This window comes from Sphingomonas albertensis (genome assembly GCF_014358075.1).
Taxonomy (GTDB): domain Bacteria; phylum Pseudomonadota; class Alphaproteobacteria; order Sphingomonadales; family Sphingomonadaceae; genus Sphingomonas; species Sphingomonas albertensis.
This window is the reverse complement of sequence record NZ_JACONT010000031.1, coordinates 1-50597: the sequence shown is the minus strand read 5'-3', so window position 1 is coordinate 50597 and position 50597 is coordinate 1. Positions and strand designations below refer to the sequence as shown.

Annotated in this window: 46 protein-coding genes; 30 read left to right on the top strand and 16 right to left on the bottom strand. The window is 66.2% G+C overall.

Annotated features, from left to right (window positions below):
- Nucleotides 1–13 precede the first annotated feature (13 nt).
- From H8S47_RS13855 to H8S47_RS13760, 20 genes are all read left to right on the top strand, one after another.
- Nucleotides 14–826, top strand: coding sequence for an inositol monophosphatase family protein (locus H8S47_RS13855; protein ID WP_056048515.1), 813 nt, complete (start codon nucleotides 14–16; stop codon nucleotides 824–826).
- Nucleotides 827–1275: 449 nt separating this feature from the next.
- Nucleotides 1276–1650 carry an NADH-quinone oxidoreductase subunit A gene (locus tag H8S47_RS13850; protein WP_121903273.1) on the top strand — a complete coding sequence of 125 codons (375 nt, stop codon included), beginning with the start codon at nucleotides 1276–1278 and terminating at the stop codon, nucleotides 1648–1650.
- Nucleotides 1641–2189, top strand: a complete 549-nt coding sequence (locus H8S47_RS13845) for a NuoB/complex I 20 kDa subunit family protein (protein ID WP_187504417.1) — start codon at nucleotides 1641–1643, stop codon at nucleotides 2187–2189. The genes H8S47_RS13850 and H8S47_RS13845 overlap by 10 nt, the downstream gene beginning before the upstream one ends.
- Nucleotides 2186–3034: an NADH-quinone oxidoreductase subunit C gene (locus tag H8S47_RS13840; RefSeq protein WP_187504416.1), complete on the top strand. Its 849-nt coding sequence runs from the start codon at nucleotides 2186–2188 to the stop codon at nucleotides 3032–3034. Before H8S47_RS13845 ends, H8S47_RS13840 begins: the two co-directional genes overlap by 4 nt.
- Nucleotides 3031–4266, top strand: a complete 1236-nt coding sequence (locus H8S47_RS13835) for an NADH-quinone oxidoreductase subunit D (RefSeq protein WP_187504415.1) — start codon at nucleotides 3031–3033, stop codon at nucleotides 4264–4266. The genes H8S47_RS13840 and H8S47_RS13835 overlap by 4 nt, the downstream gene beginning before the upstream one ends.
- Nucleotides 4263–4505 carry a hypothetical protein gene (locus H8S47_RS13830; protein WP_235982893.1) on the top strand — a complete coding sequence of 81 codons (243 nt, stop codon included), beginning with the start codon at nucleotides 4263–4265 and terminating at the stop codon, nucleotides 4503–4505. Before H8S47_RS13835 ends, H8S47_RS13830 begins: the two co-directional genes overlap by 4 nt.
- Nucleotides 4505–5173 carry a complex I 24 kDa subunit family protein gene (locus H8S47_RS13825; RefSeq protein ID WP_056048529.1) on the top strand — a complete coding sequence of 223 codons (669 nt, stop codon included), beginning with the start codon at nucleotides 4505–4507 and terminating at the stop codon, nucleotides 5171–5173. Before H8S47_RS13830 ends, H8S47_RS13825 begins: the two co-directional genes overlap by 1 nt.
- Nucleotides 5173–6474 carry an NADH-quinone oxidoreductase subunit NuoF gene (gene nuoF, locus H8S47_RS13820; protein WP_056050371.1) on the top strand — a complete coding sequence of 434 codons (1302 nt, stop codon included), beginning with the start codon at nucleotides 5173–5175 and terminating at the stop codon, nucleotides 6472–6474. Before H8S47_RS13825 ends, nuoF begins: the two co-directional genes overlap by 1 nt.
- Nucleotides 6474–8468 (top strand): NADH-quinone oxidoreductase subunit NuoG, encoded by a 1995-nt coding sequence (gene nuoG / locus H8S47_RS13815; RefSeq protein ID WP_121885194.1) that lies wholly within the window; start codon nucleotides 6474–6476, stop codon nucleotides 8466–8468. Before nuoF ends, nuoG begins: the two co-directional genes overlap by 1 nt.
- Nucleotides 8465–9511, top strand: coding sequence for an NADH-quinone oxidoreductase subunit NuoH (nuoH, locus tag H8S47_RS13810; protein ID WP_056058320.1), 1047 nt, complete (start codon nucleotides 8465–8467; stop codon nucleotides 9509–9511). The genes nuoG and nuoH overlap by 4 nt, the downstream gene beginning before the upstream one ends.
- The gene (gene nuoI / locus H8S47_RS13805; protein ID WP_055877898.1) at nucleotides 9508–9993 is read left to right on the top strand and encodes an NADH-quinone oxidoreductase subunit NuoI; all 486 of its coding nucleotides are present in this window, start codon (nucleotides 9508–9510) and stop codon (nucleotides 9991–9993) included. The genes nuoH and nuoI overlap by 4 nt, the downstream gene beginning before the upstream one ends.
- Nucleotides 9994–10112: 119 nt before the next feature.
- Nucleotides 10113–10724: an NADH-quinone oxidoreductase subunit J gene (locus H8S47_RS13800; protein ID WP_056048540.1), complete on the top strand. Its 612-nt coding sequence runs from the start codon at nucleotides 10113–10115 to the stop codon at nucleotides 10722–10724.
- On the top strand, nucleotides 10721–11029 hold the full coding sequence (gene nuoK, locus H8S47_RS13795; RefSeq protein ID WP_082441002.1) for an NADH-quinone oxidoreductase subunit NuoK: 309 nt from the start codon (nucleotides 10721–10723) through the stop codon (nucleotides 11027–11029). The genes H8S47_RS13800 and nuoK overlap by 4 nt, the downstream gene beginning before the upstream one ends.
- A gap of 5 nt (nucleotides 11030–11034) precedes the next feature.
- Complete coding sequence (gene nuoL, locus H8S47_RS13790) at nucleotides 11035–13134, top strand: NADH-quinone oxidoreductase subunit L (RefSeq protein WP_187504414.1); 2100 nt, start codon at nucleotides 11035–11037, stop codon at nucleotides 13132–13134.
- Complete coding sequence (locus tag H8S47_RS13785; RefSeq protein WP_187504413.1) at nucleotides 13134–14669, top strand: NADH-quinone oxidoreductase subunit M; 1536 nt, start codon at nucleotides 13134–13136, stop codon at nucleotides 14667–14669. The genes nuoL and H8S47_RS13785 overlap by 1 nt, the downstream gene beginning before the upstream one ends.
- The gene (nuoN, locus tag H8S47_RS13780; protein ID WP_187504412.1) at nucleotides 14669–16114 is read left to right on the top strand and encodes an NADH-quinone oxidoreductase subunit NuoN; all 1446 of its coding nucleotides are present in this window, start codon (nucleotides 14669–14671) and stop codon (nucleotides 16112–16114) included. The genes H8S47_RS13785 and nuoN overlap by 1 nt, the downstream gene beginning before the upstream one ends.
- 2 nt (nucleotides 16115–16116) lie before the next feature.
- Nucleotides 16117–16848: a biotin--[acetyl-CoA-carboxylase] ligase gene (locus H8S47_RS13775; RefSeq protein ID WP_187504419.1), complete on the top strand. Its 732-nt coding sequence runs from the start codon at nucleotides 16117–16119 to the stop codon at nucleotides 16846–16848.
- 10 nt (nucleotides 16849–16858) lie between these two features.
- Nucleotides 16859–17635, top strand: coding sequence for a type III pantothenate kinase (locus H8S47_RS13770; protein WP_187504411.1), 777 nt, complete (start codon nucleotides 16859–16861; stop codon nucleotides 17633–17635).
- A gap of 63 nt (nucleotides 17636–17698) precedes the next feature.
- Complete coding sequence (locus tag H8S47_RS13765; RefSeq protein ID WP_187504410.1) at nucleotides 17699–19336, top strand: ribonuclease J; 1638 nt, start codon at nucleotides 17699–17701, stop codon at nucleotides 19334–19336.
- Nucleotides 19337–19340: 4 nt separating this feature from the next.
- Nucleotides 19341–19622, top strand: coding sequence for a DUF1467 family protein (locus H8S47_RS13760; RefSeq protein ID WP_187504409.1), 282 nt, complete (start codon nucleotides 19341–19343; stop codon nucleotides 19620–19622).
- 151 nt (nucleotides 19623–19773) lie between these two features.
- Here H8S47_RS13760 and H8S47_RS13755 read toward each other — a convergent pair whose 3' ends face one another.
- Complete coding sequence (locus tag H8S47_RS13755; RefSeq protein ID WP_187504408.1) at nucleotides 19774–20553, bottom strand: SDR family oxidoreductase; 780 nt, start codon at nucleotides 20551–20553, stop codon at nucleotides 19774–19776.
- A 101-nt stretch (nucleotides 20554–20654) separates the two neighbouring features.
- Nucleotides 20655–22940, bottom strand: a complete 2286-nt coding sequence (locus H8S47_RS13750) for a coiled-coil domain-containing protein (protein ID WP_235982892.1) — start codon at nucleotides 22938–22940, stop codon at nucleotides 20655–20657.
- Between the two features lie 290 nt (nucleotides 22941–23230).
- On the opposite strand from H8S47_RS13750, the gene H8S47_RS13745 reads away from it, so the two are divergent.
- Genes H8S47_RS13745 through H8S47_RS13735 form a run of 3 tightly spaced genes read left to right on the top strand, consistent with a single transcriptional unit; the run spans nucleotide 23231 to nucleotide 26918 of the window.
- Entirely contained in the window at nucleotides 23231–24412 is a 1182-nt protein-coding gene (locus H8S47_RS13745; protein WP_187504406.1) for a hypothetical protein, read from the top strand.
- Between the two features lie 53 nt (nucleotides 24413–24465).
- Complete coding sequence (locus tag H8S47_RS13740; protein ID WP_235982890.1) at nucleotides 24466–25542, top strand: DUF2336 domain-containing protein; 1077 nt, start codon at nucleotides 24466–24468, stop codon at nucleotides 25540–25542.
- Nucleotides 25539–26918 carry a sensor histidine kinase gene (locus tag H8S47_RS13735; protein WP_187504404.1) on the top strand — a complete coding sequence of 460 codons (1380 nt, stop codon included), beginning with the start codon at nucleotides 25539–25541 and terminating at the stop codon, nucleotides 26916–26918. The genes H8S47_RS13740 and H8S47_RS13735 overlap by 4 nt, the downstream gene beginning before the upstream one ends.
- Here H8S47_RS13735 and H8S47_RS13730 read toward each other — a convergent pair.
- The 3 genes from H8S47_RS13730 to gltX are packed head-to-tail and all read right to left on the bottom strand — an operon-like array spanning nucleotide 26892 to nucleotide 29834.
- Nucleotides 26892–27095, bottom strand: coding sequence for a hypothetical protein (locus H8S47_RS13730; RefSeq protein ID WP_187504403.1), 204 nt, complete (start codon nucleotides 27093–27095; stop codon nucleotides 26892–26894). The two genes, H8S47_RS13735 and H8S47_RS13730, sit on opposite strands and share 27 nt — an antisense overlap.
- On the bottom strand, nucleotides 27095–28378 hold the full coding sequence (locus H8S47_RS13725; RefSeq protein WP_187504402.1) for a citrate synthase: 1284 nt from the start codon (nucleotides 28376–28378) through the stop codon (nucleotides 27095–27097). The genes H8S47_RS13730 and H8S47_RS13725 overlap by 1 nt, the downstream gene beginning before the upstream one ends.
- A gap of 25 nt (nucleotides 28379–28403) precedes the next feature.
- Nucleotides 28404–29834: a glutamate--tRNA ligase gene (gene gltX / locus H8S47_RS13720; RefSeq protein WP_214655086.1), complete on the bottom strand. Its 1431-nt coding sequence runs from the start codon at nucleotides 29832–29834 to the stop codon at nucleotides 28404–28406.
- A gap of 90 nt (nucleotides 29835–29924) precedes the next feature.
- On the opposite strand from gltX, the gene H8S47_RS13715 reads away from it, so the two are divergent.
- Nucleotides 29925–32204 (top strand): ComEC/Rec2 family competence protein, encoded by a 2280-nt coding sequence (locus H8S47_RS13715; RefSeq protein ID WP_187504401.1) that lies wholly within the window; start codon nucleotides 29925–29927, stop codon nucleotides 32202–32204.
- A gap of 295 nt (nucleotides 32205–32499) precedes the next feature.
- Here H8S47_RS13715 and lexA read toward each other — a convergent pair whose 3' ends face one another.
- Nucleotides 32500–33174 (bottom strand): transcriptional repressor LexA, encoded by a 675-nt coding sequence (lexA, locus tag H8S47_RS13710; protein ID WP_056482214.1) that lies wholly within the window; start codon nucleotides 33172–33174, stop codon nucleotides 32500–32502.
- 68 nt (nucleotides 33175–33242) lie between these two features.
- Entirely contained in the window at nucleotides 33243–34424 is a 1182-nt protein-coding gene (locus tag H8S47_RS13705) for a molybdopterin molybdotransferase MoeA (RefSeq protein ID WP_187504400.1), read from the bottom strand.
- A gap of 444 nt (nucleotides 34425–34868) precedes the next feature.
- Between H8S47_RS13705 and H8S47_RS13700 the strand changes: the two genes are divergently transcribed.
- The gene (locus H8S47_RS13700) at nucleotides 34869–35606 is read left to right on the top strand and encodes an energy transducer TonB (protein ID WP_187504399.1); all 738 of its coding nucleotides are present in this window, start codon (nucleotides 34869–34871) and stop codon (nucleotides 35604–35606) included.
- A 91-nt stretch (nucleotides 35607–35697) separates the two neighbouring features.
- Here the strand turns inward: H8S47_RS13700 and moaC are convergent, their stop codons facing one another.
- From moaC to H8S47_RS13680, 4 genes are read right to left on the bottom strand one after another with little or no spacing between them, the layout of a single operon-like run.
- Nucleotides 35698–36165 (bottom strand): cyclic pyranopterin monophosphate synthase MoaC, encoded by a 468-nt coding sequence (moaC, locus tag H8S47_RS13695; RefSeq protein WP_187504398.1) that lies wholly within the window; start codon nucleotides 36163–36165, stop codon nucleotides 35698–35700.
- Complete coding sequence (gene trpC / locus H8S47_RS13690) at nucleotides 36162–36938, bottom strand: indole-3-glycerol phosphate synthase TrpC (RefSeq protein WP_187504397.1); 777 nt, start codon at nucleotides 36936–36938, stop codon at nucleotides 36162–36164. The genes moaC and trpC overlap by 4 nt, the downstream gene beginning before the upstream one ends.
- A gap of 1 nt (nucleotide 36939) precedes the next feature.
- On the bottom strand, nucleotides 36940–37932 hold the full coding sequence (trpD, locus tag H8S47_RS13685; RefSeq protein WP_187504396.1) for an anthranilate phosphoribosyltransferase: 993 nt from the start codon (nucleotides 37930–37932) through the stop codon (nucleotides 36940–36942).
- Complete coding sequence (locus tag H8S47_RS13680) at nucleotides 37929–38612, bottom strand: anthranilate synthase component II (RefSeq protein WP_187504395.1); 684 nt, start codon at nucleotides 38610–38612, stop codon at nucleotides 37929–37931. Before H8S47_RS13680 ends, trpD begins: the two co-directional genes overlap by 4 nt.
- Nucleotides 38613–38827: 215 nt before the next feature.
- On the opposite strand from H8S47_RS13680, the gene H8S47_RS13675 reads away from it, so the two are divergent.
- Entirely contained in the window at nucleotides 38828–39232 is a 405-nt protein-coding gene (locus H8S47_RS13675) for a hypothetical protein (RefSeq protein WP_187504394.1), read from the top strand.
- Between the two features lie 157 nt (nucleotides 39233–39389).
- Here the strand turns inward: H8S47_RS13675 and H8S47_RS13670 are convergent, their stop codons facing one another.
- Nucleotides 39390–40883, bottom strand: coding sequence for an anthranilate synthase component I family protein (locus H8S47_RS13670; protein WP_187504393.1), 1494 nt, complete (start codon nucleotides 40881–40883; stop codon nucleotides 39390–39392).
- Between the two features lie 4 nt (nucleotides 40884–40887).
- Nucleotides 40888–42843: a peptidylprolyl isomerase gene (locus H8S47_RS13665; RefSeq protein ID WP_187504392.1), complete on the bottom strand. Its 1956-nt coding sequence runs from the start codon at nucleotides 42841–42843 to the stop codon at nucleotides 40888–40890.
- A 172-nt stretch (nucleotides 42844–43015) separates the two neighbouring features.
- On the opposite strand from H8S47_RS13665, the gene tpiA reads away from it, so the two are divergent.
- Nucleotides 43016–43759: a triose-phosphate isomerase gene (gene tpiA, locus H8S47_RS13660; RefSeq protein ID WP_214655085.1), complete on the top strand. Its 744-nt coding sequence runs from the start codon at nucleotides 43016–43018 to the stop codon at nucleotides 43757–43759.
- A gap of 135 nt (nucleotides 43760–43894) precedes the next feature.
- Nucleotides 43895–44593, top strand: a complete 699-nt coding sequence (locus H8S47_RS13655; protein ID WP_187504390.1) for a hypothetical protein — start codon at nucleotides 43895–43897, stop codon at nucleotides 44591–44593.
- A 139-nt stretch (nucleotides 44594–44732) separates the two neighbouring features.
- On the opposite strand, the gene H8S47_RS13650 is transcribed toward H8S47_RS13655, so the two are convergent.
- Both H8S47_RS13650 and H8S47_RS13645 read right to left on the bottom strand, forming a co-directional pair.
- Nucleotides 44733–46118 carry a leucyl aminopeptidase family protein gene (locus tag H8S47_RS13650; RefSeq protein WP_187504389.1) on the bottom strand — a complete coding sequence of 462 codons (1386 nt, stop codon included), beginning with the start codon at nucleotides 46116–46118 and terminating at the stop codon, nucleotides 44733–44735.
- 12 nt (nucleotides 46119–46130) lie between these two features.
- Nucleotides 46131–47522, bottom strand: a complete 1392-nt coding sequence (locus tag H8S47_RS13645) for a serine hydrolase domain-containing protein (protein WP_187504388.1) — start codon at nucleotides 47520–47522, stop codon at nucleotides 46131–46133.
- A gap of 163 nt (nucleotides 47523–47685) precedes the next feature.
- Between H8S47_RS13645 and H8S47_RS13640 the strand changes: the two genes are divergently transcribed.
- The gene (locus tag H8S47_RS13640) at nucleotides 47686–47832 is read left to right on the top strand and encodes a lmo0937 family membrane protein (protein ID WP_187504387.1); all 147 of its coding nucleotides are present in this window, start codon (nucleotides 47686–47688) and stop codon (nucleotides 47830–47832) included.
- 93 nt (nucleotides 47833–47925) lie between these two features.
- Here H8S47_RS13640 and rimO read toward each other — a convergent pair whose 3' ends face one another.
- Nucleotides 47926–49281: a 30S ribosomal protein S12 methylthiotransferase RimO gene (gene rimO, locus H8S47_RS13635; RefSeq protein WP_187504386.1), complete on the bottom strand. Its 1356-nt coding sequence runs from the start codon at nucleotides 49279–49281 to the stop codon at nucleotides 47926–47928.
- A 94-nt stretch (nucleotides 49282–49375) separates the two neighbouring features.
- Between rimO and H8S47_RS13630 the strand changes: the two genes are divergently transcribed.
- On the top strand, nucleotides 49376–50518 hold the full coding sequence (locus tag H8S47_RS13630) for an anhydro-N-acetylmuramic acid kinase (protein WP_187504385.1): 1143 nt from the start codon (nucleotides 49376–49378) through the stop codon (nucleotides 50516–50518).
- Nucleotides 50519–50597: the final 79 nt, after the last annotated feature.

Genomic DNA, 50597 nt, shown 5'->3' with positions numbered 1-50597 from the left:
GAGATAGAATACCATGCCCAGCCATTCCGGCATCATGACCGTCATCGAGCGCGCCGCCCGCAAGGCCGCGCCGCGCCTGCGCCGCGACTTCAACGAGGTCCAGCAACTCCAGGTGAGCCGCAAGGGTCCGGCCGACTTCGTCAGCCAGGCCGACCAGCGCGCCGAGCAGACGATCTTCGAAGAGCTCAGCCACGCCCGTCCCGATTGGGGCATGCTGATGGAAGAGCGCGGCGAGGTTGAGGGTGATCCGAACAAGCCGCGGTTCATCGTCGATCCGCTGGATGGGACGTCGAACTTCCTCCACGGCATTCCGCATTTCTGCATCTCGATCGCGGTCGAGGAGCCGATGCCGAACGGCAAGCGCGAGGTTACGACCGCGCTGGTGTATCAGCCGCTGACCGACGAGAGCTTCTGGGCCGAGAAGGGCCGGGGCGCCTGGCTCACCGACCAGCGTCTGCGCGTGTCGTCGCGGCGTGATCTGTCCGAATCGCTGATCGCGACGGGGATTCCGTTCCTGGGGCATGGCGACTTTGCGCAGTGGAGCCGGATTTTTGGCGCGGTTGCGCCTGAGGTTGCGGGTATCCGTCGTTTGGGTGCTGCGGCGCTCGATCTGGCCTGGCTCGCGGCCGGCCGGTTCGACGGCTTCTGGGAGTCGAACCTGAAGCCTTGGGATGTTGCGGCGGGCATGCTGCTCGTCAAGGAAGCTGGCGGTTTCGTCACTGACTTCCGCGGCGGCGACCGCGCGATGGAGCGCAACGAGTTCTTGGCGGCGAACGACGCGCTGCACTCCCGTTTGCATAAGCTGGTGGCCGGCGCGCTGCGTTAAGGCTTGCGAACGATCCTCCCCCGCAAGGGGGAGGTGGCAGGCGCTAGCCTGACGGAGGGGGAGGATAGGGAAACCTCTGTTCCGTGTCCTCCCCCTCCGTCTCCTTCGGCGACACCTCCCCCTGGCGGGGGAGGATTGTGAGGTCGGATCTAGTCAGCACGCAGTCCGTCATGCCGGGCTCGTTCCGGCATCCACTGTTCCGCAGTCTCTCCGACCGTTGGTTTGCGGCACCGTGGACCCCGGAACCGGTCCGGGGTGACGGAGCCGGTTTGGTAATGTTGCCGCTATTCGCAGCAGCCACGTCTGCAGCCGAGCACGCCGAGTAACGCATCTTTCCCGCCACCCCCTCTCCCTCCACTTGCGAGTGATTCTCACACCCTCCACGCCTTGCCCCGAACCCCCCATCGGCCTAAAGCGGCCCCGTTCCGTTCGCACTTGCGAGAAGCAATTTGGTCGACCTGTCGCACTATCTTCCGATCCTCCTGTTCCTCGGGGTCGCCATCGCATTGTCGAGCACGTTCGTGTTCCTGCCGATGGCCGTCTCGCGCCTCACCGGATCGCACAAGCCTACGCCCGAGAAGCTCAGCGAATACGAGTGCGGCTTCCCCGCATTCGAAGATCCGCGCAGCCAGTTCGACGTGCGCTTCTACCTGATCGCCATCCTCTTCATCATCTTCGATCTCGAGGCCGCGTTCCTGTATCCCTGGGCCGTCTCGGTCTTCACGCTCGGCTGGACCGCGTGGATTTCGATGATGATCTTTATCGGCGAATTGGCCCTTGGCCTCGTCTACGCATGGAAGAAGGGAGCACTCGATTGGGAGTAGAGCTTCAGCCCGCACTCGGTGCCTCCAGCTCGCTGGTGCCACCCGACCAGGGCTTTTTCGACGGATTGAACGGTGAGCTGACGGACAAGGGTTTCCTCGTCACGTCGACCGAGGAGCTGTTCCAGTGGGCCCGTACCGGCTCGCTGTGGTGGATGACGTTCGGGCTCGCCTGCTGCGCGGTCGAGATGATCCACGTCAACATGCCGCGTTACGATCTGGAGCGCTTCGGCGCCGCACCGCGCGCGTCGCCGCGCCAGTCGGACGTGATGATCGTCGCCGGCACGCTGTGCAACAAGATGGCCCCGGCACTGCGCAAGGTCTACGACCAGATGTCCGAGCCTAAGTACGTGATCTCGATGGGATCGTGTGCGAACGGTGGCGGCTATTATCATTACAGCTACAGCGTCGTGCGCGGCTGCGACCGGATCGTGCCGGTGGACATCTACGTCCCTGGGTGCCCGCCGACGGCTGAGGCGCTGTTGTACGGCATCATGCAGTTGCAGCGGAAGATCCGGCGGTCCGGGAGCATCGAGCGTTGAGGGCTCCTGCACCAGCGTACACGTCCAACGACGGCGTGATCGACAGCGCCCGCGCGGCACTCGGCGGAATGCTGCTCGACGCGGTCGACCATGTCGGCGAAGTCGCGCTGCACGTTCGTCGCGAAGACCTGTACGACGCGATGATCGCGCTGCGCGACACGCCGGGGCTTGCCTATCAGCAGCTCATGGAGATCGCCGGCGTCGACTATCCGGATCGCGCAGAGCGGTTCGAGGTCGTCTATTGCATGCTGTCGCTGACGCGGAACCACCGCCTGCGCGTCCATGTCGCGACCGACGAGGAGAAGCCGGTGCCGTCGGTGACGGACATCTGGCCGGTCGCCGGCTGGCTCGAGCGCGAAGTGTACGACATGTACGGCGTGCTGTTCAGCGGCAATCCGGACCTGCGTCGCATCCTGACCGACTACGGCTTCCGCGGTCATCCGCAGCGCAAGGACTTCCCGCTGACCGGGTATGTCGAGCTGCGCTATTCGGAAGAGTCGAAGCGCGTCGTGTACGAGCCGGTGCAGTTGGCGCAGGATTTCCGCACGTTCGATTTCATGAGCCCGTGGGAGGGCGCGAACTACGTGCTCCCCGGCGACGAGAAGGGCGCACTGCCCGAGGCCAAGGGTGCGCCGACGCCACTCAAGGCTGACACGATCGTCAAGGCCGATGCGGCGCAGACTGCGACCAAGGCGCCGGACGCACCGAGCGAGTCCTATGCCAAGAAGGACGCGCAGGGGACGGCTCAAACCGGCTCGGGCGATGCCGACGCCGGCAATCAAAAGCAGGACAAGCCCGTGGAGTCGGACGTCATCCCGTCCAAGGGTGGAGGACAGAACCAGTGAGTCTGTATGTCGAAGAGCTTCTAGGTGAAGCCGACGCTGCCGATCCCACGACCGGCGACGTCACGATCCAGAACTACACGATCAACTTCGGTCCGCAGCATCCGGCCGCGCACGGCGTGTTGCGCCTTGTCATGGAGCTCGACGGCGAGATCGTCGAGCGCGTCGATCCGCATGTCGGCCTGCTTCACCGCGGCACCGAGAAGCTGATCGAGTACAAGACCTACACGCAGGCGCTGCCGTATTTCGATCGGCTCGATTACTGCTCGCCGCTGTGCATGGAGCATAGCTGGGTGCTGGCGGTCGAGAAGCTGCTCGACCTCGAAGTGCCTGAGCGCGCGCAGTATCTGCGGGTATTTTTCGCCGAGCTGACGCGTATCTCGAACCACATGCTTAATCTCGGGTCGCACGTCATGGACGTCGGCGCGATGACGCCGAACCTGTGGCTGTTCGAGATTCGCGAAGACTGCATGAACTTCTTCGAGCGCGTCTCGGGCGCGCGCATGCATTCGAACTATTTCCGCCCAGGTGGCGTGCACCAGGATGCGCCGTTGAAGCTGCTCGCCGATATCGGCGACTGGCTCGACACGCGCCTGCCGCGGCTGTTCGAGGATGCGATCTCGCTTGTTGCCGACAACCGCATTTTCAAGCAGCGCAACGTCGATATCGCCGTGGTCAGCCGCGACGACGCGATCAGATGGGGCTTTTCAGGTCCGATGATCCGCGGCTCGGGTATCGCCTGGGACCTGCGCAAGTCGCAGCCCTATGACGCCTATGCCAAGATGGACTTCGAGGTGCCGGTCGGCACGCGCGGCGATTGCTATGACCGATTCATGGTGCGCGTGGAGGAAGTGCGTCAGTCGGCACGGATCATGAAGCAGTGCCTGCGCGACATGCCCGAGGGGCCGATCGCGTCGCTCGACCGCAAGGTCGTACCGCCCAAGCGTGCTGAGATGAAGCAGTCGATGGAAGCGCTGATCCATCACTTCAAGCTCTATACCGAGGGCTTCCACGTGCCCGCTGGCGATGTCTATGTTGCCACTGAAAGCCCCAAAGGCGAGTTCGGTGTGTATCTGGTCGCCGATGGCTCGAACAAGCCGTACCGCTGCAAGATCCGCCCGACCGCGTTCTCGCATCTGCAAGCCATGGACTTCATGGCGAAGGGCCACATGCTGGCGGATACGACCGCGATCCTCGGCGCGATGGATATCGTGTTCGGCGAGTGCGACCGATGACCCCTGCACTGAACGGCGCAGTGACCAACGAACTGATCTATTCGGTTCTGCAGAAGATGCAGGGCGATATGTCCGAGATGAAATTCGACGTCCGCGATCTCAAGACGCGGATGACGATGGTCGAGGAGCATCTTGGCAGTTCGATCATCGCGATTTCCGGCGTCAATTCGCGGCTCGATCGTATGTCCGATCGGGTCGAGCGGATCGAACGTCGCCTAGAACTTACGGATCACGGCTGATGGCTGAAGCACCAAAAATTCCCGACGAGGCCGAGACACGCGCACGCTGGGGTTCGTTCGCGTGGACGGACGAGAACCAGGTGAAGGCGAACGAGATCCTCGGGCGCTATCCCAAGGGTCGCGAGCAGTCGGCGTCGATCCCGTTGCTCGATTTGGCACAGCGCCAGGTCGGGGCGGAAACCCAGACGCAGGGCTGGTTGCCGGTGCCGGTAATCGAGTTCGTCGCGCGTCAGATCAGCGTGCCGTACATGCGCGTGTACGAGGTCGTGACCTTCTATACGATGTTCAATCTCGCGCCGGTCGGTCGCTTTCATGTGCAGGTGTGCGGTACGACGCCGTGCATGTTGCGCGGGTCGGACGACGTTCTTGCCGCATGCAAGAACCGCGGGCTGGTCAAGGGTGGCACGACGCCGGACGGGATGTTCACGTTGACCGAGGTCGAGTGCCTGGGCACGTGCGCGAATGCGCCGATGGTGCAGATCAACGACGATAACTTCGAAGACCTCGATTACGACAAGACGACCGAGATCCTCGAAGCGCTGGCCAATGGCGGGCACCCGACGCCGGGGCCGCAATTCGGTCGTCGCGCAAGCTGCCCCGAAGGCGGCCCGACCTCGCTGAAGGCGATGGTCGACGCGAACCACGATTACCGGGGGGAGTGGGCCTGATGCTCGCCGATAAGGACCGCATCTTTACCAACGTCTACGGCTTCCAGCCGTGGAACATCGACGCGGCGATCATGCGCGGCGATTGGGACAATACCAAGGACCTGATGGCGCTCGGCCAGGACGCGATCATCGACGTGATGAAGGCGTCGGGGCTACGCGGCCGTGGCGGTGCGGGCTTCCCGACCGGTACCAAATGGTCGTTCATGCCGAAGGAGCCGAAGCCCGATCGGCCGAACTTCCTCGTCATCAACGCCGATGAATCCGAGCCGGGCAGCTGCAAGGATCGCGAGATCATCCGTCACGATCCGCACAAGCTGATCGAAGGCGCGCTGATCGCCGGGTTCGCGATGCGCGCGCGCGCCGCGTACATCTACATCCGCGGCGAGTATATTCGCGAGGCCGAGACGCTGTTCGCAGCCGTCGCTGAGGCCTATGATCGCGGCTTCATCGGCAAGAACGCGTGCGGGTCGGGTTACGACTTCGACGTGTTCGTGCACCGGGGTGCAGGCGCCTACATCTGCGGCGAAGAGACCGCGATGCTGGAGAGCCTCGAGGGCAAGAAGGGCCAGCCGCGGCTGAAGCCACCTTTCCCGGCAGGTGCTGGACTCTACGGCTGCCCGACGACGGTCAACAACGTCGAATCGATCGCTGTCGCACCGACGATCCTGCGGCGTGGCGCGGCATGGTTTTCAAGCTTCGGTGCGGAGAATAATCGTGGCACGAAGCTGTTCCAGATCAGCGGTCATGTGAACAAGCCGTGCGTCGTCGAGGAGGAGATGAGCATCTCGTTCCGCGACCTGATCGAGACGCATTGCGGCGGTATTCGTGGCGGCTGGGACAACCTGCTCGCGGTGATTCCGGGTGGTTCTTCGGTGCCGCTCGTGCCCGCCGCGCAGATCATGGACTGCGCGATGGACTTCGACGGCCTGAAGGCGGTCGGCTCGGGCCTCGGCACCGCGGCGATCATTGTCATGGACAAGTCGACCGACATCGTCCGCGCGATCAGCCGTATCTCGTACTTCTACAAGCACGAGAGCTGTGGCCAGTGCACGCCGTGCCGCGAGGGCACCGGCTGGATGTGGCGCGTGATGGAGCGGATGCGCACCGGCGACGCCGAACTGTCCGAGATCGACATGCTCCAGCAGGTCACCAAGCAGGTCGAGGGTCACTCGATCTGTGCGCTCGGCGACGCAGCCGCATGGCCGATCCAGGGCCTGATCAAGCATTTCCGCCCCGAGATGGAGCGCCGTATCCGTGAGCGCGGTGGCGACACCGCGCCGATGATGGAAGCCGCAGAGTAATGCCCTTAGTCAAAGTCGATGGCGTAGAGATCGAGGTGCCGCAGGGCGCCACCGTGCTGCAGGCGTGCGAGCTTGCCGGCAAGGAGATCCCGCGTTTCTGTTATCATGAGCGGCTGAGCATCGCCGGCAATTGCCGGATGTGCCTGGTCGAGGTGAAGCCTGGTCCGCCCAAGCCGCAGGCGTCGTGCGCGCTGCCGGCGGCGGACAAGCAGGAGATCTTCACCAACTCGCCGATGGTCAAGAATGCCCGCGAGGGCATCATGGAATTCCTGCTGATCAACCATCCGCTCGATTGCCCGATCTGCGATCAAGGCGGCGAGTGCGATCTGCAGGACCAGTCGGTCGCGTACGGTCGCGGTCATTCGCGCTACGACGAGAACAAGCGCGCAGTCACCGAGAAGTATATGGGCCCGATCGTCAAGACGGTCATGACCCGCTGCATCCAGTGCACGCGCTGCATCCGGTTCGCCGAGGAAGTGTCCGGCGTCGAGGAAATCGGTGCGATCTTCCGCGGCGAGGACATGCAGATCACCTCGTATCTCGAGAATGCGGTCAAGAGCGAGCTGAGCGGCAACGTCGTCGATCTGTGCCCGGTGGGTGCGTTGACGTCGAAGCCGTATGCGTTCGAGGCGCGTCCGTGGGAATTGCGCAAGACGCTGACGATCGACGTGATGGACGCGGTCGGCACCAATATCCGGCTCGACAGCCGTGGTCGCCAGGTGCTGCGCTGCGTGCCGCGGATCAACGAGGACGTGAACGAGGAGTGGGCGACCGACAAGACGCGCCACGCGATCGACGGCCTCGTCCGTCGTCGTCTCGACAAGCCCTATGTCCGGGTGAACGGCAAGCTCCAGCCCGCTACCTGGGACGAGGCCTTCGCGGCGATCAAGGCGGTCAATGCCGGGTCGAGCGTTGCGGCTGTCGCCGGCGATCTGGTCGATTGCGAGACGATGTACGCCGCCAAGGCGCTGCTCGCGAAGATGGGTTCGAGCCTGCTCGAAGGCCGTCAGACCGGCATGGATTATGACGCGACGAGCATCGCCGCGGTCAATTTCAACACGACGATCGCCGGCACCGAGCGGGCCGACGCGATCCTGCTGGTGGGCACCAATCTGCGCTGGGAAGCGCCGTTGGTGAACACGCGGGTGCGGAAAGCGATCAAGAAGGGCGCGAAGGTCTTTGCGATCGGGCCGGAGACGGACCTGACGTACAAGGTCGAGTGGCTCGGCGACGATCTGGCGCTGCTTGGCGCTCTGCCCGAGGCGGTGACCGAGGCATTCGGCAAAGCCGAGCGTCCGATGGTGATCGTCGGTGGCGGCGCGCTGAAGGGTGGCCATGCGGCTGCGCTGAAGCTCGTCGATACGCTGGGCCTCGTGAAGGACGGCTGGAACGGTTTCAACGTCGTCCACATGGCGGCTTCGCGGATGGGCGGGCTGATGCTCGGCTATGCGCAGAAGGGCGGCATCGCCGACGTGATGGGGGCGAAGCTCGGCTTCTTCCTCGGCGCGGACGAGGTCGATTACTCCAAGTTTGCAGGCTTCAAGGTGTTCGTGGGTCATCACGGCGACAAGGGTGCGGCGGCTGCCGACGTCATCCTGCCGGGTGTCACCTACGCGGAGAAGTCCGGCACGTGGGTCAATCTCGAAGGTCGCGTCCAGCGCGGCGAGCGCGCGGTGTTCGCACCGGGCGACGCGCGTGACGACTGGTCGATCTTCCGCGCGCTGTCCGACACGCTCGGCCACACGCTACCGTTCGACAGCTTCGAGGGTCTCCGCGAGGAAATGTACGCGGACGTGCCTGCGCTGCGTCATCAGGCGCTCGCGACGTTCGAGTGGAACCCGCCTTCGCTTAACGGGGCAGGTGAGGGCGTTCTTTCCGGCTATCCGATCAAGGACTTCTACCTGACCAACGCGATCTGCCGTGCGTCGCCGACGATGCAGCGCTGCTCGGCCGAACTTCTCCACGGGGAAGATTACGCGGAGGCAGCCGAATGATCTCCTGGTTCGAATCCTCGCTCGGTTACGACTGGGCGTTCTTCCTCGCGACGATCATCGACATCCTCGTGATCGCCCTGCCGCTGATGCTCGCGGTGGCGATGATCATCTATGCCGACCGCAAGATCTGGGCGGCGATGGCGCTACGCCGTGGTCCTAACGTCGTCGGTCCGTTCGGCCTGCTGCAAAGCTTCGCTGACGGCCTGAAGGTGTTCCTGCAGGAGACGATCGTCCCCGCAGCCGCCAACCGGACGCTGTTCCTGCTGGCACCGATCATCACCTTCACGGTCGCGCTGATCGTCTGGGCGGTGGTGCCGTTCGGGGTCGGCGTCGTGCTCGCGGACATCAACGTCGGGCTGCTCTACGTGCTCGCGGCCTCGTCGCTCGGCGTCTACGGGATCATCCTGTCGGGCTGGGCGTCGAACTCGAAATATCCGTTCTACTCGGCGCTTCGTGCGGCCGCGCAGATGGTGTCGTATGAAGTCGCGATCGGCTTCATCCTAATTTCGGTCGTGCTGTGGACCGGCAGCTTCAACCTGTCGGCGATCGTGATGGCGCAGAAGTCGCACGTCTGGTTCTTCAACGGGTACATCCTGAACCCGCTGATGTTCCCGATGGCGGTGATGTTCTTCATCTCGTCGCTGGCCGAGACGCAGCGTGCGCCGTTCGATCTGACCGAGGCGGAGAGCGAGCTGGTCGCCGGGTACCAGACCGAATATTCGTCGATGTCGTTCGCGCTGTTCTGGCTCGGCGAGTACGCCAACGTGCTGCTGATGTGCGCGCTCAACGCGACGCTGTTCTGGGGCGGGTGGCTGCCACCGGTCGATTGGGCGCCGCTGTACTACGTGCCGGGGATCATCTGGCTGTTCGCCAAGATCCTGTTCTTCTTCTTCCTGTTCAGCTGGGTGAAGGCGACCGTGCCGCGCTATCGCTACGATCAGCTGATGCGGCTCGGCTGGAAGGTCTTCCTCCCCGTCTCGCTGTTCTGGGTTTTCCTCGTGTCGGGCTATCTCATGCTGACGCGCGTTGGAGTGGGTTCATGAGCGTCGCTCAGATCATTAAGTCGTTTACCCTGTGGGAATTCGTGAAGGCGCACGCGTTGACGCTCCGCTATTTCTTCAAGGAAAAGGCGACGATCAACTATCCGTACGAGCGCAATCCGGTGTCGCCGCGGTTCCGTGGCGAGCATGCGCTGCGTCGCTATCCGAATGGCGAAGAGCGGTGCATCGCGTGCAAGCTGTGCGAGGCCGTGTGCCCCGCGCAGGCGATCACGATCGAAGCCGAGCCGCGTGACGACGGTTCGCGCCGTACGACGCGTTACGACATCGACATGACCAAGTGCATCTACTGCGGCCTGTGTGCCGAGGCGTGCCCGGTCGATGCGATCGTCGAGGGGCCGAACTACGAGTTCGCCACCGAGACGCGCGAAGAGCTGATCTACGACAAGTCGAAGCTGCTCGATAATGGCGACCGTTGGGAAAGCGCGATCGCGGCGAACCTTGCCGCCGATGCGCCGTACCGTTAAGCGAGCGCCGCGATGACACAGATTAACTCCGTCATCCCAGCGCAGGCTGGGATCTCCCCGTTTCAGAGCGCGCCCGCGCGGCTTGAGACCCCAGCGTTCGCTGGGGTGACGAGGACCTCATGATTCAGGCCTTAGCCTTTTACCTCTTCGCCTTCGTCGTCGTCCTGTCGGGCGCGCTGACGATCGCGTCGCGCAACCCGGTTCATTCGGTGATGTGGCTCATCCTCGCGTTCTTCAACGCGGCCGGCCTCATGATCCTGGTCGGTGCCGAGTTCATCGCGATGCTGCTCGTCATCGTCTATGTCGGCGCGGTCGCGGTGCTGTTCCTGTTCGTGGTCATGATGCTCGACATCGACTTCACCGAGCTTCGTGCAGGCGTCGCCCGGTATTTCGGGATCGGCCTCGCGCTTGCCGTCGCACTCGCCGCCGAGGTGATGATCGCGATCGGCGCATGGAGCACCGGCCCGATCCAGCTCGCACGTCGTGCCGCACCGATCGACGACACCGTGCCCAACATCCAGGCGATCGGTAACCTGCTCTACACGCGCTATCTGTTCGTGTTCGAGGGTGCCGGCCTGGTGCTGCTGGTCGCGATGATCGGCGCGATCGTGCTGACCCACCGCCAGCGTGGCGGCGTCAAGGCGCAGAACATCAGCCGCCAGAACGCGCGTCGTCCGCAGGATGCCACGCGCAACACGAGCCCGGTCGTCGGGCAGGGAGTCGAACTGTGACGATCGGTCTCGTCCATTATCTGGTCGTCGCGGCGATCCTGTTCACGATGGGGGTGCTCGGCATCTTCCTGAACCGCAAGAACCTCATCGTCATCCTGATGGCGATCGAGCTGATCCTGCTGGCGGTGAACATCAATCTCGTCGCGTTCTCGGCGTTCCTCCACGACCTCGTCGGACAGGTGTTCGCGATGTTCGTGCTGACGGTCGCCGCGGGTGAAGCCGCGATCGGCCTTGCCATTCTCGTGATCTATTTCCGCGGTCGCGGCACCATCGCGGTCGACGACGTCAACCGGATGAAGGGGTAATACGGTTGATCCAGCTTATCGTCTTCCTGCCGTTACTGGCCGCGATCGTTGCCGGGTTCGGCAATCGCGCGATCGGCAACGTGCCGGCGAAACTCGTCACCACGGCTGCGCTGTTCGCGTCGTGCCTGTTGTCCTGGCCGATCTTCATCGGCTTCCTCTCGGGCACCAGCACGGCGACCGTCGCGCCGCTGCTCGACTTCATTCACTCCGGCGACATGAACGTCGCGTGGTCACTGCGCGTCGATGCTCTGACCGCGGTGATGCTCGTCGTCGTCACGTCGGTCTCGGCGCTCGTCCACCTGTATAGCTGGGGTTATATGGACGAGGATCCCGACCAGCCGCGCTTCTTCGCGTATCTGTCGCTGTTCACCTTCGCGATGCTGATGCTCGTGACGGCCAACAACCTCGTCCAGATGTTCTTCGGCTGGGAAGGCGTGGGTCTCGCATCCTACCTCCTGATCGGGTTCTGGTTCCGCAAGCCGTCGGCAAGTGCAGCCGCGATCAAGGCGTTCGTCGTCAACCGCGTCGGCGATCTTGGCTTCATGCTCGGTATCTTCGGCACGTTCCTGGTGTTCGGCACCGTCTCAATCCCCGAAATCCTCGCGGCGGCTCCCGGCATGGCGGGCTCGACGCTCGGCTTCCTCGGCTACCGCTTCGACACGATGACGGTGCTCTGCCTGTTGCTATTCGTCGGCGCGATGGGAAAATCGGCGCAGCTCGGCCTGCACACCTGGTTGCCGGACGCGATGGAAGGCCCGACCCCGGTGTCGGCGCTGATCCACGCGGCGACGATGGTCACCGCCGGCGTCTTCATGGTGTGCCGCCTGTCGCCGATGTTCGAGATGAGCCCGGTCGCGCTGACCGTGGTCACCTCGGTCGGTGCCGCGACCTGTCTGTTCGCCGCCACCTGTGGCCTCGTCCAGACCGACATCAAGCGCGTGATCGCGTATTCGACCTGTTCGCAGCTCGGCTACATGTTCTTCGCGGCCGGTGTCGGCGCGTACGGCGCGGCGATGTTCCACCTGTTCACGCACGCGTTCTTCAAGGCGTTGCTGTTCCTTGGCGCCGGCTCGGTCATCCATGCGATGCACCACGAGCAGGACATGCGCTATTATGGCGGCCTACGTAAGAAGATCCCGGTGACGTTCTGGGCGATGATGGCGGGCACGCTCGCGATCACCGGCGTCGGTATTCCCGGCATCTTCGGCAACACCGCGATCGGGTTCGCCGGCTTCCATTCGAAGGATGCGATCATCGAGGCGAGCTGGGCTGCGGGTCAGCCGGGCGTGTGGTTCGTCGGCGTGCTCGTCGCGTTGCTGACCAGCTTCTATTCGTGGCGCGTGATGTTCCTGACCTTCTGGGGCAAGCCGCGCTGGGCTGCGTCGGAGCACATCCAGCATGCGCTCCACGATGCTCATGGTCATGACCACGGCGACGCGCATCATGTCGACGGTCACCATGCGAACCCGGCTCAGGCCGAGGACGCGGGGCATGCGCCGCACGGTCATCATGATGCGCAGCATGCCCCGGCCGAAGGCGACGGCGGATATCACCCGCACGAGAGCCCGCTGCCGATGCTGATCCCGCTGATCGTGCTGTCGGTCGGTGCAGTCCTCGCCGGCTTCGTGTTCCACGGCTTCTTTATCGAGCCGACCGCAGGCGAAGAGTTCTGGAAGGGCGCGCTCGCGTTCCGCGAGCATCTGATGCACGAGATGCACGGCGTGCCGTTGCTGATCAAACTGTCGGCGACGATCGCGATGCTGCTCGGCCTGCTGACCGCCTGGTACGCCTATATCAAGGCACCGACGTTCCCGGCCAAGGTCGTCGAACAGTTCGGCGTGCTCTACGACTTTCTGCTGCATAAGTGGTATTTCGATGAGCTCTACGACCTGATCTTCGTCCGCCCTGCGTTCGCGATCGGCCGCTTCCTGTGGCACCGCGGTGATGAGAAGACGATCAACCGGTTCGGGCCCGACGGCGCGACATGGGTCGTCCAGATCGGTAGCCGCGTCGCCAACCGCTTCCAGACGGGATACCTCTACACCTATGCCTTCGTCATGCTGATCGGGCTGACCGCAGCCGTAACCTGGGCGATCGGACTGTAATGACCGGCTTTCCTATCCTCTCCGTCCTGATCGCGGTCCCGATGATCGCGGCCATCGCGTGCCTGTTCGTCTCGGCGAACACCGCGCGGATGCTCGCGCTGGCGGCGACGCTGATCGACTTCGTTCTCGGCATCATGCTGTGGATGAACTACGACATCGGCGGCGCGCAGTGGCAGTTCGTCGAGCATGCCCCCGGCATCTTCGGCCCGTTCGGCTGGTCGCTCGGCATCGACGGCTTCGCGTTGATGCTGATCATGCTCAGCGTGTTCCTGATGCCGATCTGCATCGGCGCCAGCTGGCGCTCGATCACGACCCGCGTGCCGGAATACATGGCGGCGTTCCTGTTCACCGAAGTGCTGATGATCGGCACGTTTGCGGCGCAGGACCTGTTCCTGTTCTACGTGTTCTTCGAAGCCGGCCTGATCCCGATGTACCTGATCATCGGCATCTGGGGCGGCGCGAACCGGATCTACGCGTCGTACAAGTTCTTCCTGTACACGCTGCTCGGCTCGGTCCTGATGTTCATTGCGATGCTGTACATGGCGAAGACCGCGGGCACGACAAGCATCCCGGCGCTGATGAACTACGACTTCCCGGCGCACGTGCAGACGTGGCTGTGGCTGGCGTTCTTCGCGTCGTTCGCGGTCAAGATGCCGATGTGGCCGGTCCACACCTGGTTGCCCGACGCGCACGTCCAGGCGCCGACTGCAGGGTCGGTCATCCTGGCGGGCGTGCTGCTGAAGCTTGGCGGATACGGCTTCCTGCGCTTCCTGCTGCCGATGTTCCCCGAAGCGTCGGGCCAGCTGACCTGGCTGATCTTCGGCCTGTCGGCGGTCGCGGTGATCTACACGTCGCTCGTCGCGCTCGTGCAGTCGGACATGAAGAAGCTGATCGCCTATTCGTCGGTCGCGCATATGGCGATCGTCACGATCGGCCTGTTCGCGTTTAACCGGCAGGGCATCGAGGGCGCGATGATCATGATGCTGAGCCACGGCCTGGTATCGGGTGCGTTGTTCCTGTGCGTCGGCGTGATCTACGATCAGCTCCATACCCGCGAGATCTCGCGCTATGGTGGCCTCGCGATCAACATGCCGAAATACGCGATCTTCTTCCTGTTCTTCACGATGGCCTCGATCGGCCTCCCAGGTACCAGCGGCTTCGTCGCCGAGTTCCTGTCGCTGATGGGCACGTATCAGGTCTCGACCTGGACCGCGCTGCTCTGCACGACGAGCATCATCCTGGGCGCCGCATACATGCTGTTCCTGTACCGTCGCGTCGTGTTCGGCGAGATCAAGGCGGACGATGTCCGCGCGATGGTCGACCTGTCGGGCCGCGAGATGTGGCTGCTCGCACCGATCGCCGCCGTCGTGCTGTGGATGGGCGTGTATCCCGAGAGCTTCCTGGCTCCGATGCGCAAGGACGTGGGCGTGCTTCTCGCCCGTGTCGATCGCGCCAAGCCGGCGAGCGATTCCAACCCAACTGCGGGGAAGCCCGCCGCAACCGTCCATAGTGCCGCGCACGGGGAGGCACACTGATGGATTACGCCGCTAACATCGCAATGACGCTGCCCGAACTGGTGCTGGCGTTGGGTGCGATCGCCCTGATGCTCGTCTCGGCCTGGGGCGGGGACAAGTCCACGCGCGCCGTCTCGATCGCCGCTGTCTTCGTACTTGTCGGGGCAGGGATCGCATTGGTCGGTCCGGCCTCGTCGGGTGGCTATGCGTTCGACGGCCTGTACCGCGCAGACGCGTTCGGCGCGTTCGCCAAGGTGCTGATCTACATCGCCTCGGCGGTCGCGATCGTCATGGCGCCGAGCTTCTTCTCGCGCACGCACGGCGACGATCTGCGTCCGGAATATCCGGTGCTGATCCTGTTGTCGGCATGTGGCATGGGGATCATGGTCTCGGCCACCGACATGCTGACGCTGTACGTCGGTCTCGAACTCCAGAGCCTTGCGGCCTATGTTCTAGCCAGCTTCATGCGGCGCGACGGGCGTTCGGCGGAAGCCGGTCTGAAGTATTTCGTGCTCGGCGCGCTCGCCAGCGGCATCCTGCTGTACGGCATCTCGCTGGTCTACGGGTTCAGCGGCACGACGTTGTTCTCGGGCATCTCGGAAGCCTATGCGGGCACCAAGTCGCTCGGCCTGCTGTTCGGTCTGGTGTTCGTGTTCGCAGGGCTCGCGTTCAAGATCAGCGCCGTGCCGTTCCACATGTGGACGCCCGACGTGTACGAGGGCGCACCGACCCCGGTCACCGCGTTCTTCGCGTCCGCCCCCAAGGTCGCAGCGCTTGCTCTGTGCGTCCGCGTGGCGGTCGATGCGATGGGCCCGGCGACCGACCAGTGGCGCCAGATCGTGATCTTCGCTGCACTCGCCTCGATCATCCTTGGTGCGGTCGCGGCGATCGGCCAGACCAACATCAAGCGCCTGCTCGCATACTCGTCGATCAACAATGTCGGCTTCGCGCTGATCGGTCTTGCGGCGGGAACGCCGGAAGGCGTGTCGGGCGTACTGATGTACCTGACGATCTACGTCGCTATGACGCTCGGCTCGTTCCTGGTCGTGCTGCAGATGCGTGGTGACGACGGGCAGCCGGTCGAGACGATCGATAGCCTCGCCGGCATGTCGCGGACGCGGCCTGCCCTGGCAGCGGCACTGGCGATCTTCATGTTCAGCCTCGCCGGCATTCCGCCACTCTTCGGCTTCTACGCGAAGTTCGCGGTGTTCAGTGCAGCGGTTGACGCCAGGCTGTTCCCGCTGGCGGTGGTCGGCATCGCCGCCTCGGTGATCGGCGCGTATTACTATCTGCGCGTGGTGAAGACGATGTACTTCGACGACCCCGCTCCGGCGTTCGCGCCGATGGAGAGCAAGGTCGAGGGTGGCCTGATTGCCATCGCCGCCGTGTTCGTGTCGCCAGCCGGCTACCTCCTCATCCCCGTGCTCGGCGCGTGGACGATGGCGGCCGCACGGGCGCTGTTCTGAGCATCATCCGCACCGTCGCGGAGACAGGATCGACCAACGCCGACCTGCTGGAGCTTGCACGCGGCGGTGCCGAAGACGGTCTCTGGTTGCGCGCAATCCGGCAGACGGCGGGGCGGGGGCGGCTCGGGCGCGAATGGTCGTCGCCCGAGGGTAACCTCTACGCCAGCACGCTGGTTCGGTTGCGACCGAACGATCCGCCGGCTGCCAGCCTCGCGCTGGTCGCTGCGGTTGCATTGCAGGAAACCGTGTCGACGTTCCTCGTCGCCGGGATCTGCCAGGGCACGACCGATGCGAGCGAGACGCTGGTTCTGAAATGGCCCAACGACCTGCTGCTCGCGGATGCCAAGCTGTCGGGCATCCTGCTTGAACGCGCGGATGACGCGGTAATCGTCGGCTACGGCGTCAACATCGCGCATCATCCCGATCTGCCCGACCGTGCGACCACCGATCTCGCCGCGCACGGCGTGCTGGTCGATCCGGCGATGTTCCTCGACATTCTCACCGACAGTTTTGCGCGCTGGATCGGCCGCTGGCGCACCGAGGGGATCGCGCCGGTTCGCGAGCGTTGGGTCGATTGCGCACACCCGGCGGGCACAGCGCTGACCGCTCGCCTTCCCGACGGCAGCGGGATCGATGGCCTGTTCGTCGGGCTCGACACCGATGGCGCGCTGATCCTCCGCTTGGCGTCTGGCGAGCGGCGTGTCATTCACGCTGCCGACGTCTTCCTGCTTTGAGGCCCCGCTGATGCTGCTCGCGATCGATGCCGGCAATACCAATGTCGTGTTCGCGCTCGTCGAGAGCGGCGAGATCGTCGCGCGTTGGCGGATCGCGACCGATCCGCGGCGGACGGCTGACGAGTATGCGGTGTGGCTGAGCCAGCTGATGCAGCTCGGCGGCCACGATCGCACTGCGGTCGAGGGCGTCATCGTCGCCACCGTCGTCCCCCGCGCACTTCACAATCTGCAGGTGCTCGCGTCGAAATACTTCAACACCGAGGCGCTGGTCGCCGGCCATGCGCCGGTCGAATGGGGCATCGCGATCGACGTCGACGAGCCTGCCTCGCTGGGCGCCGATCGTGCAGTCAATACGATCGCCGCGCATGCGCTGCATCCCGGCGACCTGATCGTCATCGACTTCGGCACCGCCACCACCTTCGACGTCGTCGACTATAGCGGCGCGTACAAGGGCGGGATCATTGCGCCGGGGATCAACCTGTCGCTCGACGCACTGGTCACCGCCGCGGCGAAACTCCCACGGATCGCGATCGAGGCACCGACCGATACCAGCGTGATCGGCCTCAACACCGTCTCGCAGATGCACATCGGCATCTATTGGGGCTATGTCGCGATGATCGAGGGGCTGGTCGCGCGGATGAAACGCGAGATCGGCCGTCCCGTGAAGGTCGTCGCTACCGGCGGGCTTGCGACATTATTCGAGAAACAGACCGACGTGTTCGACGTCATCGAAGCCGACCTGACGATCCAGGGGCTGGCGATGATGTGGGATCGTCACCATATCTAGGGCCATTGGGCTCGCGCCGACCGGCCTGCGGGCCATATTCCTGTATAATCCTGAAAGTAATCAATGACTCCGAAGAACGAACTCCTTTTCTGTGGCCTTGGCGGCTCCGGCGAAATCGGCATGAACGTCAACCTGTACGGCTGCCAGGGCAAGTGGGTGATGGTCGATCTCGGCATCACCTTCGCCGATCCGCAATATCCCGGCGTCGACGTGATCCTGCCCGACCTGTCCTTTATCGAGGACCGGATCGACGACCTTCTTGGTATCGTCATCACGCACGGCCATGAGGATCATATCGGCTCGCTGCCGTATCTCGCCGAAGACCTCGGCGTGCCGATCTACGCGACGCCGTTCACGATGGGCCTGATCCGCGGCAAGCTCGAGGAAGAGGGCATCGCCAACCGCGTGAAGCTCAAGATGATCCCGATGGGCGGCAATTTCCAGCTCGGGCCATTCGGCTTCACCTTCGTCGAGATGTCGCATTCGATCCCCGAGGCGAACGCGCTGCTGATCGATACGCCTTACGGTCGCGTGTTCCACACCGGTGACTGGAAGCTCGACAAGAACCCGGTGATCGGCAATCCGACGACGCCCGAGGGCTTCATGGCGATCGGCGACAAGGGCGTCGACGTGCTGGTCTGCGATTCGACCAACATCTTCAACATCACCGCATCGGGCAGCGAGAGCACCGTGCGGAAGGGTCTGTTCGAGGAGGTCACCAAGGCCAAGGGCCGCGTGATGATCACCAGCTTCGCGTCGAACGCCGCGCGTCTGCACACGTTCGGCGAAGTCGCCAAGGAAACCGGGCGCAAGCTGTGCGTGACCGGGCGTTCGCTCGACCGGATCATCAAGGTGGCGCGCGCGACGGGCTATCTGAAGGATTTCCCCGATACGATCAGCCCCGACGAGGCGATGCGCCTGCCCAAGAACAAGGTGCTGATCATCGCCACCGGTGGCCAGGGCGAGGAGCGCGCGGCGCTCGCACGTGTCGCCAATGGCCAGCACACGATCACGCTCGAGGCCGACGACACGGTGATCTTCTCGTCGAAGCAGATCCCGGGCAACGAGGTCCAGATCGGTCGCATCCAGAACACGCTGGCGGCCAAGGGCATCCGCATGATCACCGAGCGCCAGGCGCACGTCCATGTTTCGGGTCACCCGGGTCAGCCTGAACTCGCGCAGATGTATGACTGGCTGCGGCCCGAAGTGCTCGTGCCGACGCACGGCGAGATGCGCCACATGATGGAGCATGCGCGCTTCGGTCTCGAGCAGGGCATTCCGCGCGCTATCGTGCAGAGCAACGGCGACATCATCCGTCTGGCGCCCAAGGGCCCGGCGAAGATCGGCAACGCGACGGTCGGGCGTCTCGTGCTCGACGGTGATGTGATCCTCCCGGCGGACGGCGCGACGCTGAGCGAGCGGCGGAAGCTGGCGATCAACGGCCAGATTTCGGTCGGTGTCGCGCTCGGCAAGGACGGCCGGATGGTCGGCCAGCCGCAGGTTCGCGTGCAGGGTGTGCCGGTCGAGGAAGACCGTGCGGCGTTTATCGCCGATGCAGTGCAGGCAGCGGCCGACACGGTGCGGGGCGGCAAGCGCGAGAGCGAGAAGATGCGCGAGCAGATCCGTCTCGCGGTGCGCAAGGTCGCCAAGCGCTGGACCGGCAAGCAGCCGATCGTCGACGTGCTGCTGATCGAGGGCTGATCGGGTGCGCTGGACCTCGGCACTCGCGATCTACGTCCTGTTCTGGTCGTTCTCGGTGTTTCTGGTCCTGCCATTCGGCGTGAAGACGACGCGTGAAGTCGGGGGGGAACACGTTCCCGGTCAAGCCGAGAGCGCGCCGCACGAGTTTCGCTCGGGGCGGACGGCTTGGCGGGTAACGGTGGTGGCAACGGTGTTGTTCGTGTTGTTCCAGCTGAACTATCACTATGGCTGGATCTCGCCGCAGAGCGTCGACCTGTTCGACCGCGGCAACATGGTCACGCGCTGAGAGAACCCTTACGATCCTCCCCAGCAAGGGGGAGGTGGCACCGAAGGTGACGGAGGGGGAGGACACGGGACCGAGGTTATCCCTTTCCTCCCCCTCCGTCTGGCAAGTGCCAGCCACCTCCCCCTTGCAGGGGAGGATCGTGAGATTGCCGTCACCCCGGCGACGCCGCTGACCCGGCCAGCAAGCCGCCATCGATATTGATCTCCGTTCCCGTGATATACGTTGCCTCGTCCGACGCGAGCATCACCGCGACCGCGGCCACCTCGTCCGGCATCCCGAACCGCTTCAACGGCGTATCCGCCACCAGCGCCGCCATCCGCGCGTCCCGGTCCGGTCCATCCCCGAGCATCGGCTCCCAGATCGGCGTCAGGATCGCCGCGGGATGCACCGAGTTGCAGCGGATCTTCCACCCCTGCTGCGCGCAATACAGCGCCACCGTCTTGCTGTGATTGCGGATCGCCGCCTTCGACGACGCATAGGCCGCGGCGAGGGGAATGCCGACCAGTCCCGACCGCGACGAGATGTTGATGATCGAGCCCGTGCCCGCTGCTTTCATAGCCCCGATCGCATAGCGACAGCCGAGGAACGTGCCGTCGAGGTTGACCGCATGGACCGCGCGCCAGTCCGACAAGGTTGCATGCTCGGGATCATGCGCGACCATGCTTTGCTCGAAACCCGTTACGCCCGCATTGTTCACGAGCACGTCGACCACCGGAACGATCTCCGCCAGGCGCTGCCAATCCGCCTCTTCGCGGATGTCGAGCTTTTCGAACCGACAGCCTATCGCCGTCGCAGTCTCGACGCCGGCGGTTTCGTCGATGTCGGTAAGGATGACGATGGCGCCTTCGTCATGGAAGCGCTCGGCGATCGCGCGGCCGATGCCACGTGCTGCGCCGGTGACGACGCAGATCTTGGTATTCAGTCTGGGCATGTAAGCCTCGAAATATGAGTCCGGTCGGCGGGTTGCTCCGCTGGCGAGGGCCGCGTTAGCGGTTACGCTGGATCATTTCGAAAGCTCCTTTGAGGTCTGGTTCAGCGCAGGCGTTCGATTGCCTGCGCCAGTGCCACATACAGCTTGCCCATGTCGGACGACAGCAACGTCACGCCGAGCGGCGAGCCGTCGCGTTGCGTCAGGATCGCGCGGAGCATCGCTTCGAAGTCGTGGATGTAGCGGTTGACCATCTCGCGGAAGGTCTCGTCGTCGTCATAGAGCCCAGCTATCTCGCGGACTTCGCTGGCGTCGAGGATACGGACGGCGCGACGCGTGAACACGCCGCGGTCGCCCTTGAGGTACGCGCCCCAGGCACTGTCCGAGATCTCCGGGGCGATCGCCTTGGTGATGTCGATCGAGGCGGAGTTGAGCGATTCGATCAGCAGAGAAACGCGGCGCGCGAAGGTGTCGTTGTCCGCGTCCTCGCGTTCGGTCCGCGCCTCTTCGATCCGCGTTTCGACGATCGCGGTCTGGTCGACGATCGCCTGGACTTCGCGAGCCAGCCGCTCGGTCGCGCCGGTTGCCGCATCGACTGCCGCATCGGTGGCGTCGGTGAGCGCCTTAACCTGCCGCTCCACCGTATCGTTGGTCGCGCGCCGCATCGCATCGGCGCTGGCGGCGCCCAGCGCGGCTGCGGCTTCGGGAATGACCTTCGACAGCGTCTCGCGCGCCTTGTCTGCCGCGACCGCGGCGGTTTCGCGGACGCGGTGGAGCGCTTCGATCAACTGCGGCGCGGCGTCTTCGGCGAAATGCTGCGTGCGGCCGATCGCCTCGTCGACCATCTGCCCCAAAGCATCGGCCTTCGCGCGACCGGTGTTGAGCGTGTTGAGCAGGTCGGTCGACAACGTATCGAGCACCTGGCGCTGTTCGCCGATGACGCCCGCGATCGCCTCGATCGCGTCGTGCGTGCTTTCCGCCGCAGTGACGAGCGCGAGCAGTTCGGGCCGCGCCGAGACGACGATGCTCTTGCTGGCGAGCACATGCGAATCGAGCCGGCCAAGCGCTTCGGGCATCGTCTCGTCGATCTCCCGGGCTGCTGCGTCGAGCGCGACCAGCAATGTTTCGGTCGTCGTGATGGTCCGGTGTGCCATCGCGTCGCCGGTACGCAAAGCCTCGGTCATCGCATCCGCGGAGCCGCCCAGCGCGCTGATCGAGGCGGCGAGGCCCTGGGTGCGCTCGGTGCCGTGGCGGTGGAGCGCTTCGATTCGTGCTTCGACTTCGCCGAGCCCGGTGTGGAGGTCGTCGACGATCCGCTCGCCGGCGTTGCGTTGCAGGTCGAGGCGGATCGCGACCCGTTCGATCGCGTCCTCGACGGTGGCGATGCGGCGGGCGAGCGCTTCGGCGCTGTCGCGGGCGGCGCTGTCGAGCGCGGCCTGGTTCGCGCCGACCATCGCCAGCATCGCGTCGCCCTGCGCGGCGATGCTCTTGCGGGCTTCGTCGACCGCGGCGGCGGTGCGATTGAGTAGCGCATCGACCGCGCCGGACATGCCGTCGGTGACCGATTCTAGGTGCGCGCCCGCGGTCTGGCTGGTCGCCTCCATGCGGACGATGTGCGCGGCGAGGCGTTGCGCCGCGCCGCTCGCCATCGTGTCGGCATCGCGTCCGCGTTCGGCGAGCGCGACGATCTGCGCGTCGAGCGCAGCGGCATGCTCGCTCGCGGACAGCCCGGTGCGTTCGAGCCGCTTGGCGACGTCGTCGATATCCGCCTGCGCGCGGGGGAGGGTGGCGATCAGCACGCCGAGGCTGGTCTGCGCGCCCGCAGTCGAGGTGGCGAGGTTGCGCGCGTGCGCGGCGGCCTGGTCGATCTCGGACACCATGCCGCGGCCGATCGCGGCGAGCTGTTCGGTCGCCCCGCCGCCCATCGCCATCAGCGCGTCGAGCTGCTGGGCGAGTTGGACGCGGTTGGCGTCGATCGTGTTCGACAAAGCGGCGACGGTGCGTTCCAGGCTCGCGGCCTCGTCGCGCATCGCCTGTGCGGTGATACCGAAACGGCGGGCCTCGGTACGGCTGGTACGCATCGCGAGCAGCCAGACGATGCCGACGAGCGCGGGGACGATGCAGAGAGCGGCGATGAACTGGACGAGAGCGACCGGCTCGATCGTGCCGAGCGAGCCGCGTGCAAACCAGAGCATGCCGGCGAGCCAGACGACCACGACAGCCACGGCGATACCCGCGTAAAGAGGTCCGCGTTCTTGCGCAGGCTCTTGATAAACCTCGTCGAAACTAGGTTCGGTGACGGCTTCGGACATATCTTCTATCACCGGATCCATCACGATATCCGCGCGAATGGGATGGGCATTGCCTGCCGACGCGCGAAACCCGATCATTGACGAACCCCCGTTCATGAACTGCCGAAGTATCATGGATTGCCGCGCGACAAAACGGATGATGCGACGGTTCGGCGAACATCCGTCCGGTAAGCGGGGCGACACGGCGTATGATCGCGGCGGCATCGGCAGAAGCGCCTGTCGTATTTGCGATAATGGATGCGATGCGGAGGGTTTAGTCGCCTCGGCCTGGCGGTTTATCGCCGGTAACGTAGAACCGAACCACGATGCAGGGCGGTTCGGCCGAACGCGGGCTTTGCAGGACGGCGTGTACCGCCTAACAGCCTGCGATGCTTGCCGGTCTATTATTTGCAATACACGACGCCGACGATCGTCCCGATCGTCTGGCCGCGACCCTGCCGTTCAGTGGCGTCACGCTTATCGAATACCAGGCGCGACTGCTGATCGCAGCCGGCGTATCGCAGGTGATCGTCGTCGTCGCGCGGATGACCCCCGAACTGCTCGGCGCGATCAACCGCATCGGACGGCGCGGCGTGAGCGTCGATACGGTGCGCTCCGCGACCGAGGCGGTCGAGAAACTCCACCCCCTCGCGCGCATATTGATGCTCGGCGACGGGCTTGTGACCACCGAGGCGATCGTCAAGGCGATGGCCGGCGAGGAGGGCGATTGCCTGCTCGTCGTGCCGGAGAGCGATGCGGGCCCCGGCTTCGAGCGCGTCGGCGGGCAGATGGCCTGGGCTGGCGTCGCGCGGCTAAATTCGAGCCGGATCGCCGAGGTGGCGGCACTGCCACAGGATTACGATCTCCAGTCGTCGCTGCTGCGGCTGGCGGTTCAGTCGCGCGCGATCCATGTCCTGCTCCCGACCGATGCGGTGCGTGGCGGCCACGGGATCGAGCGTCAGGCGCGGACGCTGGAGGAGCGCGGGCGCGCGGTGCTGATGACGATCGTGTCGGGACGGCGCGGCTGGTTCGATCGGTTCGTACTCGCACCAATCGCGCGGCTGGCATTGCCGTTGCTGGTCGATCGCGGCGCGGCGGGGACGAGCGTCGGTGCGGCCGGGCTGGTGCTCGGCATCGCCGGGCTGGTAACGATCGGCTTCGGGTTCTCGTCGATCGGGCTGTTCGTTGCGTTGATCGGCAGCATCTCGCTGGCGCTCGGCTCGGTATTGAGCGGCCTTCGCGACGAGGCGCCGATGGCGCGCTGGCAGACGCTTGCGATTGCTGGCGTCGTCGCAGCGGCGATCCTGGTCTTCGCGTTCTTCCTCAGCGGCTATGCAGGCGACAATACCGCGCTGGCGATCGGTATCGCGACGGTCGCGATCGGTGGACTGGCGGAGCGCGCCATCCTTGAGCGCGAGCGGCGATTGTGGTGGGGCAGTCCGGCGGCGTATCTGCTGCTCGTCGCAGTGTTCGCGCTGATCGGATTCCCGGTGTTCGGACTGGGCATGACGGCGGTCTATGCGACCGCTACGCTGGCGGCGGCAATCGAGCGATTGCGTCGCGCGCCTTAGGCGTACCTTAACGACCGGAGGCTAAGCACGGGATCATGTCGGTCGGCCCAACGATGCAAGACGCTATGCCGTCTTATGATCCAGTGCAGCGCGCCGAGGCTGCGCGCCTGCGGGCCGAGACGCGGCTGGCCGGGACGATCGACGATTTTTTTCTCGATGCGGAAGCACGGATCGACGATCGCACGCGGCTGATGCTGGCGCAGGTGCTCGGCGCGATCGTTGGGGCGATCGAATGGGATATCCGGCGACATGCGGCGCGGTTGCTGGCCGGTGCCGGCGCGACCGAGGCAGGCGAGGCGATCCTGAAGGCGGGCGTGGGCACCGTCCTGCAACGCCTGACGCGCGCGGGTCTGCTGCGTGACGAAGACCTGATGGACGAACTGATCGCCCGCGTCCGCCACGATCTGATCGCGGCCTCGCTACCGGTCGAGGTCGCGGAACCCGACGAGGCGAGCCTGCTCGTGCGGCTGGCCGGTGTGCCCGACAGCGTCGTGGCGTCGGCGGCATCGGCATTGCTCGCGGCCGAAAGTCGGCGGCGGGTGGCGAACGAGCAGGGTGCGGTCGGAGGCAGCGAATTGCCCGCGGAGCTGCACCACCGATTGGTCTGGTGGGTGGCCGCGGCGATCCGTGACGGCTTGACGTCGCCGACCCGCGAGAGCGACCGCGCGATCACCGATGCCGCACAGCGCAGCCTGGCGGCACATGACGAGGGCGAGCGGCCCGATGCGGTGGCGACACGGCTGGCGGCGGCGCTCGATGCGCGGCCCAATGAGTTGGCGGCGGTGCTGGTCGAATCGATCGGCGACCGGCGGCTTTCCCTGTTTGTCGCGGTGCTGGCGCATGCGCTGGGCATCGCGTTCGATCAGGCGCGGGCGATCACGCTCGATCCCGAGGGCGACCGGCTTTGGCTTGCCCTACGTGCGCTCGACATGGATCGGCCGACGATCGCCCGAATCGGCCTCGCGCTGTCGGAGGCGGATCCGCGCCGGGATATCGAGCAGTTCGCCGATGCGCTCGACGCGATCGTTTCGATCGGTGTGGAGGACGCGCGCGCGTCGATCGCGCCGCTTGCGCTCGACCGTGATTTTCGGATGGCGTTGCGCGCACTGGCGCGTACGGAACGGCGATGAGTCTGTTCGATCCATCGACCGAAAGCCCGATCGCACACGGCATCGTCGCGCCCGACGGATCGCTGTCGTTCGCGGACCCGGCATTGATCGCACTCAACCAGCGTGCCGGCGGCATACGCGGCGCGCCACTTGCTGTGCCGCAACTCGCGACGATCGCGCGGCTTGCGCGGCGACTGGGCATCGTCGTGTCGCGCGGGGTGGTGGTTGCCGACGACGAAGCCGATGTCGATCTTTGGGTACGCGCGCAACCGGACGGCGAGAACGTACGCCTGACGGTCAGCGGTTGGCGCGAGATCGCCGCGTGGCGTCCGACCCGGCCTGCACCGGGTGCCCCGGATGATTTTGTCGGCAGCGATACCGATTGGCGGTGGGAGACCGACGCGGCGTTGCGGCTGACGTTCGTGACGCTGGATGCCGGGCCGAAGCATGGTTTCGACGCGTTCGCGCTGCTCGGCCAGCCGCTGACGGCGATGTTCGCGCTCGATACCGGAACCGACGGGACGTTGCCGATCCTCGATTCGCTCGCCCGGCGCCGGCCGATGACGGCGCAGCCTGCGCGGCTGCGGAGTTCGGGGCGGGCGGTAACGCTGACTGCGACCGTGCGTCACGACGCCTCGGGGGATTTCGCAGGGTTCGTCGGCACGGCGCGGATGGTGGTCGAAGACGTCGCACCGCCCGCCGAAACCGCGACGCTCTCGCCGACCTTCACGAGTGGCCTCGACAAGGCGTTGCGCATTCCCCTCGCGCGGATCGTAGCCAATGCCGACAGCATCAATGCGCAGGCCGATGGTCCGGTGCAGGGCGACTATGCCGATTACGCGGCGGATATCGCCAGCGCGGGCCGCCATCTGCTCGAACTGGTCGATGACCTCGTCGATCTCCAGGCGGTCGAGCGGCCCGATTTCACGCTGCTGCCCGAGCCGATCGACCTTGCCGACGTCGCGCGTCGCGCAGCGGGGCTGTTGTCGGTTCGCGCGGCAAATGCCGATGTCACGATCGCGCGACCGCCGGTCGACATGCGGGTCGCCGCGCTCGGCGATTTCCGCCGCGTGTTGCAGATCCTCGTCAATTTGGTCGGCAATGCGGTGCGCTATTCGCCGCGCGGCGCGCAGGTCATCGTCACCGCGACGCGCACCGAAAGCCATGCGGTCGTCGTGGTGGCGGACAAGGGCAAGGGCGTAGCGCCCGAGGATCAGGTCCGTATTTTCGAGAAGTTCGAGCGGGTCGATCCGTCGGAGGCCGGCGGCAACGGGCTTGGCCTGTACATCGCGCGGCGTCTGGCGCGGGCGATGCAGGGGGATCTCACGGTCGAGAGTGCGCCCGGCAAAGGCGCGCGGTTCGTGCTGACGTTACCGGCGGATCCGGCGCGCCACTAAAATCAATGCCAGGCCGAATGCGGCAAGGAATGCGCCGCGATCCGCCCAGGGCCGCTGGTCGAGCATGAAGCTCGACTGCGGCCAATGGACGTAACCGAGCCCCTGACCGATCCAGAGCAGACCCATCAGCGCGCTGAGCGCGCCGACGACCATTAGGATCGGCCGGAGCGTTTTCATCAGCGTGACGCCATCGGGACGTAGTCACGTGCGGTCGGGCCGCTGTACAGCTGGCGCGGACGGCCGATCTTCTGGTCGGGATCGGTGATCATCTCGTTCCACTGCGCGACCCAGCCGACGGTGCGGGCGAGCGCGAAGAGGACGGTGAACATCGAGGTCGGGAAGCCGATTGCCGACAGGATCACGCCCGAATAGAAATCGACGTTCGGGAAGAGCTTCTTCTCGATGAAGTACGGATCGCTCAGCGCCAGACGCTCGAGTTCGATCGCGACGTCGAACACGGGGTCGGTGACGCCCAGCTCGCGGAGCACTTCCTTGACGGTCGTCTGCATCACCGCCGCGCGCGGATCGTAGTTCTTGTAGACGCGGTGGCCGAAGCCCATCAGGCGGAACGGATCGTTCTTGTCCTTGGCGCGGGCGATGTATTCGGGGATGCGGTCGACGGTGCCGATCTCATGCAGCATGTTGAGCGCGGCTTCGTTCGCGCCGCCGTGCGCGGGGCCCCACAGGCAGGCGATGCCGGCCGCGATGCACGCGAACGGGTTCGCGCCCGACGAACCGGCGAGACGGACGGTCGAGGTCGACGCGTTCTGCTCGTGATCGGCGTGGAGGATGAAGATGCGGTCCATCGCCTTTTCGACGATCGGGTTCACGACGTACTTCTCGGCCGGCACGCCGAACGTCATCTTCAGGAAATTGCCGGTGTAGCTCAGCGTGTTGTCCGGATAGACGAACGGCTGGCCGACGCTGTACTTGTACGCCATCGCGGCGATCGTCGGCATCTTGGCGATCAGGCGGTGCGACGCGATGACGCGCTGTGCCGGATCGTGGATGTCGGTCGAATCGTGATAGAACGCCGACAGCGCGCCGACGACGCCGCACAGGATCGCCATCGGATGCGCGTCGCGGCGGAAACCACGGAAGAACTGCGCGAGCTGCTCGTGCACCATCGTGTGGCGCGTGATCGTGGTCGAGAAGTTCGCCAGCTCGTCTTCGCTCGGCAGTTCGCCGTTGAGCAGGAGGTACGCGACCTCCATGAAGTTCGACTGTTCGGCCAGCTCGCCGATCGTGTAGCCGCGGTGCAGCAGCGTGCCCGCGTCACCATCGATATAGGTCAGCTTCGACTGGCACGACGCCGTCGAGGTGAAACCTGGATCGTAGGTGAAATTATCCGTCTGCGCGTATAGCTTGCGGATATCGATGACGTCGGGTCCGACCGTACCGGACATCACCGGATACTCGAAATCCTTGCCGTCGACCTTGAGGGTTGCGGTCTCGCTCATGCTTGTATCCTTCCTCGAAATCTTATCAGCTAGCCATCCGGTCGGCGATCCGTCCCAGGCTCTCGTCGCGCCCGAGCAAATCGAGCACATCGAAGATCCCCGGCGACGTCTTGCGTCCCGTCAGCGCGGCGCGAAGCGGCTGTGCGACCTGGCCGAGCTTGACGCCCCGCGCTTCGGCCACGCGCCGTACCGCGCCTTCGAGCGCCTCCGTATCCCACTCGGCGAGCGCGTCAAGTTCGGCATGCGCGTTCGCCAAAATGACACTCGCTTCACCTTGCAAAAGGCTCGCTGCGGCGTCATCCATTGCCAATGGGCGCTGGCTGAACAGGAAATTCGATCCCTCGGCCAGCTCGTTCAGGTTCGCGGCACGGGGCTTGAGGACCGGCATCGCACGCGTGAGCAGGTCCAGTCCGCCGGTCGGCAGATCATGGCCGAGACGGTCGGCGGCGAGTTGCGCAAGGCGCGGGTCGTCGGCTTCGCGGATGTAGTGGCCGTTGAGGTTCTCGAGCTTCTTCAGGTCGAAGCGCGAGGGCGACTTGCCGACGCCGGACAGGTCGAACCACTCGACTGCCTGTTCGCGGCTGATGATCTCGTCGTCGCCGTGACCCCAGCCGAGCCGGAGCAGGTAATTGTCGAACGCCTCGGGCAGGATACCCATCTCGTCGCGATACGCTTCGATACCGACCGCGCCGTGACGCTTCGACAGCTTGGCGCCATCGGGTCCGTGGATCAGCGGGATGTGCGCGTAGATCGGCTCGGGCCAGTTCATCGCGCGGTAGATCGGCAGCTGCCGGAACGCGTTGTTGAGGTGATCGTCGCCGCGGATGACGTGCGTGACGCCCATGTCGTGATCGTCGACGACGACGGCCAGCATGTAGGTCGGGGTGCCGTCGGAGCGTAGCAGGACGAGGTCGTCGATCTCTTCGTTCTTGACCGTGACCGCACCTTGGACGCGGTCCTCGATCGTGACGGCACCTTCCTGCGGTGCGCGCAGACGGACGACGTGGGGAAGGTTCGGCGCTTCGCTCTCCGGGCGATCGCGCCACGGGCTGCGGATGCGCAGCGGCTTCTTCGCGGCCTGTGCCTCGGCGCGCATCGCGGCGATCTCGTCGTTGGTCATGTAGCAGCGATAGGCATGCCCGTTCGCGACCATCTCGTGCGCCACCTGTGCGTGGCGCTCGGCACCGGCGAACTGCATGACGACGTCGCCGTCCCAGTCGAGGCCCAGCCACCGCATCCCGTCGATGATCGCGTCGATCGCCGGCTGGGTCGATCGGACTCGGTCGGTGTCCTCGATCCGCAACAGGAACTTGCCCCCGTTCGCCTTTGCGAACAGCCAGTTGAACAGCGCGGTGCGCGCGCCGCCGAGATGCAGGAACCCCGTCGGCGACGGAGCGAAACGGGTAACTACGGGTGCGGCCGAATTGGCGGTGCCCGTATCAGATATTGCGCCCAACCGCGGGTGCTCCCAGACTGATGAAACAATGGAAAAACGATGGCCATGACAGCCGTCGCCGCCCCTAGCATGCGTCCTTGGCGGCGACAAATGGGCGTGCCGCGATGGGGGGCTGTCGTTGGCCTTGCTGTCGTCGGGCTGGCCGTGGAACGCTGGCTGGAGGCGGAGCGCGACCAGCTGGTGTTGTGGCTGCCGGTGATGCTGGGCGGCGGGATCGCTTTGTGGTTCGCGTTGCCGGACCCGGCAGCGTGGTGCGTCGCGGTGCTGCTGTTGGTCGCAGGCGGGTTGGCATGTCTGGCCGCGGGGCAGGGCGGGCGTGCGGCGCGCGCGCTGGCGATCGGGTTACTGACGGCGGCGCTGGGGCTCGGCCTAATCTGGGCGCGGTCGGAATGGGTGGCGCGGCCAGTTCTCGGCGGTCCGACGATCGCAAGTTTCTCGGCGAAGGTCGAGGCGATCGAGCCGCTCGTCGCTCGGAAACTGGTCCGGTTGACTGTGCTGCCTATCGGTAAAGGTGTGGAGACGGATGGGCGGCCAGTCGCCTTGCCGTACCGCGTCCGCGTCAATCTGGCCGAGGCGGATGCGCCAAGGCTGTTGGGGACCGGGTCGATCGTGCACCTTCGCGCCCGCCTGATGCCGCCGCCTTTGCCAGCCGTACCGGGCGCGTACGATTTTGCACGCGTCGCATGGTTCGGCGGGATCGGTGCGACGGGACGCGGTTTCGCACCGGTGGTCGTGACGAGGTCGAGCGAGTCGGGGGCCGGTATCCGCGTCGCGCTGTCGCACCATATCGTCTCGCGACTGGACGGCAGCGTGGGCGGTATCGCTGCGGCGCTTGCGACGGGCGACGTCGGCGCGATCAGCGAGGAGGATTCGGAGGCGATGCGCCGCGCGGGTCTCGCGCATCTATTATCTGTGAGCGGACTGCACATCACCGCGGCGGTGGCGGCGACGATGCTGATCGTGTTGCGTCTGCTGGCGCTCAGCCCGTGGCTGGCCTTGCACGCGCGACTGCCGTTAATCGCCGCGCTGGCGGGTGCGGCGGCGGCGATCGGCTATACCATGCTGACCGGCAGCCAGGTTCCGACGATCCGGTCGTGCGTCGCCGCGTTGCTCGTGCTGGCCGCGCTGGCGATGGGGCGCGAGGCGATGACCTTGCGGCTCGTCGCGGCGGGGGCGACGTGCGTCATGCTGGTGCTGCCCGAGTCGGCGGCAGGGCCGAGCTTCCAACTTTCATTCGCGGCGATCACCGCGATCATGGCTTTGCACGAACATCCGGTGATCCGCGCGTTCTTCGGCCCGCATGACGAGGGGCGCGGGCGCAGGCTCGCGCGCGGCGTCGCGTCGCTGCTGCTGACGGGGCTGCTGGTCGAATTCGCGCTGATGCCGATCGCGGTTTATCATTTCCACAAGGCGGGGCTGTACGGCGCGTTCGCCAACATCGTCGCGATCCCGCTGACGACGTTCGTAGTGATGCCGCTGGAGGCGCTGGCGTTGCTGCTCGACGCCGGGGGCGTGGGTGCGCCGGTCTGGTGGCTGGTGCAGCGGTCGCTCGATGCGCTGCTGTGGCTAGCGCATATCGTCGCCGATGCGCCGGGTTCGGTGCGGTCCTTGCCCGCGATGCCGACGCCAGCGCTTGCCCTGATGATCGTTGGTGGCATCTGGATCGCGTTGTGGCGGACACGGTTGCGCCGACTGGGACTGCTGCCGCTCGCCGCCGGTGCGATCTGGGCGTTGACGACACCTGCGCCTGACGTTCTCGTTACGGGAGATGGTCGCCATGTCGCGGTACGGACGGCGGCGGGGTTGGCTATGCTGCGTGATCGGGCTGGGGACTATACTCGCGACATGCTAGCCGAGAATGGCGGGGTGGATGGCGAGCCACTGTTGTTGGCGGATCAGCCCGACGCCCGGTGCAGCCGTGATCTTTGCGTCACCGATATCGCCGCGCGAGGACGGATGTGGCGGATCCTCGCGACGCGTAGCGCTTATATGGTGCCGATCGCCGAACTGATCGCCGCCTGTCGCAGTGCCGACGTCGTGGTCAGCGAACGCGGTCTGCCGAAACGCTGCGTGCCGCGGTGGCTGAAGCTGGACCGCCGTGTTCTGCGTCGGACGGGCGGGGTCGCGCTGACCCTAGGGACCGGGACGGTCGTCACGATACTGACTGCAGGTGATCGCCATCCCTGGCGCCATCCGCCCGTGCTCGAACGTCCGGCTCATATTTTCAGATCGCGGCACGCTCGGTTCCAATATGGGACGTCCGGGTTTCGGGCCGACCGAGGCCGCAGGAAGTACGATGTTTACGCGAAGGCGCCAAGGCGCGAAGGTGTTGCGGTTCGGAAGACCGTTCCAAACTCCACGAAGGATTGAGGAACGTCGTCGCCTTGACCGCATCGTAGTGAGGGGTAGGCTCCCCCCAAACGCAACGTCTTCGCGCCTTCGCGTGATCCAAATCACCAGCCGACGCGCGCGGTGGCGGGGCGATGAACTTTCACGCGGAGACGCGAGGTAGTGTCTTAGACGAAGAACCAGGCCAGGTTGATAACTATCCGGCCGTTCATCCGTCGTCGTTTAGAACCGCCTGGTTCTCCCCTAGCGAAACACCTCCGCGTCTCCGCGTCTCCGCGCGAACCAATTCTTTCGACCGTGCGGAGCAGGCGGCGGCTCAGTCGTAGCGGCGGAGGATGCCGGAGAGCTTGCCCTGCACGCGGACCTGGGCTGGGGCGTAGCGTTGGGGGTCGTAGGCTCGGTTGGCCGGGTCGAGGCGGACCATGGCGCCTTCGCGGCGGAAGTATTTCAGGGTGGCTTCGCTGTCTTCGATCAGCGCTACGACGATCTCGCCGTCTCGCGCCGTTTCGGTGCGGCGGATCAGGGCGTAGTCGCCGTCGAGGATGCCGGCTTCGACCATCGAGTCGCCCGAAACCTCGAGTGCGTAGTGTTCGCCGGTGCCGAGGAGTGCGGCGGGGACGGCCAACATCGTGCTGCCTTCGAACGCCTCGATCGGGACGCCGGCGGCGATGCGGCCGTGGAGGGGGATCTCGATGACGTCGTTGGCCGGTTGCGGCGTCGCGGCGGCGGGGGCTGCCTTGACGTTCGAAGGCTTCGTCGGCGTCTTCTTCTCCGCACGTTCGGGCATGCGCAGCACTTCAAGCGCGCGCGCGCGGTTCGGCAGGCGGCGGATGAAGTTGCGCTCTTCGAGCGCGCTGATCAGACGGTGGACGCCCGACTTCGACTTGAGGTCGAGTGCGTCCTTCATCTCCTCGAACGACGGCGAGACGCCGGTTTCGTTGAGGCGATCGTTGATGAAGCAGACGAGTTCGTGCTGCTTGCGCGTGAGCATGGCGGTTCTCCGTCCGGAACAGACTGGGAACTTCTATGGAACATAATTAACGCCGTCAAGCGTCCGTATCACGCGATCACGAGGATTTCCGCCGATTCGCCTGTCTTTGCAATCGGTGCGTCGCCGGGGCGGACGATGAGGCAGGTCGAGCGGGCCAGGGTGAGGAGCATCGAGCTGTCCTGGATCGTCGAGGCATAGGCCTTGCCGTCCCGCAGTTCGGCGCGGAGATAGTCGGTGCGGGCATTGTTGGCGGGGAGGTCTTCGCCAAGCAGCGCGTGCGTCGATTGGGGGAGCGGGTCGCGTGCATCGGCCATGTGCGCGACGACGGGTTTCACGAATAGCGTCGCGGTGACGAACGCGGAGACCGGGTTGCCGGGTAGGCCGAGGACCATCATCTCGCCGATCCGGCCGGCCATCATCGGCTTGCCGGGACGCAGCGCGATTCGCCAGAAATCGATCGTCCCGCCGGCGGCTTCGATCGCGGGGCGGACGAGGTCGTGATCGCCTACCGATGCACCGCCGGTGGTGACGAGTAGGTCGGCCTGTACGCTGGCGAAGGCGTCGCGCAGGACTTCGAGATTGTCAGGGAGGATGCCGAGGTCGACGATGTCGACGGGCATGTCGGCGAGCATTGCCGCCAGCATGATGCCGTTCGACTCGGGTAGAGCAACGCCGTCGGTCGTCGAGCCGGGTGGGACGAGTTCGTCTCCGGTCGCGGCGACGGCGACGCGGACGCGGCGGTTGACGGTGAGGCTGCCGTGGCCGCCCGTTGCGGCGACGGCGATGCGGGCGGGGCTGAGGCGGTCGCCGGCGGCGATCAGGCGGGTGCCGGTCGAGAAGTCGAGGCCCTTGCGGCGCGTGTTGCGACCGAATGTCGGCGGGCCTTCGCCTGCGAGGATCAGCGTTTGGCCGTCGCGCTCGGCTTCCTCCTGGACCATGACGGTGTCGGCGCCTTCGGGCATCGCGGCGCCGGTGAAGATGCGGGTGGCTTGGCCCGGGGCGACCTGGCCGGTGAAGGGGCGGCCGGCGGCGCTTTCGCCGATGACGGTCCAGGGGCCGGGGAGGTCGGCGTAGCGGATCGCGTAGCCGTCCATCGCCGAGAGGTCTGCCGCGGGTTGGGTCCGGCGGGCGAGGATGTCCTCGGCGGCCCAGCGGCCGGCGGCGTCTCGCAGCGGGACGGTCTCGTGGCCGACACGGGGGGCCATGGCGAAGAGGCGGGACTGGGCTTCGGCGACGGGGACTAGGGTCATGCGTAAGACTCTGTTTTCGGGCGGTTCTGAAAAGTGAAGTGTAGGAAGTGTAGGCGCTGGGAGCGGTTTGCCGGTTGGCGTTTTGGGGCGGTTCTTATGTGGAAGCGCAGGGTGCGTGGGTATGTTCCGTGCTTTGCCATGGATCTGGTGTGTAGGACAGGTGTTGTTGGGTTAGCTGGGTGTGGGGTGCTGGCCGTTAGGGCGCTTTGGGCTGACGGGTTTCGAATGCTGGCAACTGCTTCTTTGTTCTCCCGCGAAGGCGGGAGCCCAGGCTGGGTCCCCGCCTTCGCGGGGAAACACCGGTGGGGTGGATGGCGGTCGCTATAACTTTGGCCTTCCCAATTGAGCCCCGGCCTTCGCCGGGGTGGTGTGAGTTCGCTTGGCCAGCGCGTGTTCATCCTTGGCGGGGCTTTGTTTGGGGGAAAGAGACACCAGATCAGTATGATGACACGCTATACGCCTCGGGCGAAAGACAGGATCGGGGCGGCGGTGGGTGCGGTGCTTCTGCCGGGGATGCTTGGTTATGCGCTGCTCTCGGGGCTTGTGGTGACGATGCCGGCGGCGGTTACCGACGCATTGAAGGTGTTCGATGCGGCGCCGCCTCCGCCACCGCCGTGCGAGGAGAAGGTCAGGCCTCGGCCTTCGCCTAGCCGCAAGCCCGAGGGGGCTGCGTCGCCGCCTAATCTGAAATCGAAGGCTACCGAGGTGGTGGCGCCGCCGCCGATCGTGCCGGTGGTCGTGCCGCCGCCCGTCGTGGTGGCGGAGAAGGCTGGGGTGGGTGCGGAGGCGACTTCGGGAGCTTCGAATGTTCGCGGGCCGGGCACCGGGAGCGGCGGGATCGGTAATGGGACCGGGAGCGGTGGGTATGGCGACGGTGACGGCGGTGGGGGTGAGGAGACGCCGCCCGAGTGGCGCAGCGGGCGGTTGAGGGACTCGGATTATCCGCGCGAGGCCGCGGAGACGGGGATCCGGGGGCGGGTGTTCGTGCGGTATCTGGTTCAGACCAATGGGCGGGTGTCGCGGTGCCGGGTGACGCGGTCCAGCGGGAGCCGGGTGCTGGATGACCTGACGTGTCGGTTGATCGAGCAGCGGTTCCGGTATGATCCGTCGCTGGATGCGGCGGGGCGGCCGGTGGAGTCTACGATCGTGGAGAGTCACGACTGGTCTATGGATGACGATTGACGTCCCGGGCTGAGCGCGTTCTGCTTGGCTTGCCCTCACCCTCGCCGCCTTTGGCGTCTTTCCCCTTCCCCTTTGGGGAGAGGGTTCCTTGTTACGCGGTCCAGTTGCCGGATTTGCCGCCGGATTTTGCTCGGACGCGGATGTCGCTGAGGACCATCGTCTTGTCGATTGCCTTGGCCATGTCGTAGATCGTGAGGAGCGTTACGGTGGCGGCAGTGAGCGCTTCCATCTCGACGCCGGTCTTGCCTTCGGTCGAGGCGGTGGCGGTGGCGGTTACGCCGGTTTCGTCGACGACGAGGTCGATCTCGACCTTGGTGAGCGGGAGCGGGTGGCAGAGCGGGATTAGGTCGCTGGTGCGCTTGGCGGCCATGATGCCGGCGACGCGCGCGACCGCGAGGACGTCGCCCTTTTTCGCGGTGCCAGCGCCGATCGCCGCGGCGGCTTCGGCGGACATGGTGATGCGGCCGGAGGCGATGGCCTCGCGGGCGGTGACCGCCTTGCCGCCGACGTCGACCATTCTTGCCGCGCCGGCTTCGTCGATGTGGGTGAGGCCGGTCATCCGACGAGAGCGCGCGTTGCGGCTTCGACGTCGTCCTGGCGCATGAGCGCTTCGCCGATCAGGAAGCAGCGGATGTCGTGCTCGGCCATCGCGTCGAGTTCTGCGCGCGTCGTGAGCCCGCTCTCGGCGACGAAGGTGCAGTCCTTGGGCGCCTTGCCGACGAGGTCGTAGGTGCGCTGGAAATCGACCGAGAAGTCGCGCAGGTCTCGGTTGTTGACGCCGATCAGCCGCGACTTGAGCTTCAGTGCGCGCTCCATTTCAATCGCGTCGTGGACCTCGACCAGGACGTCCATGCCGCATTCGAGCGCGGAGGCTTCGATCTCGGCCATCTGGATGTCGTCGAGCGCGGCGACGATGATCAGGATGCAGTCGGCGCCGATCGCGCGGGCCTCGGTCGACTGCCAGGGGTCGACCATGAAGTCCTTCCGCAGGACGGGGATCGAAACGGCGTCGCGCGCCGCGGTCAGGTAGGCGTCGGAGCCCTGGAACCACTTTTCGTCGGTGAGGACAGACAGGCAGGCGGCGCCCCCGGCTTCATAGGCGCGGGCGTGGGCGACCGGGTCGAAATCGGCGCGGATCAGGCCCTTGGACGGACTCGCTTTCTTGACCTCGGCGACCAGCGCGTAGCCGGTCTTGGCGTCAAGCGCGGCGCGGAAGCCGCGCGGCTTCGACATGCGGGCGATGCCCGCGTCGATATCGGCGAGCGACGTCGTTGCCTTGCGTGCAGCGACTTCGGCGCGCTTAGTCTCGAGGATACGGTCGAGCATGGTCATGTCAGTAGGCGATCCAGCGGGCGAGCAGCGCGTCGGCGCTGCCGGTGTCGAGGGCGGCGGCGGCTTGCGCGGCGCCTTCGACGAGAGTGGGGACGGTGCCGGCGACCATCAAGGCGGCGGCGGCGTTGAGCAGGACGGCGTCGCGGTAGGGTCCCGCCTCGCCCTTGAGCAGGCGGCGGAGCGCGTCGGCATTGTGGTGCGCGTCGCCGCCGCGAATGTCGGTGATGGCGTGGCGGGTGAGGCCGGCGTCTTCGGGCGTGATCCTGCGGGGAAGCGCGACGCTGCCGACCGAGGCAACGATGCTGGGCCCGGCGCCCGAGATTTCGTCGAGGCCTTCTTCGCCCGACACAACCAGCGCGGCTTCGGTGCCGAGCTGTTCGAGGGCTTCGGCGTAGAGCGACACATAGTCGGGGCGGGCGATGCCGATGAGCTGGCGGGTGGTGCCGGCCGGGTTGGCGAGCGGGCCCATCAGGTTGAAGATCGTCCGCTTGGCTATGCGTTGGCGGATCGGGGTGATGCGCTTCATCGCCGGGTGGTGGTTGGCGGCAAACAGGAAGGCGATGCCGATCTCGTTGAGGCTTGCCTCCGCAGTGGCGCCGGCGCGGTCCATGTCGAGGCCGAGGACTTCGAGCGTGTCGGCGGCGCCGGCTTTGCTCGAGGCGGCGCGGTTGCCGTGCTTGGCGACGGGGACGCCGCACGCGGCGACTACCAGCGCGACGGCGGTCGAGACGTTCAAGGTGTGGTGGCCGTCGCCGCCGGTGCCGCAGACGTCGATCGCGCCCGCGGGGGCGTCGATCGGGATCATCCGGTTGCGAAGTGCGCGCGCGGCTTCGGCGATCTCGATGCTGGTCTCGCCGCGGGTCGCCAGATCGGTGAGGAAGGTGGCGATCGCGTCGTCGCTCGCGCGGGCGTCGAGGATGTCGGCGAACGCTTCGCGGGCGGACTCGCGCGAGAGGGGGGAGCTGGGGTCGGGCAGGAGCGTGGTGGTGGTCACATTCCCCTCCCGCTTGCGGGAGGGGTCAGGGGAGGGGCTTCCTGTCCAGCCGAGGTCGTGGATGCGGTGCGGCCCTCCCCCGACCCCTCCCGGAGGCGGGAGGGGAGGTGGTGGGGAATGTTCGCCATCTTCAGGAAGTTCGCGAGCATTTCGTGGCCGTGTTCGGTCGCGATGCTCTCCGGGTGGAACTGCACGCCGTGGATCGGCAGCGTCTTGTGGCGGAAGCCCATGACCGTGCCGTCCTGCGCGGTCGCGTTGACGACCAGCGTGTCGGGCACCGCGTTGACGATCAGCGAGTGATAGCGCGTGGCGATGAACGGCGAGGGCAGCCCGGCGTACAGCCCGGTATCGTCGTGGACGACGGGCGAGGTCTTGCCGTGCATCAGGCCACCGCGCTCGACCTTGCCGCCGAAATGCTGGCCGATTGCCTGGTGGCCGAGGCACACGCCGAGCAACGGCTTGCCGGCGTCCGCGCACGCGGCGACGAGATCGAGGCTGACGCCTGCCTCGGTCGGCGTGCAGGGGCCGGGGGAAATGAGGAACGCGTCCGCGCCCGACGACAGAGCCTGCCCGGCGGAGATCGCATCGTTGCGGACGACTTCGACCTCGGCACCCAGTTCCATCAGGTAATGGACGAGGTTCCAGGTGAAGCTGTCGTAATTGTCGACGACGAGGATCATGGCGCCGCCATAGCCTAAGCGGGGCGCGGTGCAACATGGCAGCGGCCCCACATGTTACGCTCGATCTATCGCGCTGCGACCGATTGCCCTAATTCCGCCATCGAACAGTCGCGGATCGTCGGGGCCCTTCCTATATCGGGAGCGCAGGCGGCGCATCATTCAGCGCGGAGCAATGCCGCGTGACGGACGTTATCCGTTCAAAGGAGCCTTAACCGATGTTACGTACCGTCGTCCTCGCTGCACTGATCGCACTTCCCGGCATGGCGTATGCCCAGGACGCGCAGGTCGACACCCCGCCCCAGCGTATCCGCAGCGTCACGCTGACCGGCGACCAGAAATGCCCCAAGTCGAGCGGCGGCGAGATCGTCGTTTGCTCGACGCTCGACCAGCCCTATCGCATCCCGAAGTCGTTGCGCGAGGACAAGCCGATCGCGGCACAGAATCAAAGCTGGGTGAACCGCGCGGCGACGATGGATCAGATCGGGCGGGTCGCCGGCGGGTTGCCGGATACTTGCTCGGCGGTCGGGACCGGGGGCCAGTCGGGCTGCTTCATGCAGCGTAACCAAGCTTATGCGGCGGAGCGGCGTGCGCCCGCTAGCGAGACGAACACGACGCCCTGAGCTTGGCTCTTTAACACCTCCCCGGCGGAGGCCGGGGTCCAGTTGGTGAACGTTCGTAAAGGCGGTCGCGGATCGTTACTGCAACCTTTCCAACTGGACCCCGGCCTCCGCCGGGGAGGTGTAACTTTACCGGGTCGGTCTTTCACGTTGAACAGATTTACTGCCCGAATCCTGACGCTTTAGCCCGGCTGACTGCTTCACGCGCCGCCGCCAAGATCGCGCCGGCCTTCGCCTCGCACTCGCGCTGTTCGTATTCGGGGACGCTGTCGGCAACGATGCCGGCACCGGCCTGGACGTGGATCGTACCGTCCTTCACCACCGCGGTGCGCAGAACGATGCACGAGTCCATCGAGCCGTCGGGCGAGAAATAGCCGACCCCTCCCGCGTACGCGCCGCGGCGTTCGGGTTCCAACTCGGCGATGATCTGGCAGGCGCGAACCTTTGGCGCACCGCTGACGGTGCCTGCCGGGAAGCCGGCGAACAGCGCATCGAGCGCGTCCTTGTCGGGCGACAGCGTGCCGACGACGTTGGAGACGATGTGCATGACGTGGCTGTAGAACTCGACGCCGTAGCTGGCGGTCACCTTCACCGAGCCCGGCGACGCGGCACGGCCGACGTCGTTGCGGCCGAGATCGAGCAGCATCAGGTGTTCCGCGCGCTCCTTCGGGTCGGCGAGCAGGCTGATGCGGTTCGCCTCGTCCTCGGCGGCGGATTTGCCGCGGGGGCGGGTGCCGGCGATCGGGCGGATCGTCACTTCGTCGTCGCGGACCCGGACGAGAATTTCAGGGCTCGAGCCGATCAGCGCGAAGCCGGGCAGGTCGAGATGGTACAAGAACGGCGACGGGTTGATGCGCCTTAGCGAGCGGTAGAGCTCGAACGGGGGCAGCGCGAACGGCGTGCTGAAGCGTTGCGCGAGCACGACCTGGAAGATGTCGCCGGCGAGGATATAGTCCTTTGCGGTGGCGACCATCTCGCCGTAGCGGCCCTCGGGTAACGCGAACGTGTAGACCGGTTCGGCGACGTCGGCGCGGATCGGAGCGGGGACGGGCGTGCTGGCGAGCTTGGCCGCCACGGCATCGAGACGCTCTTCGGCTTCGGTCACGATCGTGTCGGCATCGCGCGCGGGATCGGGCCAGGCCGGCGCGACGAGGTACAACGCATCGGTCAGGCGATCGAACACGAGCACTACGGTCGGTCGCACGAAGATCATGTCGGGCAGGCCGAGCGGATCGACCGGCGGCTGCGGCAGGTCCTCGACCAGCCCGATCGTCTCATAGCCGAAATAGCCGACGAGGCAGGCGAGCGCGCGCGGCAGCTCGGCGGGCACGTCCGCGCGGCACTCGGCCACCAGCGTCCGCAACGCGTCGAGGGTCGGCACCGGGCACGGCTCGAACGTATCGCGATCGGTCGCCCAGTTGCGGTTGATCTCGGCGCTGTGGCCGTGCGCACGGAACAGCAGGTCGGGGGCAAGGCCGATCAGGCTGTGGCGACCGCGGGTTTCGCCGCCCTCGACCGACTCGAGCAGGAAGTCGCCACGCCCTGGCTCGATGAGCTTCAGCGCGGCGGCGACCGGCGTTTCGGTGTCGGCGACCTGACGGCGCCAGACGAGCGCGGGGCGCCCCTCGGCCAAGGCTTCCCGCGCGCTCGTCATACGATCAGTTCCCGGTGCCGCCCTGGCCGAGCAGGTCGGCACGGACTCGCGCGAGCGAGGTCGCGTTGGTCTTCACGCCGACCTCGGCGCGGACTGCCTTGGCGAACTGCTCGACATATTCGCGACCGACCGAGCGGCCGATATTGGCGCGCGCGGCCTTGATCGCGGCATCGTTGCCCGCCGCGTTGCCGCTGGCGATGCTGTCGAGCTTGATGACGAACCAGCCGCTGTCGTCGGGCGCGGCGAGCGTCTTGGCGGTGTTCGGCGCCATGCTGAACATCAGCGCGAGCGCAGGCGGCGCACCACGCGGATCGGCGGCAATTTGCGCACGCGAGGCGGTCACCGGGCGCGGTGCGGGGATCGGCAGCTTGGTCTGCGCCAGCGACTGCGCGATCGGCATGCCCTTGTTGATCCGTGCGAGCACGTCTGCGGCGACTTTCCGCGCGGCCTGACGCGCGCGCTCGGCGCTCACGTCGCGCAGCACGGCGGCGCGCACCTGCGCCAGCGGACGCGGGGTGGCGGGAACGACCCGGCCGAGCGCGACGACGGCGAACCCGCCATCGGTGCCGAGCTGGACGAGCTGCGGGCCATCCCCCTCGGCCGCCTGGAACGCGGCGGCGACGAGCGGCGCGATCGCGGGATCGGGCTTGCTGGCGGCATCGTCGGGGTTGACGCCATTGGCGATCAGCGCTGGCGTGGTGACGGGCTTCAGCTTCTGGTCGGCGACCACCTCGTCGAAGGTGGCGTTACCCGAGAGCGAATCGTCGATCTTGTCGTGGATCGCGGACAGGGCCGCAGCGGACTTCTGGATGCCGAGCGCGGCGGCGATTTCGCCACGCACCTGATCGAGGGTGCGGCCAGGGACGTTCTCGATCCTTTCGATCTTCGCGACGGTCCAGCCGAGCGGCGTGCGGACCGGGCCGATCACCGCGCCGCTGGCGGCGGCGAAGGCGGCGTCGGCGACCTGTGCGGACGTCGTGCCGGCATAGGCGGCCTTCTCGACGCCGGTCTGGGTCGACGCTTCGAGACCCGCGGCGCGCGCGGCGTCGGCGAGGCTGGTGCCGGCCTTCACCTTGGCGGCGATCGCGTTGGCGCCAGCCTGATCGGCGACGACGACCTGCGTGATCGTGCGCTTCTCGGTCGCGGCATAGCGGGCGCGATCCTGCTGATAGGTCTTGGCGATCTCGGCGTCGGTCGGGACGGCCTGCGTCTTGACCTGATCGGGCGAGACGACCGCGTAGCGGATGATGCGACGCTCGGGCACGGTGTAGCGTGCGACGTTGCGCTTGTAGAAAGTGGCGAGGTCGGCGTCGCTAGGCGCGGGGCCGGCGGGGACGACCGCGGCGGGGATGAAGCCGATCGTGCCCGTGCGCTTTTCGAGCAGCAGCGACGCGTAGGGCAGTGCGAGCTGGCTGGCGACTTGCGTCGCGCCGGTGCTCGGGATCGTCAGCTGCTGCGCATAGGTGTCGCGGACGATGTCGCTGCGGATCTGTGCATCGGTCAGCTTCCGCTGCGCGAGCACCTGGCGGTAGAGATTCTCGTCGAACTTGCCGGTCGGGCCCTGCAATGCCGGGATGCTGGCGATCTGGCCGTCGACCGCGCGCTTGCTGACGACCATGCCCTGCGCACGGCCGAACTGCTCGAGCGCCATGCTGGAGATGATCCGGTCGAGCGTGCCTTCGAAGCCGCCCTGATTGACGAAGGTCGCCATGTCGAGCGTCGGCTGTTCCTGGCGGAAACCCTCGAGCTGCGTCTGCGCCTGCGTCTTGAGTTCGTTCTCGGTGACCTCGGCCTTGCCGACCTTGGCGACGTCGCCGCCGGTGATCCCTGCGCCACCGGTCATCGAGCTCAAGCCCGTGATGTCGCCGGCCGCGAAGGCGAGCGCGATCACGCCGAGCACGATGAAGGTGATGACCACGCCGACCTTCGAATGGGTAAGGCGGCGAAAGAAAGCGAGCATGGATAGCCGATCGACAGGGATGGGAACGCGGATGCTTTACGGGGGCGAGAGCGGCTCTTCAAGTCGGGCGCTTCAAGGTCGTGCGGGCTCGGGTGGCCCCGTGCACGGTTGTGCGGGGGTTGTGCGACGCGGGGGCGGCGCTATCGCTGGGCGAAATTCTCGGGAGATAGTGATGCGGCGCAAGCTGGTAGCGGGAAACTGGAAGATGAACGGGTCGCGGGCGATGCTCGTCGAACTCGACGCGATCGCGGCGGCGGCGAGTGCTGCGCCGGGGGTCGATGTGTCGGTCGCGGTGCCGTTCACGCTGATCGCAGCGGCGTCGGAGCGCGTGCCGAACCTCGCGATCGGTGCGGAGGACGTGCACGAGGCGGACTCGGGCGCGCATACCGGTTGCGTGTCGGCAGGCATGGTGAAGGAGGTCGGCGCGTCTTTCACGATCGTCGGGCATTCCGAGCGGCGTGCAGACCAGCATGAGACGAGCCATGATGCCTGGGCGAAGGCGGCGGCGGCGCGGCGGCAGGGGCTGCACGTGATCCTGTGCTGCGGCGAGACCGAGGCGGAGCGCGATGCGGACCGTGCCGAGCGCGTGGTGCAGGCGCAGATCGAGAAGTCGGTGCCGGACAATGCGGACGGCAGCTGGTTTACGCTGGCTTACGAGCCGCGCTGGGCGATCGGTACGGGTCGCACGCCGACGCTCGACGAGATCGCGGCGATTCACGCCATCGCGCGCGCCAAGTTGCGGATGCTGATCGGCGACGCCGCTGCGGGGGTACGGATCCTGTACGGTGGCTCGGTGACGGGCGCGAATGCGGCGTCCATCCTGGCGACTCCGAACGTCGATGGGGCGCTGGTGGGTGGTGCCAGTCTGACCGCGGAGAAGTTCGTGCCGATCATCGAGGCGGCGGCTTTTCTTTGAATCGTGCCGTGCTGTCGTGGAATGCTTGTGCCGGAAAGCGTTAAGTCCCGATAAACCCTGCGGTCTTACGATTAGTGAGCGATTCGGCGATCTGATCGTTGGTCGGCGTGACGCGGCTTTCGTGCGAGGGTTTATATGGCCAGATGGTTTCCCGGATGCGTAGGCGCCTCGATCGCGGTGTGTGCGGTGGCGTCGTCGATTCCTGCTCGGGCCGAGACGCCGCGCGAATTGCTGACCCAGGCCGGGTTCGTCGATCGTGACCGCGGCGTCGCGCTGGCGCGGATCGACAAGGCGGCGGCGGTCGCGGGGCAGGCGCTGAGCCGCTCGCCGAACGATCAGGAGGCGGCGATCATGCAGGCGATGGCGAACGGCTATCGTGCGAAACTGCTCGGCAATCGCGGGCAGGCGATCGCCGCGCGGAAGCAATATGAGGCGCTGGTGACGCGGTACCCGCGGAATGCCGAGGCGCAGGCGGCGCTGGGGGCGTGGCATGTCGGCGTGATCGCGAAGCTCGGGCGGTTCGTCGGGCGTGCGGTGGCGGGCGCGCAGAAGGCGACTGGGTTCGAGGCGCTCGATCGGTCGGTCGCGCTGGGCGGCAATCGCGCGATGTTCGCCGGGCTGGCCGGCCTGCTGCGGCTGGAACTGGACCCGAACGATGCGCGGGGACGTGCGCTGGTCGAGACGGCGAGCAAGGCGCCGACGCCGACTGCGATCGACGGCTTTATGAAGAGGGCGGCGATGGCGGTGCTGGTGCCTCTGCGGGCTGGCGATGCCAATGCGACGAAGACGCTGGCGGATAAATTGCTACCGTTCGGGCAGTTTGCAGCGAGCTGAAGCCGCCTACTCCGCCCCTGCCGTCATTCCCGCGGAGGCGGGAACCCATATCGGCTGGCGTATCGGTGTGATCACCGGCCTGGGAGGTTATGGATCCCCGCCTGCGCGGGGATGATGACGGGTTTGGCGTTCCCTTTATTCAGCGCGAGTACCGCTTCGCCAGCATCGCGAAGGCCGCGCGGAGGGCGTAGGCTTCGCCACCCTTCGGCCGCCCCGGCTTGGCCGAGGGCCTCCACGCGAAAACATCGAGATGTGCCCAGGCCGTGCCCTTCGGCACGAACCGGCGCAGGAACAGCGCGGCGGTGACCGCGCCGGCAAAGCCGCCTTCGGGGGCATTCACCATGTCCGCGACGTCAGACTTCAGCATCTCGTCATAGCCGTTCCAGAGCGGCAGACGCCACATCTGGTCGCCCTCCGCAATGCCGGCCGCGAGCAGGTCGGCGGCGAGCGCGTCGTCGTCGGTGAACAGCGGCGGCAGGTCCGGGCCCAGCGCGACGCGGGCCGCGCCGGTCAGCGTGGCGAAGTCGAGGATCAGTTCGGGGTTGCTCTCGCCCGCCTTGGTCAGCGCATCGCCTAGCACCAGGCGCCCTTCGGCGTCGGTGTTGGTGTTCTCGACCGTCAGGCCCTTGCGCGTCGCTAGGACGTCGCCGGGGCGGAAGGCGTTGCCGGCAATGGAGTTCTCGACCGCGGGGATCAGCAAATGGAGGCGGACCGGCAGCTTGGCGGCCATCACGAGGCTCGCCAGCGCCAGCGCGTGCGCCGCGCCGCCCATGTCCTTCTTCATCAGTCGCATGCCCGCGGACGGCTTGATGTCGAGGCCGCCGGTGTCGAAGGTGACGCCCTTGCCGACCAGCGCGATGCGGGGATGCGAGGGGTCGCCCCATTCGAGTTCGATCAGCCGTGGCGCGCGGTCCTTGCTCGCGGCCTGGCCGACCGCGTGGATCATCGGGTAGCCGGTCGCGAGCGCATCCCCGAGCGTGGTCGTGACGGTTGCGCCGTGGCGCTTGGCCAGCATCTCTGCGGCGGCTTCGAGGTCGGCAGGCCCGATGTCGGACGCGCCGGTGTTGACGAGATCGCGGACCAGCGCGGTGGCTTCGGCGAGGCGGACCGTTTCGTCGATATGTGCGGCGTCCGCTGTGAACAGCACGCGGGGGCCGGTCGCGTCGGGCTTCACGTACCGGGTGAACTGGTGCTGGGCGAGCATCCAGCCAAGGCCGGCCGCGCCGACCGGGCCTTCCGCTAGGCGGTACGTGCCTTCGGGTAGCGACGCGCCGAGCGAGGCGATCCGCCAGGGCGACGTCACCGCTTCGTTGCAGACCAGCAGCATAGACCAGTCGTCCACGGTCTCGCCGGGCAGGACCGCGCGGTCGCCGGGCTTGCCGGTCAGGCGGTGCGCGGCGACCGTCGTGCGGATGCGCTGCGATTGTTTAGCGAGCCAGCCTGTATAGGCGTCGGGGTGGACGACGTGGATCGTCCGTGCGGGCTGGCCGCGGTCGGGTTGGAGCATCGAAGCGAAGTCGGTCATTGTGCTTGCCATTTAAGAAGAGGGCGCCACCAGAAGTTGTTCGTATCGGCCGTTCGCGCCGGACTCGGCATAGGTGCTGAGCGAGAGCGTGCGGTCGGGATAGGTGATGCGGTAGGTGCGGTTGACGAAGCCGCCGCGCAAGCGGGTCTTGCCGGATTGGGCAAACGCGGTGGGCTCGCCGAGCGCGCCGAGACTGGCCTTGTAGTCGGCGAGCGCTACGGGCTTGAAGTAATAGTTGGCGTCTTCGGTCAGGCCTTTGCGGTCGAGCGCGCCGGTGCGAAGCTGGTCGTAGACGGTGCGGGCTCGGGCGAGGGCGGCGGTGTCCTCGGCGCTGGCGGCGGCGGGCGGCAGGACGATCTTGGCGACCCCGGCGGCAATGCGGCCCGTTGCGTCGCTGAACCAGCTGTTGGTGAGGACGACGATCGCCGCCTTGTCGTCGGGATAGACGGTGTTCTCGGACAGGAAGCCGACCGCTTCGCCGCTGTGCTCGACGTAGCGGCGGCCGTTCGCGCTGCCGGTGAAGACGCCGAGGCCGTAGCCGTTGCTGCTGCCGTCGGCGAGTTTCACCGGGGTTTCCTGCGCGGCCCAGTCGTCGGCGGGGAGCGTGGTGCGGTTGAGGCGGGCGACGTCCCATTTGGCGAGGTCTTCGGCGCTCATCGAGAGCTCACCGGCGGCGTAGAGCCAGCCGTCGGCGCTGGGCGTCTCGGGGCGGACGGGGCCGAGCGCGAAGCGGCCATAGCCCTGCGGGTAGGCCTTGCCGATCGCCTTGTCCTGGTCGAGCGCGCGGATGTCGAGCGGCTTGAAGATGCGTTGCTGGAGGAAGCTGAGCAGCGGTTGATGCGCGACCTTCTCGACGATCATGCCGGCTACGACATAGCCCGTGTTCGAATATTGCCATTGCGTGCCGGGTTCGAAATCGAGCCGCTTCTTCGCCCAGCGATCGACGATCTGCTGCGGAGTGACGGGCTTGGCCATCGCCGCGAAACTGTAATCCTGCGGCCAGTAATCCTGGAGGCCGGAGGTGTGGCTGAGCAACTGGCGGATCGTGATGCGGTCGCCGCCGGTGACGCCGGGGATGTATTTCGCGACGGTGTCGTCGAGGCTGAGCTTGCCTTCGTCCTCAAGCAGCAGGATCGCGGCGGCGGTGAACTGCTTCGAGATCGAGGCGATCTGGTAGGGGAGGTTGGGGTCGGCGGTGGCGATCGTTTCTGAGGGTTTGCCGTAAGCCTTGGCGAACACGATCCGGCCACCGCGGACCACGGCGATCGAGGCAGACGGCACGCCGGTATCGCCGAGCGCGCCGGTGACCAGCGTGTCGATCTGCGCGGTTTCGGCGGGGGTAAGCGACTGCGCGATGGCGGGGGCCGGGAGCAGCGCGGCGATGGCGAGGAGGCGGAGGATCATGCGCGCAACGAAGCAGAACCGACCGACGCGCGCAACGACGCGATTTTTATTCCGTGACGATTGAACGGGTTAGAATGCGACAGAAATGTTGACGGAACACGCCGTGATACGCGCACGTTTCATCGCGGGGCCGGGAGCCTTTTACGCCTTAGGGGACACACTCATGCTGTATACCATCGCCATCATCCTGCTGATCCTCTGGCTGGCAGGGTTCGCCTTCCATGTCGCAGGCGGGTTGATCCATATCCTGCTGGTGATCGCGGTCATCGTCGTGCTGATCAAGCTATTCACCGGGCGCAGCGTCGTTTGAGGTCTGTTCTCCTGCGAACGCAGGAGTCCAGGGTTACGGGCGATGTAGTTTGGTATCCTGGGCTCCCGCTTTCGCGGGAGAACAGATAGCGAGTTAGGCGACGGGGACGCCGTAGAGGTCGTGATCGTCGGCGTCTTCGATCGTGACCGGGACGATGTCGCCGACCGTCAGGTGACCGGCATCGCGGAGGAATACTTCACCGTCGATCTCGGGAGCATCGGCTTGCGAACGGCCGGTGGCGCCTTCCTCGTCGACCGCGTCGATGATCACGTCGAGCGTGCGGCCGATCTTGGCCTGCAACTTGGCCGCGGAGATTGCCGCGGTCTTTTCCATGATGCGGGCGTAGCGCTCTTCCTTGAGCTCTTCGGGCACATGGTCGGGCAGCAGGTTCGCCGCCGCCCCTTCGACTGGTTCGAAGCGGAACGCACCGACGCGGTCGAGCTGGGCTTCGTCGAGCCAATCGAGCAGATACTGGAAATCCTCCTCGGTCTCGCCGGGGAAGCCGACGACGAAGGTCGAGCGGATCGTGATGTCGGGCGCGATCGTCCGCCAGTTGTGAATGCGCTGGAGCACTTTCGCATCGTTGCCGGGGCGCTTCATCCGGCGGAGTACCGACGGCGCGGCGTGCTGGAACGGGATGTCGAGATACGGCAGCACGAGGCCCTCCGCCATCAGCGGGATGACGTGGTCGACGTGCGGGTAGGGGTAGACGTAGTGGAGGCGGACCCACGGTGCGATCTTGCCGAGTTCGCGCGACAGGTCGGTCATGTGCGCGCGGACCTCGCGGGCCTCGCCGCGCGCCATCGGGCCACCCGTCTTCACCGGCCAGCTCGCGTGGCGCAGGTCGACGCCGTACGCCGAGGTATCCTGGCTGATGACCAGCAGTTCCTTGGTGCCCGCTTCGACCAGCTTCTCCGCCTCGCGCAGGATCGCGTCGGGGCGGCGGCTGACGAGGTCACCGCGCAGGCTCGGAATGATGCAGAACGAGCAGCGGTGGTTGCAGCCTTCGGAGATCTTCAGATAGCTGTAGTGGCGCGGGGTCAGCTTCAGGCCGGCGTCGGGGATCAGGTTGAGGAACGCGGACGGGGGCATCGGCGCGGCGTCGTGGACCGCGCCGACGACCTGCTCGTATTCGTGCGCGCCGGTGATCGCGAGGACCTGCGGGAAGCGCGCGCGGATCGCGTCGGCTTCCTTGCCCATGCAGCCGGTGACGATGACGCGGCCGTTCTCGGCGATCGCCTCGCCGATCGCCTCGAGGCTTTCCTCCTTGGCGGAATCGAGGAAGCCGCAGGTGTTGACCAGCACGATGTCGGCGCCGGCGTAATCGGGCGACATCTGATAGCCGTCGCCGCGCAGCTGCGTGAGGATCCGCTCGCTATCGACGAGGTTCTTCGGACAGCCGAGCGAGACCATGCCGATCTTCGGCGGGGAGGGGAGTGTTGTTGCCATGAAGCCCGCGCACATAGGCGCAAAGTTCGGTTTTTTCTAGGCGGGCGAATTTGCTTCCTGCATGGGTGGGCGGATTGCGCGGGAAGGAACCGATATGCTGGCGATTGGACTGATGTCGGGGACGTCGCTCGACGGGATCGATGCCGCGTTGATCGAGACCGACGGCGAGGCGTTCGTGCGGCCGATCGCGTTTCGTGGCGAGCCCTATTCGGATGCGGCGCGGACGCAGTTGGCGGAGGCCACGCGGATGGCGCTGACGTTCGACAAGCCGCGCGCCAGTCCGTCGGTGGTTGCCGCGGGCGAGTTGATTACGCGCGCGCATGTGTTTGCGGTGCATAAGTTGCTGGCGGATGCGGGGGTTGCGGCGGCGGAGGTCGATGTGATCGGCTTTCACGGGCAGACGATCGCGCATCGGCCGGACCGGCGCTGGACGTGGCAGATCGGCGACGGGGCGGCGGTCGCGCGGGCTACCGGGATCACGACGGTGTCGGATTTTCGCTCGGCGGACGTGGCGGCGGGCGGGCAGGGCGCGCCGTTGCTGCCGGTGTATCATGCGGCGTTGGCGGCGGGGCTGGAGGGACCGGTCGCGGTGCTGAACCTTGGCGGGGTGGGGAACATCACCTTCATTCCCGGTGGGCGGGACATGCACGATTCGCGCGAGATGTCGCCGGAGCGGGCGCAGATGTCGGATCGCGATGGGCTGGTGGCGTTCGATACCGGGCCGGCGAATGGTCTGATCGATATCTGGGTCGAGGCGGAGACTGGTGCCCGGTATGATGCCGGGGGGGCGTTGGCGGCCTCCGGGCGCGTGGACGAGACGGTACTGACGGGGATGCTGGACCATCCGTTTTTCGATGCGCCTCCGCCGAAGTCGCTCGACCGGAATGATTTTACGATCCAGCCGGCTCGGGGGTTATCCGCGGCCGATGGGGCGGCGACTTTGACGGCGTTTACCGCGGCGACGGTGGCGGAGGCTTTGAGGCATTTGCCGGCTCGGCCGGTTCGGTTGCTGGTCGCGGGGGGTGGTCGTCATAATCCAACGATGCTGGCGATGATCGCCGCGCGGACCGGGTTGGTGGTCGAGCCTACCGATGTGCTCGGGTGGAACGGCGATGCGCTCGAGGCTGAGGGGTTCGCGTATATGGCGGTGCGGACGCTGAATGGGCTGGCGATTAGTTTTCCGGGGACGACTGGGGTTCCGGTGGCGATGGCTGGTGGGATTGTGGATCGGGTTTGAGGGGGGCGCCGGCCCCCTGATCAGTAATAAGCTTGTTCTCCCGCGAAGGCGGGGGCCCAGTCTGGGTCCCCGCCTTCGC

Bases quoted from the DNA above. Each gene is read 5' to 3' on its own strand.
- nuoI (WP_055877898.1), top strand. From the start codon at position 9,508: ATGAGCGTCGCTCAGATCATTAAGTCGTTTACCCTGTGGGAATTCGTG.
- H8S47_RS13705 (WP_187504400.1), bottom strand. From the start codon at position 34,424: ATGACCCTAGTCCCCGTCGCCGAAGCCCAGTCCCGCCTCTTCGCCATG.
- H8S47_RS13675 (WP_187504394.1), top strand. From the start codon at position 38,828: ATGTTACGTACCGTCGTCCTCGCTGCACTGATCGCACTTCCCGGCATG.
- nuoF (WP_056050371.1), top strand. From the start codon at position 5,173: ATGCTCGCCGATAAGGACCGCATCTTTACCAACGTCTACGGCTTCCAG.
- H8S47_RS13645 (WP_187504388.1), bottom strand. From the start codon at position 47,522: ATGATCCTCCGCCTCCTCGCCATCGCCGCGCTGCTCCCGGCCCCCGCC.
- tpiA (WP_214655085.1), top strand. From the start codon at position 43,016: ATGCGGCGCAAGCTGGTAGCGGGAAACTGGAAGATGAACGGGTCGCGG.
- nuoH (WP_056058320.1), top strand. From the start codon at position 8,465: ATGATCTCCTGGTTCGAATCCTCGCTCGGTTACGACTGGGCGTTCTTC.
- nuoN (WP_187504412.1), top strand. From the start codon at position 14,669: ATGGATTACGCCGCTAACATCGCAATGACGCTGCCCGAACTGGTGCTG.
- H8S47_RS13745 (WP_187504406.1), top strand. From the start codon at position 23,231: ATGCTTGCCGGTCTATTATTTGCAATACACGACGCCGACGATCGTCCC.
- H8S47_RS13855 (WP_056048515.1), top strand. From the start codon at position 14: ATGCCCAGCCATTCCGGCATCATGACCGTCATCGAGCGCGCCGCCCGC.
- trpC (WP_187504397.1), bottom strand. From the start codon at position 36,938: ATGACCATGCTCGACCGTATCCTCGAGACTAAGCGCGCCGAAGTCGCT.
- H8S47_RS13665 (WP_187504392.1), bottom strand. From the start codon at position 42,843: ATGCTCGCTTTCTTTCGCCGCCTTACCCATTCGAAGGTCGGCGTGGTC.
- H8S47_RS13650 (WP_187504389.1), bottom strand. From the start codon at position 46,118: ATGACCGACTTCGCTTCGATGCTCCAACCCGACCGCGGCCAGCCCGCA.
- moaC (WP_187504398.1), bottom strand. From the start codon at position 36,165: ATGACCGGCCTCACCCACATCGACGAAGCCGGCGCGGCAAGAATGGTC.
- H8S47_RS13755 (WP_187504408.1), bottom strand. From the start codon at position 20,553: ATGCCCAGACTGAATACCAAGATCTGCGTCGTCACCGGCGCAGCACGT.
- H8S47_RS13655 (WP_187504390.1), top strand. From the start codon at position 43,895: ATGGCCAGATGGTTTCCCGGATGCGTAGGCGCCTCGATCGCGGTGTGT.
- nuoG (WP_121885194.1), top strand. From the start codon at position 6,474: ATGCCCTTAGTCAAAGTCGATGGCGTAGAGATCGAGGTGCCGCAGGGC.
- H8S47_RS13830 (WP_235982893.1), top strand. From the start codon at position 4,263: ATGACCCCTGCACTGAACGGCGCAGTGACCAACGAACTGATCTATTCG.
- H8S47_RS13735 (WP_187504404.1), top strand. From the start codon at position 25,539: ATGAGTCTGTTCGATCCATCGACCGAAAGCCCGATCGCACACGGCATC.
- H8S47_RS13725 (WP_187504402.1), bottom strand. From the start codon at position 28,378: ATGAGCGAGACCGCAACCCTCAAGGTCGACGGCAAGGATTTCGAGTAT.
- H8S47_RS13730 (WP_187504403.1), bottom strand. From the start codon at position 27,095: ATGAAAACGCTCCGGCCGATCCTAATGGTCGTCGGCGCGCTCAGCGCG.
- H8S47_RS13640 (WP_187504387.1), top strand. From the start codon at position 47,686: ATGCTGTATACCATCGCCATCATCCTGCTGATCCTCTGGCTGGCAGGG.
- H8S47_RS13770 (WP_187504411.1), top strand. From the start codon at position 16,859: ATGCTGCTCGCGATCGATGCCGGCAATACCAATGTCGTGTTCGCGCTC.
- H8S47_RS13715 (WP_187504401.1), top strand. From the start codon at position 29,925: ATGGGCGTGCCGCGATGGGGGGCTGTCGTTGGCCTTGCTGTCGTCGGG.
- rimO (WP_187504386.1), bottom strand. From the start codon at position 49,281: ATGGCAACAACACTCCCCTCCCCGCCGAAGATCGGCATGGTCTCGCTC.
- H8S47_RS13765 (WP_187504410.1), top strand. From the start codon at position 17,699: ATGACTCCGAAGAACGAACTCCTTTTCTGTGGCCTTGGCGGCTCCGGC.
- H8S47_RS13630 (WP_187504385.1), top strand. From the start codon at position 49,376: ATGCTGGCGATTGGACTGATGTCGGGGACGTCGCTCGACGGGATCGAT.
- H8S47_RS13740 (WP_235982890.1), top strand. From the start codon at position 24,466: ATGCAAGACGCTATGCCGTCTTATGATCCAGTGCAGCGCGCCGAGGCT.
- H8S47_RS13670 (WP_187504393.1), bottom strand. From the start codon at position 40,883: ATGACGAGCGCGCGGGAAGCCTTGGCCGAGGGGCGCCCCGCGCTCGTC.
- H8S47_RS13680 (WP_187504395.1), bottom strand. From the start codon at position 38,612: ATGATCCTCGTCGTCGACAATTACGACAGCTTCACCTGGAACCTCGTC.
- lexA (WP_056482214.1), bottom strand. From the start codon at position 33,174: ATGCTCACGCGCAAGCAGCACGAACTCGTCTGCTTCATCAACGATCGC.
- H8S47_RS13825 (WP_056048529.1), top strand. From the start codon at position 4,505: ATGGCTGAAGCACCAAAAATTCCCGACGAGGCCGAGACACGCGCACGC.
- H8S47_RS13800 (WP_056048540.1), top strand. From the start codon at position 10,113: ATGATTCAGGCCTTAGCCTTTTACCTCTTCGCCTTCGTCGTCGTCCTG.
- H8S47_RS13700 (WP_187504399.1), top strand. From the start codon at position 34,869: ATGACACGCTATACGCCTCGGGCGAAAGACAGGATCGGGGCGGCGGTG.
- H8S47_RS13750 (WP_235982892.1), bottom strand. From the start codon at position 22,940: ATGATCGGGTTTCGCGCGTCGGCAGGCAATGCCCATCCCATTCGCGCG.
- H8S47_RS13785 (WP_187504413.1), top strand. From the start codon at position 13,134: ATGACCGGCTTTCCTATCCTCTCCGTCCTGATCGCGGTCCCGATGATC.